Source organism: Clostridium sp., from assembly GCF_050717515.1.
Classification (GTDB): domain Bacteria; phylum Bacillota; class Clostridia; order Clostridiales; family Clostridiaceae; genus Clostridium_AD.
The window spans coordinates 1-57,671 of record NZ_JBOITL010000035.1 but is presented as its reverse complement, the minus strand read 5'-3'; the positions used below and the strand labels follow the sequence as shown (position 1 = coordinate 57,671).

Here is a 57,671-nt window from a genome sequence, read left to right as displayed (position 1 = left end):
ATATATTTAAGTTCCGCGTGGTCTTTAACAAAGGGGAGATAGTGTTCTACTTGGGATGTGGAATCACGAAGCCACATAGCAGGAATATCCCCTGTTATGACAAATGTATCATCCTTTGCAACATTAACCGTAGTATCTATTGTATTAACAAAACAATTTAAAAATATTGTTCTAAGATTTTCATTTTCTATAGACCTAGATAAATCTTGTCCTATCTTTCTTACTGTAGATTTAATAACCTCTAATTTAGTGGTTGTGATAGTATTCATAAAAATCCTCCTAAAATAATAGTTTCCATGTAAGTAATTAAAAGTCTAGATTATGATATTTTGAATTAATCATAATCTAGACTTTACTATTTTGAGTAAGATGTTTCAAGTTCAAGAAGTAAGGATTTATTGGCAAAGCTAAGTGAAAATGCAAGTATACTTGAAATAAATAATATTATTGTACTTGGATTAATTTCAAATAAAATAAGTAAAACTATAAATATTAATGGATTAGATATAGTAAGGATTGGCCGGGTAAATGCCAAAATAAAGGAAGCCCTAATAACATCCATATTTTTCATAGAAAATCTACTTATTAGTATGTATATGTATGGTGTTATTAATAAAGTAAGAATTACTAGTGATGCAAATAAGCATGTTAACACTAAGCTATACTTTGCAGTAGAAAAGAATTTTATATTAGAATAAAGTATAAATACTACTATTAATTCACAACACCATAAAAAAGCGGATTGTTTAAAGTTTAATTTTAAACCTTCAATAAAATCTTTTATAATATGTAGATCCTTATTTCTAATTAACTTACCCGTGCAGTATAATAATGCTGTTAGTGATGGACCAACGGGGATTAAGCATATTAAAAATAAAGGTAAGGATAGAAAAGTGTTACTTATGCCTATAAACAAAAAGAATGATACAATTGGTATATTGAGGATCATAAAAAATAGATTTAATAAAAAGAACCAAAATATATAATTAAATATATCTAAGATTCGGTTTAAGTTGAAAAATTCTAGCATAAATAATTCCTCCTCTGTAAAAGGTTATTTTTATTATAATATAAATAGTACGAAAATTCAAAGTTATGTGGTAGAACTACATAATATTCTAGAATAAGTTCAGTAAAACAATAGAATATCATATGCAGAGAACTTTTCATAAAATTTAAAGTATGTTTAAATATACCTGTGAGCATAAATACATAAGGATGAGGGGATAGGGGAAATGCGTATAAAAAAATCAATGATATATAAAAGAATATTTAGTATTAATATGATAATGATATTTTTTTTGCTAGCAAGCTTAGATATATTTTTTATAAAAAAAGAATTAGTAACTATTAAAGAGAATAGTATATATATAAATGCAAAAGTTGCCTATGATGTAGATGAAGAAATAAATAACATAAATACCAGTACAAATTTAATAATAAAAAATATGTACAATGATAATTATATTATTAATGATGTAATGAATTTCTTGAATATGGACGGAGTATCATATTCAAAATATAAATTAGATAGGTTCTCAAATGGCAATGACTATTTTTATAAAGGTGTTGAAAGCTTTACTAGGTCTTCATTTAATATAAATGAATCTTTGAGTAATATTTCATTTGTTAGTTATAGTAGAGAAGAAACAAGTTCATTTAATAGACTAAATCAAATAAAAGTAAAAAAAAATAGAATGAATAAGTTGGGAGAAGATTATAATTTTTCTAGTATTGTATGTGAAAAAAATATTATAAGTTATATTAGAGAAATAAGAGATCCAAGAACTCTTCAGTCTAAAGGAGAATTAATATGTACATATAATTTAGATAGATTAAAAAATATTGTTAGTAAGTATGAAGAAAAATATGAGGTTATGGTTTTAGATAATAATGGGTATGTTGTATACGATTCCAATAGTGAATATCAATATGAAAAGTATTCTTACTTTTCGGAAGTAATGAAAGAGGGAGAAGAGGGTGAATTAGATAAGAATTATTATATAAATAAAGCTTTGAATGCATCAACATTAGTAACTATAGTGAAAACCCCAAAAGTGAAAGTAGCAGCCTTACCAATCAAATTTTTTGGTTCCTTATTTTTTATAAACATTTTACTTTTTATAATAGTAGAAAGAGTTTTTTATATAAAGATTAAGAAACTTAGCGATAGAATGGATGCCATACTACTGGCAATGGGAAAAGTTAAAAATGGAGAACTGGATATTTCAATTCCTATAACTAAGGAAAATGATGAAATAAATTATATTTCTGAGAATTTTAATGATATGTGTAAAAGTCTAAATCAATATATTAAAAAAAGTTATTTAGCAGAACTAAATCAAAAGAATGCCGAAATGGTAGCCCTTCAAAATCAGATTAACCCACATTTTTTATATAACACATTAGAATCTATAAGAATGAAAGCTATTTGTAATGGAGATAAAGAAGTGGGCAAAATGATATATACATTAGCATTTTTATTTAGAAAGCAAGTAAAAGAAAAAAACATTATAACTGTTAAAAATGAATTAGAATATTGCGAGAAATATTTGGAAATATTTAAGTTTAGGTACGACGAAAAATTTGAGTATAGTGTGGAATGTGAGGATGGACTTTTAGATAAAGAAATAATTAAATTTACTCTTCAGCCACTTATAGAGAATTATTTTTTTCATGGAATAAGTCTTGAGAACTCTGACAATAAGATAAGAATACAAGTAAGAAGAGAAAATGAAGATATGATTGTATATATAGTGGATAACGGCAATGGGATATCAAAAGAAAGAATTAAAAGTTTAAATGATATGTTAGAAAAAAAAGTTAATTTAGATGAATCTATAGGACTTTTAAATGCTCATGAAAGAATTACGATAAAATATGGAAAAAATTACGGAATAAAATTAATTCAAAATAAAGATAAAGGTATAATGGTTGTTGTAAAACTTCCATGCAAGGAGGTAGATAAAGATGTATAAGGTTATGTTGGTAGATGATGAAAAATTAATACTGCAAGGTTTATTAAGTATAATTGAATGGGACAAGCTAGGATTAGAAGTGACACAAACTGCCGATAATGTAATAAGTGCAATAGAAATGTTTGAAAAAAACCCTGTTAATATTATAATTACGGATATAAATATGCCTAAAGTAACAGGGCTTGAACTTATAAAAAAAATTAGATCCATAGATGAACAGGTTAAGTTTATAATATTAAGCGGATATGATGAATTTTCATATGCTAAGACGGCTATGGAGTACGGGGTAGAAAATTATATATTAAAACCAATTAATGAAGATGAGTTAGAACAAGCATTAATAAAAATTATAGATACAATGAATAGAAAAAAAGAAAAACAAAGTAGGCTACTTGATAAAAACAGAAAACTAATTCAATTTATAAATGGGAAAATAGATAAAAGTGAATTAGATAGAATACAACAGGTTATTAATATAGGATTAGATGAAAAAAGGTATACAGTAAGTAGCATAACTATTGGTCAAAGAGATAATAAAGAAAATAGTAATATAAATGATATTATTGAGAGCAGCACTTATAGTAAATGTGAAATTATACGAAACTATGATGGACAAGTAATAATAATAAATCCATGGAGTGAAGATAATACTAAGGAAGATATTATGAATTATTTTTATGTTATAAAGGATAAATTATCACAAGAACTTGATACCGATATTTTTATTGGAGTAGGAGATTTAGTAGATAGTATAGATAAATTAAAAAAAAGTTATAGTGTTGCAAATAATCTCAAAAAGTATATGTTAACAGAAGGATCTAATATATGCTTATGTAAGGAAGACATTAGTAATATAAAAGATAATAAAAGAAGTTTTTCAAAGGAAATAGAACTAATAAACAAGTTAATAATAGAAAAAAACAATGGGGAATTACAAAATTATATAATAGAGTTATTTGATGATTGTAAATTAACCCCTAAAAATATATATGATTTATCAATAAAGATATTATTCCTAGCAGATAAGATATCAGAGGAGTTTAAGATTGATGATAAATATAGTAAAGATAGCCTCAGTAATACTATAGTAGAACTTTGTAATGAAAATACTAGAGATAATGTAAAGGCTTTTCTAATTCGTGAACTTGAAGAACTTGGAAGTTTAATGAATATAAACACAATTAAATATACTCCTGTTATTCAGCAAATTATAAATAGTGTTAATGAAAAATATTACGAAGAGCTTAGTTTAAAAACACTTGCTTATCAATATAATATAAATAGTTCATACTTAGGACAAGTATTTACAAAAGAGTTAGGGGTTTCCTTCTCGGAATATTTAAATAGTACTAAGAATATGAAGGCTAAGGAGTTAATATTAAACACTAATATGAAAATAAATGATATTGCTAAAGCTGTAGGGTATTCAGATACAAGTTATTTTTATAGAAAATTCAAGAAGTATTATGGGGTGTGCCCATCGACTTTAAGAGAAATAAAAAATTACTAAATTAAACTCCTATTAATTAAAGAATTAAACTTTAATTAATAGGAGTTTTAGAATTTATAAAAATATAAAGAATAAATATCTAATTTATACACTAAAACTAAAGAAAATCAACTTTAAAAGTAACCAGTGCATATGATATATTTTATATAAGAAAAATAAACGTTTACAAAGGAGAGTGCGATAACATGAATAAAGATGTGAATATAATTAAAAGTAATCGAAAATTAAGATTTAAGAAATTAAAAGAAAATAAAGAACTTCTAATTTTAATAATTCCAGGAGCACTTTGGTTTTTAGTATTTGCATATTTACCAATGTTTGGGGTTGTGGTAGCTTTTAAGGATTGGAAAATAAATGGCGGATTTTTACAAAGTTTAGTAACTAGTAAGTGGGTAGGACTTGATAACTTTAAATTCTTATTCCAAAGCAGTGATGCATGGCTTATAACTAGGAACACTGTTGCATATAACCTTGTATTCATAGTACTTGGACTAGCACTACCAGTGACATTAGCTATATTATTAAAAGAAGTTTTGAATAAAAGAGCAGCAAAGTTTTATCAAAGTGCAATGTTCCTGCCTTACTTCTTATCATGGGTTGTAGTAAGTTATTTCTTATATACATTCTTAAGCCCAAGACAAGGGCTGGTAAATGGTGTATTTAGAAGTTTAGGAATGAACCCAGTATCATGGTATACCCAATCTAAGTATTGGCCACTTATAATAATATTTATGAGCCAATGGAAGGCTGTAGGGTATGGAACAGTCATTTATCTAGCAGCAATATGCGGTATAGATAAAACATATTATGAAGCAGCTATGATTGATGGTGCTACTAAGTGGCAACAAATAAAGTTTATAACACTTCCCTTATTAAAACCAATATTAATAATAATGTTTATAACTTCAATTGGAGGAATGTTTAGAGGGGATATGGGATTATTCTATCAACTTCCTAAAAATTCAGGGGCCTTATTCCCTGTAACAAATGTTATAGATACTTACGTATATAGAGGTTTAATGAACTTAGGTAACATAGGAATGAGTTCAGCAGCAGGATTATATCAATCAGTTGTAGGATTAGTCTTAATACTAGTAACCAATGGTATTGTTAGAAAGGTCGATAATGAGAATGCATTCTTCTAGAATGAAAGGCGGGACACGGAATGTTAGAGGTACCAAATAAAAAGGCAATATTCGCAAATAAAATAAAAAATAAAGAGCCAGTAGAAGAGGTAAATAGATTTAATTCAATATCAAAAAAGAGCAATGTAGGACTTAATATATTCTTTTCTATATTAGCAGCCATGGCCATAATACCATTTGTATTTGTTTTAATAATTTCACTAACAAGTGAGCAATCACTTAAAATGAACGGGTATCAGTTTTGGCCAAAAGAGTGGAGTTTAGAAGCTTATAAATATATTTTCACAGCAGGTAATCAAATAACTAGAGCATATGGAATAACTATAATTGTAACGGTAGCAGGGACATTACTAGGTCTTGCAATAATGGCAACATATGCATATGCACTATCAAGAAAGAGTTTTGTTTATAGAAAATTCTTTACAAAGTTAATATTCATACCAATGTTATTTTCAGGTGGTATGGTTGCTTCTTACTTAGTAGTCACAAGATGTTTAGGCTTAAAGGACAATATATTAGCACTTATACTTCCTATATGTGTAAGTTCATTTAATATAATAGTACTTAGAACGTTTTTCAAAACAACAGTACCGGATGCAATTATTGAAGCAGCGAAAATTGATGGAGCCTCGGAGTGGATAACATTTTTAAAAGTAGTTTTACCTATATCTATACCTGGTATAGCAACTATAGGATTATTCTTAACACTTGGGTTCTGGAATGACTGGTTTAATGCTATGTTATACATTAATAGGAATAGCTTAATACCACTACAGTATCTGCTTGTAAGAATTGAAACTTCAATGGAATTTTTAACTAATAATGCAGCAACAATGGGCACAGGAGCAATAGAAGCAGCTAGTAAAATGCCTAAAGAAACAGCTAAAATGGCTATAGTGGTAATAACCACATTACCAATTCTATTTGCTTATCCCTTCTTCCAAAAATATTTTGTTGGTGGATTAACTATTGGAGCAGTAAAAGAGTAGTATAAAATAATAACAGTATAAGAGGTGCATAATATGTATTATTTATTAGAAAGAATAGAAAAGACTTGTAGAGAAATAGAAAAGCACATATATAGAGATAGTGTTAATCTTGAAAACTATATGTATATAGATGGAAATTATCATGATATAGATGGAATTAAAGAAGCACCAGTAGATGGATGGAGAGAATTTAAAACAGAAGATCTTTGGGGTGGACGTGATTGTCATGGTTGGTTTAAATGTGAAGTAGAAGTTCCAGAAAGCTTTCATGGAGAAACTATAGCATTAAACTTTCATACTTTTGATGAAGGATGGGATGCAACAAATCCACAATTTAGTATATACGTTAATGGAGAACAAATACAAGGGCTTGATATAAATCATAGAGAAGTTATATTAACTCACAATGCAGTTTTTGGAACAAAGTATAAAATAGATTTGTATGCCTATGCAGGAATGCTTGCAGATAAGAAAGCTACATTACATGGAAAATTAGTAGTAGTAGATATGGCTGCAAGGGAACTATACTTTAATTTAAAAGTACCAGTAGGAGTTTGCAGGGAGTTAGATAAGGAAGATAAAAATAGAATAGATATGATAACAGTTTTAAATGATGCTATAAATCTATTGGATTTAAGAAGACCAAAATCAAAGGAATATGATGAAAGTGTAACAGTTGTTAATGATTATTTAAATAAAAAGTTCTACGGTGCATTATGTGGGCATGAGGATGTAATTGCTACCTGTGTTGGACATACTCATATAGATGTTGCTTGGCTATGGACAGTTGCACAAACAAGAGAAAAGGTTGAAAGAAGTTTTTCAACAGTTCTTAAGTTGATGGAAGAGTATCCAGAGTATGTGTTTATGTCATCACAACCACAACTTTATAAATTTTTAAAAGAGGATCACCCAAAACTTTATGAAAAAGTTAAAGCGAAAATTGCTGGAGGAGCTTGGGAAGCAGAAGGTGCTATGTGGCTTGAAGCTGATTGTAATGTAACATCAGGAGAATCATTAGTAAGACAAATATTACATGGCAAAAGATTTTTTAAAGAAGAGTTTAATATTGATAGTGAAGTGCTTTGGTTACCAGATGTTTTTGGTTATTCAGCAGCACTACCTCAAATATTAAAGAAATCGGATGTAAACTACTTTATGACAACAAAGATATCTTGGAATCAATTTAATAAAATTCCAAATGACACATTTATGTGGCAAGGAATAGATGGAACAGAGGTATTAACTCACTTTATAACTACAACAGGACCAGAGCAAGAAAGAGATTCTCATTTCACAACTTATAATGGACATATACGACCAGATGCGATAATGGGAGCTTGGAGGAGATACCAAAACAAAAACATAAATAATGATGTTTTAGTTTCATATGGATGGGGAGACGGTGGTGGTGGTGCCACTTTAGAAATGTTAGAAAACGGAAGAAGACTTGCTAAAGGTATTCCAGGAGCTCCAAGAGTTAAAATGGGAACATCCTTAGATTATTTTAAGAGATTAGAAGAAAAAGTTGGAGATAATAAGAAATTACCAAAGTGGGTTGGAGAATTATATCTTGAATACCATAGAGGAACATATACTTCAATGGCTAGAAACAAGAGAGATAATAGAGCTTGCGAAAACATATATACAGCAGCAGAAAAGGTAAATTCATTAGCAATGTTAGAAGGAAAGAACTACCCATACAATAGTATAAGAGATTCCTGGGAAACAGTTTTATTAAATCAATTTCATGATATAATCCCAGGTTCTTCAATAAAGGAAGTTTATGATGTAACCCAAGTTGAATATAGCGCTTTATTAGAAAATGGTAATAAATTAATTAATGAAGGTATAGAATATTTAGCTTCTAAGATAAACATAAAAGACAGAAGTGTTGTAGTATCAAATACTTTAGGATTTGAAAGAAATGACATAGCTACATTTGTTGTACCAGAAGATATAACCATGCCTGCAATAGTGGACAATAATGGAGAAGAAATAGTATGTCAAAGAATAGAAGAAAACAAGGCAATATTCTTTGCAAACAATATCCCAGCTAATGGATATAAAACATTGAAAATAGTTGAAGCTACTAAAGCTCATGAGGAAAAAGTGAACCTAAGTATTAGCCAAGGAGAAAACAAGTTTTTTACAATTAAATTTGATGATAAGGGACAAATAATATCATTTATTGATAAAGCAGCAAATAGAGAAATATTAAAAAGTGGAGCTATAGGAAATGAAATTCAAGCATTTGAAGATAAACCTATGTGCTTTGATAACTGGGATCTAGATATATATTATAAAGAAAAAATGTGGAGAATAGATGATGTTCAAAGCATTGAAGTTATAGAAGCAGGTCCAGTAAGAAGTACCTTAAAAATTCAAAGAAGGTTCTTAGAATCTATTATTATACAAAAAATTCATGTCTATAATGACCTTGGAAGAATAGATTTCGACACATATATTGATTGGAAAGAACAAGATGTATTGTTAAAGGTAGCATTCCCAATTGATACAAATGCTACAGAAGCAACCTATGAAATACAATACGGAAATGTTACAAGGCCAACCCATAACAATACTTCATGGGAAATCGCCAGATTTGAAGTTTGTGGACACAAATGGGTAGATATTTCAGAAGGTGATTTTGGAGTATCAATGCTTAACAATAGTAAATATGGACACGATATCAAAGACGGGAATATGAGATTAACATTACTTAAATCAACTTCAGATCCAAATCCAGCAGCAGATAAAGAAGAACATTATTTCACTTATTCACTATACACACATGTTGGAACTTGGAAAGAGGCAGATACAGCTCAAAGAGCATATGAATTAAATATACCACTATATACTATGGTTGAAGAAGCTCATGCAGGTAAATTGGCAGAAAAAGCAAGCTTGGTTAATGTAAATAAGAGCAATATTATTATAGAAGTTGTTAAAAAAGCTGAAGATACAGATCACTTAATAGTAAGGATGTACGAATTTCATAACAAGAGAACAAATGCTACATTAGAATTCTTTAAAGATATTGAAGAAATATGCGAATGCAATTTAATGGAAAGAGATTTAGATACTATTTGTGCAACTGGAAATAAAATTAATTTTACAATTAAGCCATATGAAATAAAGACATTCAAATTTAAGCTAAAATAAAAATATAATAGCTAGTTCATATTGTCTTAATAATATTTTTATAATTATTGAGATAATATGAAATTAATAAGGGAACTTAATAGAATAAGTCAACTAAACATTGAAAAAGTTCACTATAAAAACATAAAAACATGGCTTATAATTATCTTGTAAACGTTTTTAAAAATGAATATGGGGGGATTAAAAATGAAAAGAATTAAAAAATTAATAACTCTGGCAGCTTGTGCAATAATATCAACAAGTATATTGGCTGGTTGCAGTGGATCTTCTTCAGAAAGTAAAAAAGATGAACCTGTTAAACTAAAGTGGTATACAATTGGCGCAGAGCCTAAGGATATAAAATTAGTACAAGGTGAAGTAAATAAATATTTATTAAAAAAGATGAATGCAACTATAGATATGCAATTTATAGATTATGGAGATTATACTCAAAAATTGGGAGTTACAATAAACTCAGGGGAAAACTTTGATTTAGCATTTACATGCTCCTGGGCTGGAGATTATTTAGGTAATTCTGTAAAAGGTGGCTTTTTAGAATTAAACGATTATTTAAAAACAACAGGTAAGGGTATGAATGATATTATAGACAAAAGGTTTTGGGATGGAGCAACTATTAATGGTAAAATATACGGAGTACCTAATCAAAAGGAAATATCAACAGCACCAATGTGGGTATTTACTAAAGAATATATAGACAAATACAAGATACCATATGACAAACTTCATACATTACAAGATTTAGAACCTTGGTTAAAAATTATAAAAGAAAAGGAACCAGATGTAGTGCCATTATATATAACTAAAGGGTTCTCAGGACCACAATACTTTGATCAATTAGTTGACCCAGTTGGAGTGGAATATGGTGATAATAATTTAACTATAAAAAACATGTTTGAAACAGATAAAATGAAGAGTGATTTACAAACTTTAAGAAAATACTATAAATTAGGGTATATAAATGCAGATTCAGCTACAGCACAAGACGATAAAGCAGTTAAGAGATTTACAACTAAAGGTGATGGACAACCTTACGCAGAAAAACTTTGGTCTAAAGACTTAAATTATGAAGTAGTAGCTACGCCAATAATGGATTCATATATAACAAATGCGTCAACAACAGGATCAATGATAGCAGTATCAAGTAATTCTAAAAACAAGGAAAAATCAGTTGAATTCTTAAATCTTTTAAATACTGATAAATATTTAAGGAACTTAATGAATTATGGTATTGAAGGAACTCATTATACAAAAATGGGTGAGGGCCAAATTAAGATAGTAGAAGCAAATAGAAAGAAATACGAAATTGGATATTACACAATAGGGAACCTATTTATTACAGATGTTTTAAGTAATGAGCCAAAAGACAAATGGAATGAATTTAGAAAGTTTAATGATGCAGCAAAAAATTCACCAGCTTTAGGATTTAAATTTGATAGATCAGGGGTAAGTAATGAAATAGCAGCTGTAAATAATGTTTTAGAAGAATTTAAAGCAACACTTTATAGTGGTTCAGTTGATATTGATGAATATTTACCAAAACTAAATAGCAAGTTAAAAGAACAAGGGATAGATAAAATTATAAAAGAAATGCAAAAACAAATAGATGAATGGAAGAAGACTAAGTAAAAATATAGGAACATAAAACAAACTCTATGTATTTACATAGAGTTTGTTTTTATAAAATAGGGGTGTCTATGTATATGAAACAATTAAAAGCTATGAATAACATTTTTCCCAAAGATTTTTGGTGGGGAGCTGCAACATCAGGGCCACAAGCAGAGGGTAGATTTAATAAAGCACATAGAAATGTATTCGATTATTGGTTTGATATAGAACCTAGTAAATTTTTCAAGGAGGTTGGACCAAATGTAGCATCAAACTTTTATAATAGCTACGAATCAGATTTAGAAATGTTAAAACAAATAGGATTAAACTCTTTTAGAACTTCAATACAATGGACAAGGCTTATAAAGAACTTAGAAACTTGTGAAGTAGATGAAGATGGAGTTAGATTCTATAATGATGTAATAGACAAGTGTTTAAGTCTTGGAATTACGCCCATTATGAACTTACATCATTTTGATTTACCAGTAGAATTATATGAAAAATATAGTGGATGGGAATCAAAACATGTTGTAGATTTATTTGCTAAGTTTGCAAGAAAAGCGTTTGAACTGTTTAGTGATAGAGTTAAGTATTGGGCAACATTCAACGAACCTATAGTTATAATTGAAGGACAATATTTATATAAGCATCATTACCCACAAGTTGTTGATGGCAGAAGAGCAGTACAAGCTTCTTATAATTTAGCTTTAGCTTCAGCTAAAGCAATTAAAGAATTTAAAGAACTTGGATGTCATAAGGATGGTGGGAGAATATGTACAATATTAAATCTTACACCATCATATCCAAGAAGTAATTCGGATGAAGATTTGAAAGCATCAAATATTGCAGATATGTTCTTTAATAGAATGTTTTTAGACCCAGCTGTGCATGGAATATTCCCGGAAGAGTTAGTGGAGATATTTAAAAACGACGGGATTATGTGGCAATGTACAGAAGAAGAAAATAATATAATAAAGGAAAATACAGTAGATTACCTAGGTGTTAATTATTATAAGCCTTCACGCATAATGGCAAGAGAGACTGAATTTGATTTAAGCAATGGATGGATGCCAGAAAAATACTTTGCAAGGTATGATATGCCAGGAAAAAGAATGAATCCCTATAGAGGATGGGAAATATACCCTGAGGCTATGTATGATGTGGCAATTAACATAAGGGATAATTATAAAAACATACCTTGGTATGTTTCAGAAAATGGGATGGGTGTAGAAGGAGAATCTAGATTTGAAAATGCTGAAGGCATCATAGAAGATGACTACAGAATAGAGTTTATTAGAGAACATTTACAGTGGTTGAATAGTGGAATTGAGGATGGGACAAACTGCTTTGGATATCATTTATGGACGCCAATTGATTGTTGGTCATGGAATAATGCATACAAAAATAGATATGGTTTAATATCTTTAGATTTAGAAACGCAAGTGAAAACTATTAAGAAATCAGGATACTGGATGAAAGAAGTTTCTAAAAATAACGGGTTTTAATTTCACCTCTGGGGTGTAAATAAAGGGAGTGGTATGAATATGAAGTATATAATTGGAGTAGATTTAGGTGGAACTAAAATAAGCTGTGCATTGTCAAATTTATCAGGTGAAGTAATTGAAATACAAGTAGTTGAAACTAATGCAAGTCAAGGTGAAACTGCAATATTAAATAGAATTATAAATGTAATTGATAAGGTTATGCGAAACAAAAACATTAGTATAGGGGATGTTAAAGCCATAGGGATAGGTGCACCAGGCCCACTAGATGCTAGAAGGGGACTTATAGTAGAGCCTGCAAACCTTCCATTTAAAAACTTTGATTTAGTAACCCCGATAGTGGATAGGTTTAATATTCCTGTTTACCTAGATAATGATGCCAATGTAGCGGCCATTGGAGAGTTTATGTTTGGTGCTGGAAAAGGCACAGAAAATATGATTTATATAACTGTAAGCACTGGAATTGGTGGGGGTGCTATTCTTAATGGACAAGTATATAGAGGAAGAACAACAAATGCTTTAGAAATTGGTCATACAACTGTAGAACCATTTAGTAGTGCAAGATGCAATTGTGGGAATTTAGGTTGCTTAGAAGCTCTAGCGTCAGGAACAGCAATAGCTAAAAGGGCAAAAGATGCTGTTTTAAGCAATATTTATACAAGTTTAAAAGTGTATAAAACATTAACAGCATATGAAGTGTTTGAAGAAGCCAAAAATGGGGACAAAGTGGCAATTTCTATAAGGGATACTGCTTTAGAATATTTGGGCATTGGAGTAACAAATATTATTAATACCTTTGACCCAGACATTGTAGTAATAGGTGGGGGAGTTTCAAAAGCTGGTGAAATAGTCTTTGATAAAGTTAAAAAGGTTGTTAATGAAAGGGGTCTTAAAACAATGACTGCTGGCTGTGAAATAGTGCCTGCAAAGCTAGGAATAGATGCAGGAGTTATAGGTGCAGTTGCATTAGCAATACTACAAAGTTAATTTTTTTGGTTATGTTTAGTGGTATTAGTAAGTGATTTTAGAAAATGTATATTTTATTCACTTTTTCTAAAATTACTACACTTGTTCCTAGAACTTTAGATGTGTTAAAGTTTAATTGTAATCGTTTTAATTGTAATTAAAGTCAGATTAGATCTATATTTTGAGAGTATGCATTAAACGTAGCACTCTTAAATTAAGATATAAAAGGAGTCTTGAAATTATAAATTGGCTTCTTAAATTTAGGGGGGGATAAGTATATGAACTTAAAAAATAAAAACATGAAAAAGCTAAAACTTTTAGCGCCTGCACTTTTAGCTATTACGGTTAGTTTTAGTCTTGTTTCTTGCACTGAGCGTACGGCGGAAAGTAGTTACCGTATAACAGAGGAGGCCAGTGAATTTGTTATAGCAAATCAACCTATATCATCTCAATGGTTTCCAAAAGAACTTTCAAAATGGAAATCAAAAGAGGACAAGAATGCTAATTTCAATAAAAGCTCAGTACCACTAGCTAAAAGAGTGGATAAGAGCAAATTATATCCTGTTAATGCATCGCAAAACAAGGATATGAATGTTGTTGCTATTTCAATAATGAATGCTAGTACTAGTGGAAATGCATCTCAGGGGTCTAACAAATTCGCATCTAATACATTTTCTTATTGGCAATATATCGATAAACTTGTATATTGGGGAGGGTCTTCAGGTGAGGGGTTAATAGTCCCACCAACTGCTGATGTTACTGATTCGGCTCATAAAAATGGTGTTCCAGTTTTAGGAACAATATATTTCCCACCCACAGCTTATGGCGGAAAGTTAGAATGGCTTAATGAATTTCTAGAAAAGGATGCTAGTGATAATTTCATTATGGTTGATAAACTTATAGAAGTTTCTAAAACTTACAATTTCGACGGTTGGTTTATAAACCAAGAAACCGAAGGTACAAAAGAAGCTCCTTTGTCTAAGAATCATGCGGTTCTTATGCAAGAATTTATAAAACAATTTAAGAGCAAAGCTAAAGATGGGTTGGAGATAATGTGGTATGACTCTATGACGAAGGATGGTAAAATGGATTGGCAAAATGCTCTTAATGAGAAGAATGATTATTTTTTAGTTGATGGAGATAAGAAACCTGTTGCTGATAGCATGTTCTTAAATTTCTGGTGGACTAATAAAAAACTTGTTGAGAAAGAATTACTTAAGGCTTCAAATAAAAGAGCTGAAGAAATTGCTGTAAATCCATATAATATATATGCTGGAGTAGATGTTCAAGCTGATGGGGTAAGTACTCCGGTGCGTTGGGACTTATTTGAAAAGGATGCTAAAAGTAACTTCACATCTCTTGGACTTTATGCTCCTAGTTGGACATTCTTCTCTTCAAACACTATAGAAGAGTTTGAGAATAAGGAAAATAGACTATGGGTAAATGAATTTAAAAATCCATCTATGCCTACAGAAATTAAAGGGACACAGTGGAAAGGGATTTCAACTTATGCTATTGAAAAATCAGTTGTAAATACATTGCCCTTCACAACTAATTTTAATATAGGCAATGGATATAACTTCTTTATTAATGGAGAAAAGGTATCTTCTCTTGACTGGAATAACAGAAGTCTTGCAGATATAATGCCAACTTATAGATGGATGATTAAAAATGAAGGTAAGAATAAATTAAATACTTCTATAGATTTTGCTTCGGCCTTCTATGGTGGAAATTCTATAAAGTTTATGGGGAATTTAGAAGCTGCTAAATCTTCTACGGTAAAACTTTATAGTGCTGATCTTAAACTTCAAAAGGGGATTAAATTCTCTACCTCAGCAAAATCAAGTGCAAAAGTGGATCTTGATTTGATTTTAGAATTCCATGATGGAACAACTGAAAATATAAAAGCTGATAAAAGTATAGCAGTAGAATGGACAACTGTAACCTATGATGTTTCTAAGTTTAAGGATAAATCAATTAAAACAATGTCTTACAAAATGTCTTCAGAAAAGGATATTAGTAATTTAGTTTTTAATTTAGGAAATATAACAATACAAGACCCTAAATCTAGCAAAAAAGTTTCTGTTGGTAACCTAAAACTTGATGATGCTAAATTTGAGGAAGACGATATGTATGCTGGTGCAAGGCTTTCTTGGGACAAAGGTAGCCAAACAGATGTTGATCATTACGAAGTTTACAGAATTAATGATGATAAAACAAAATCATTCTTGGGGGCTACTCCAAATAATATGTTCTTTATAAATGCTCTTAAGAGAGATGCTAAATTAGATAAAACTACATTTGAAGTAGTGGCTATTAATAAAAACTACATTGCAGGAAAAACAAGTCAAGCAGTTATGAAGTGGCCTGCAAATAATATACCTAAAGCAAAATTCAAAGTATCAAAATCATTAGTTTCACCTGGTGAAAAAATAACATTTGAAAGTCTTAGCTCTGCGATTACTGAAAATGTAGAGTGGAGTCTACCTGGTGCAAGTGTTGAAAAAAGTACAGATAATAAGCCAATTGTTAGCTATGCTAAAGAAGGCGTATATTCAGTTACATTAACAGCTAAAAATAAAGAGGGAAAAGATGTTAAGGTTATTAAAGACCTTATAACAGTAAGTGGTAAGGTTAAAGGTGAACTTGCAAACCTTTCACAAAATAAAAAAGTTACTGCTTCAAGCTTTGTTAATGGCAATGAAGCACCTAAATTCGCTTTAGATGGAAAGACTAATACAAAATGGTGTGCAACAGGTCCTGCACCTCATGATATTACAATAGACCTTGGTGGTGTTAAAACAATAAGTGAGATTCGTATGGGCCATGCTGAGGCTGGTGGCGAAAATCCAGATATGAATACTAAAAGTTACACAGTGGAAACTAGTTTAGATGGAGTGAAATTCACACCATTGTTAGAAGTTCTTAAAAATCCACTTGCAAAAACTAGCGATATATTTAAAGCTACTAAGGCTAAGTATGTAAAAATAAATGTGTTGAAACCAAGTCAAGGAGCAGATTCAGCTGTAAGAATATATGAAATAGATGTTCTTGGAATGGATGGTACTCTTTAAAAAAAACTTCTTTACATTTTCACCATATAGTGATAATATAACTTTAATTTAATAAATTAATTCTCATCAAGAGAGGTAGAGGGACTGGCCCTATGACACCTCGGCAACCGTCAGATATCATTTGTCTGAAAAGGTGCTAATTCCTGCGCTAAGTTCCTTAGAACCTAGCGGAAGATGAGAGAGGTGACCTTGTAATTTTATACCTCTTTCATCATTTATATTGATGGAAGAGGTTTTTTGTTTTTAAAATGAATTTAAAATAAAATTTAATATTGTCTTATCAAGAGAGGTGGAGGGAATGGCCCTATGAAACCCGACAACCAGTATCATATATGATACATGGTGTTAAATCCTGCAGCATTGCTGCGAGATAAGAATAAGTTTGGCATTAGAGCCCAAGTTTATTCTTGGGTTCTATTTTTTTTAGGAAAATAATTGCGAGTAGTAATATTCACAATGAAAAAAAGTAATAAACAATGAAGAGAGAAGGGATTTTATGATTAAAGTTTGTGGTATAAGTAAAAGTTTTTCCAGCCAGGAAGTGTTAAGTAATATTTCTTTTACAGTGGACAAAGGCGATATTTATGGAGTTATTGGTCACAGTGGTGCTGGCAAATCCACTTTGCTTAGATGTTTTAATGGTCTAGAAACCTATGATAAAGGTAGCATTAATATAATGGGAAAAGAAGTAAAGCAGTTAAGTTCCAAGGAGCTTCGGGAGTTTAGAAAAAATGTAGGTATTATATTTCAAAGTTTCAATCTTATTAGCAGAAAAAATGTTTTTGAAAATATAGCCTTTCCACTAGAGGTATGGGGTATGGATAAAAATTTTATTAAAGAAAGAGTAGATAGCTTAATAGAATTAGTTGGACTTAAGGATAAAGTAAATAGCAGTATACGCGAACTTAGCGGAGGACAAAAGCAAAGAGTTGGAATTGCAAGAGCCTTGGCACTTAATCCAAAAATATTACTTTGTGATGAAGCTACCTCTGCCTTAGATCCTAAAACTACAAAATCTATATTGGAGCTTTTAAGAGATATAAATAACAAATTTAATATAACAATTATCCTGGTTACTCATCAAATGGAGGTGGTAAAAGAGATTTGTAATAAATTTATTCTTTTAGAAGGAGGTGAGATTAAAAGTAGCGGCATTACAGATGAATTATTTATTAGACCAACAAATGAAATGAAAACACTTATAGGGGAGGAAGAATTATTACCTAATACAGGGCATAACATTAAAATATTTTTTCCAAAGGAAATTAGCCAGAGTTGCTTAATAACGTCCATAGCTAGAGAGTTAAATATAGATTTTTCAATAGTGTGGGGCAGGCTTGAAAAATTTAGGGATAACGTTATGGGTAGTCTTATAATAAATGTAAGTGAGGAAAACAAGGAAAAAATATTAAACTATTTAGATGAAAAATCTATAGACTGGGAGCTTATTAATTATTTAGTGAAGAAGGATGAATATAAGGAGGGGGGAATATAAATGCTATTTAAAGATGTTTTGCTACCTGCACTTTTAGACACAATATATATGGTAGGGGTGTCTACAATTTTTACAGTGATTTTAGGGTTTATAACAGCCGTGGGACTTATTATAAGTAGCCCTAAAGGTCTAAGACCAAATGCTTTAATTTATAAAAGTTTAAATTTAGTAGTAAATATACTTCGTTCTTTTCCTTTTATTATATTAATGATATCTATATTCCCTCTAACTAAATTTATTGTTGGGACAACCATAGGGACTAATGCAGCCATAGTTCCATTAACCCTTGGAGCGGCTCCTTTTGCCGCAAGGATAATAGAAACTGCACTACTGGAGGTGGATTACGGAATAATTGAGGCGGCTAAGTCCGTTGGTGCGAAAACTCATCAAATTATATTCAAAGTTATGGTGAAAGAGGCAATGCCCTCTATAGTGCTTGGAGTTACATTAACCATAATAAATATCATAGGTTACTCTGCTATGGCTGGAACAATTGGTGGTGGGGGGCTTGGAGATGTAGCAGTAAAATATGGCTACTATAGATTTAAAACAGATATCATGGTATACACTGTAATTATTTTAATTGTAGTTGTTCAAATAATTCAAGCCTTAGGAAATTTATTGTATAGAAAAATGATTAAATAAATCTTAAATTATAAGAATATGAGGAGGAAATTTAAAATGAAAAAAATATTAAGCCTATTATTAACAATAGTTGTGATCCTAACAGTAAGTGGCTGTGGAGAAAAAAAAGAAGAGGCTACGACTACCAAGGTTGCAGCTGAGAAAAAAATAATAAAAGTAGGTGCTTCACCGGTGCCTCATAAAGAGATATTAGAGGTGGCAGCACCAATCCTCGCAAAAGAGGGATATACACTTGAAATAGTAGAATTTATTGACTATGTAACACCAAACACTTCACTAGCCGAAGGACAACTAGATGCTAATTTCTTTCAACATGTACCTTATTTGAAATCCTTCAGTAAAGAAAAAAATCTAAAACTTGATTATACTGTAAAGGTTCATCTAGAACCTATGGGTGTGTACTCTAGTAAATACAAAAAACTCAGTGATTTAAAAAATGGGGCTGAAATAGCTATTCCAAGTGACCCTACAAATGGAGCAAGAGCACTTAGAGTACTTGAAAATGCTGGGCTCATAAAATTAAAAAGTGGAGAACTTATTTCAAAACTTGATATTACAGAAAATCCAAAAAAACTTAAAATAACAGAACTCGATGCTCCTCAACTACCAAGGATATTAAAAGATGTGGACGCAGCAGTTATAAATTCAAATTTTGCCATAGAAGCTAAATTAAATCCAGAAGCGGATTCACTAGCAATTGAATCAAAAGATTCTCCTTATGCAAATGTTCTTGCAGTTAGAAGTGAAGACAAAACTAAACCTTATATACAGGCACTTTCAAAGGCTTTAAATTCTCCAGAAGTTAAAAAGTTTATTGAGGATAAATATAAAGGAAATATAATTCCAACATTTTAGATGTCACCTTGGTGGCAAATTATGAAATAAGAATGTAGATTAATTAAAACTACATTCTTATTTTTTATTATATAGTGAATTATAAAGTTTCAAAGGAGTTCATATCTTTTACATTTCAATGAACTTATTTTATATTTTTTAGTGTATAATTATTCAAAGCTTATAAATTTTATTTGAACCTAAAAGTTTAATATTGCAGCATTAAAGATGATGAACAGCTACGCAGGTGATAATTTAATACAACAACAGGAGGAGATTATATGTTTCAGAATGTGAAGTTGAAAGATTGTTATAGTACGGGGGTTAATAAATGAATATATTATTCCAAGCAATAAATAGTTTTTTTGATTTTATAGTTCCTATTGCAGATTTTTTATGGGAGTTTCCAACTAATTTTCAGTGGTATGCTAACATTCCTATTTTAGGTAAATTTGCTTTTGCCGTTATATTGCTTCTAGGGACAGGCATTTATCTTACATTTAAAACTGGATTTATTCAAGTTATGGCATTTAAAAAAGGAATTAAGATTCTAGCTACGAAGAAGACAACAGATACGGGAATTAGTCCACTGGCTTCATTTTTACTAAGTTCTGCTATGAGAGTCGGACCAGGTAATATTATGGGGGTTACTGGGGCAATATCTGTTGGTGGACCAGGGGCGCTATTCTGGATGTGGGTTTCAGCTTTTTTTGGAATGTCCACGGCCTTTGTTGAATCGGTTCTTGCACAGATTTTTAAAGAGAAAAATGGAAAAGAGTATGTAGGAGGACTTCCTTTTTATGGACAAAAGATTTTGGGTGATAAACGGTGGATAGGGATTGTATTGTCCTCACTTTTTATAATATATGCACTATTTGTTATCCCATCTCAAGCCTTTCATTTATTTACAAGTTTCGGTTCAATAGCTGATACTATAGCTGGTAAAAGTTTTGGACGTCAATCTGCTGTTTATTATGGCATAGCTATAGTTTTAATAATTACTGTGCTTTTAACTGTAATTGGAGGAATTAAAAGAGTGACAGCGGTTACAGATGTATTGGTACCTATTATGGCAGTAATTTATACAATCATAGTTTTTTTAATAATAATAATTAACTTAGATAAAGTGCCATATTTTTTTAAACAAGTGTTTGGTGGGGCATTTAAGCCTAATGCAATATTTGGTGGGGCCTTTGGTGTGGCACTGGCTCAAGGAATTAAGCGAGGACTTATGTCAAATGAAGCTGGTCAAGGTACAATTACAATGGCAGCAGCTACAGCAGAGAATAATCATCCTGCAGAACAAGGATTTGTACAAGCACTAGGTGTTTTTCTTGATACAATGATAATATGTAGTATGACTGGATTTCTTATTGTTATGGCACATGTTTGGACAGGTACTGCTGGAGTGGCATGGGAGAGTATACAAGCATCTAAACTTACAGTTTACCTATCATCGGTCCAATACTTAGTTCCTGGTACGGTCTTAGATGGAGGAGTTACAATTATTGTTTCACTATGTTATGGCATGTTTGCATTTACAACTTTGCTGGGCTTAATATTGTTTGCAGAAGTCTCTGCTAATTTAATATCCAGAAACAAGAAATTTATCATGGGAATACGTTTGGTTGGCGCATTGTTCTTTGTTCCATTTGGCGCACTAACGGTTCTTGCAGGTTTAGAACTTAAAAACTTATGGTACATAGGCGACTTTGTAAATATTGTTTTAGTTTATGTAAATGTACCAATTATATTAATTGGATCTAACCTTGCATTAAAAGTATTAAAAAATTACAAAAAAAACGGTGAAGCTAAATTTAAGTCAAAGTCTATTGGTGTGGATAGCGAAGTTTGGAAATAATGAGATGGTGCCACCCAAGTGGCAAGTTGCAAGTTTGAGGTAAGGTCAGGGTTCCTTGCAAGGAATGAATTTTTTGAAAACAAGAGAATTTAAAAGAGGAAAACTATCGCATTTATAGAATACTTTAGTATACACAGTTATTTTCTCTTCGGAGAAAGAAGGAGGTATTTTATGAAAACGTTAAAAGGTACAAAAACAGCTGAAAATCTTATGAAATCATTTGCGGGTGAATCACAAGCTAGAAATAGATATACCTATTATGCATCTGTAGCAAAAAAAGAGGGGTATGTTCAAATATCTAACATATTCACAGAAACAGCAGGCAATGAGAAAGAGCATGCTGAAAGATTTTTCAAATTTTTAAGCCAGAGTTTAAATGGACAAGTGGTAGAAATTAACGCTACATATCCTGTAGGACTATCAGATACTAAATCAAATTTATTATGGGCAGCAAATGGAGAAAAGGAAGAATGGACAGAACTTTATCCAGAATTTGCAAGAGTTGCGCATGAAGAAGGATTTGAAGATGTTGCTTTTGTTTATAGAAAAATTATTGAAGTTGAGAAACATCATGATGAGAGATATAGGCAATTATTAAGCAATATAGAAAATAATTCAGTATTTAGTAAAGAGACAGTAGTTAATTGGAAATGTGGCAACTGTGGTTATATTTTTGAGGGAAAAAGTGCTCCAGAAATATGTCCAGCTTGTGCACATCCAAAAGCATACTTTGAGGTATTAGCTGAAAATTATTAATATAAAGTAGATATAAGAATGGGAAATGGATTATTAATAAAATAATCCATTTCCCATTATTTTTTGAGAATTTTCTTTAAACATGTTATACGCTCTTAAACTAAGTTCTACAGAAAAAAAACAAAACCAAAACCACCTCACTATCAGGAATCATAGGCACTATGTTTATAAAATAGTTGACAAACAGTCCTTTTAGGAATATCATACTTATATACCCATATGGATATATGCAATAGCATTATTTATTTTAAAGGATGTGAAACGGATGGAAAAACTATTGAACTTATTTAAAGTGTTATCTGATGAAACACGTATGAGAATTTTGGTGCTTTTATATCATAAAAAACTCTGTGTATGCCAGATCCAAGGAATATTAGAAGAGGGGCAGCCTAAGATTTCAAAGCACTTAGGGAAACTTCGGGATATGGGATTTGTAAAAGATGAAAGACAAGAACAATTTATATACTATTACATAGATAAGGATAATGAGCTTCTTCGCGATATATTAGAGAAAATAATCACAAATTTAGAAGATTACGATACCATAAAAAAAGATATGAAAAACCTTCAAAAGGGTGATGAGTATACGGATATGTTTAAAAACAAATGTAATCCTAATAGTTAAAGGCATAGTATGAGAAAAGATAAAAAACTGTATAGGTGACGATTTAATTTCACAATTTAAACGAAAAAAATATTATACAGGTAGGTGACAAGAATGAATGTAATATCACAAATATTTAGTTGGCTAAATAATGAGATTTTAAAAATGACTTGGCTTTCAAATCTTATTAAGGGACTTGTAGAAAATGTATTTGGACTATCAATTAAAGAAAGATTAGGTGGCAGTGTACATTTTTTCATTTATGACACTATAAAAATATTTATACTGTTATCAGTATTGATTTTCCTTATATCCTATATTCAAAGTTATTTTCCACCAGAAAGAACGAAAAAACTTCTTGGAAATATTAAAGGCATTAAGGGAAATATACTTGGGGCATTGCTTGGAACTATTACACCATTTTGTAGTTGCTCTAGTATTCCAATATTTATTGGATTTAACGCAGCAGGACTACCCCTTGGAATAACTTTTTCCTTTCTTATATCTTCACCACTAGTAGATTTGGCATCATTATTAATTTTAATGTCTTTCTTTGGTGCGAAAATTGCTATAGCCTACGTTGTTGTAGGACTAATTTTAGCAGTGGTGGGTGGAACCATTATTGATAAATTAGGGCTTGAAAAGTATGTAGAAGGTTATGTAAAAGAAATAGAAAATGTGGATGCAGAAATAATTGAGATGACAAGGAATGAGAGAGTATCTTATTCAAAAGAGCAGGTCAAAGATGTATTTCATAAGGTCTGGTTATATGTTTTAATCGGGGTTGGTATTGGAGCTGCAATTCATAATTGGATACCTCAATCTGTAATAGAAACAGTAGTTGGAAATAACAATCCATTTGCAGTATTACTAGCTACAGCTGTAGGCATACCAATGTATGCTGACATATTTGGTACACTACCAATAGCAGAAGCATTATTTGGAAAAGGCGTAGGAATTGGTACCGTATTATCCTTTATGATGGCAGTGACAGCACTTTCTCTTCCATCAATAATTATGCTCAGTAAGGTTGTTAAACCTAAATTATTAGCCATATTTGTGGTTATAGTTGCAACAGGTATAATTATAATAGGATATTTATTTAATGCATTTTCATTTTTGCTAGTTTAGTATTAGAGGAATATAATAAAATTGTGCTCTACATTCGCACAGTAATATAAATTTAGGGGGATAACAATTCATAGTTGTTATCTACCAAAGGGAGGATTAATTATGATAATTAAAGTTTTAGGTTCAGGATGTTCAAGTTGCAAGAAATTAGAGGAAAACACAAGAAAGGCAATAGAGGAGTTAGGCATCGAGGCAACTATAGAAAAGGTTGAAGACTTTAAAAAAATAATGGCTTATGGAGTTATGAAAACCCCAGCTCTTGTAGTTGATGAAAAAGTGAAGATAATGGGAAGAGTACCATCAGCTGAGGAAATTAAGAAATATTTATAATTAGACCACTAAAGTAGATCAAGCTACTTTAGTAGATTAAGCTACTTTAGTAGATTAAGCTACTTGAGTAGCTTAGTAATAAGGTCCTAATTATAGGGCCTTATTATATATAAAATACATCGTAATATTTTGATATAGAAATATATAATCAAGAGGCAACAAATGTTGTTAGTATAATTGACAAGTATGTGTGTGCTTTTTTCTTTTATAACGTGTTTATACATGAAGAGTATATAAACAAGGGAATATTTGGTCACAACTTAGTAATAAATTTAAAATTTATGTATTTATACATTGTCAAAAATCTATGTATAAATACATAATAGGATACATAGATTGATATAAATGTGAGATGGAATTGTGGAAAATAAATACTTATAAGGAGTAAAGTTAATGGATGAAAGAAAGAGTGTAAAGTTCTCCAAAAATGTGTTTAAAATAATGATACCTGTACTTATAGTTGTGGCAATAGGTGTAATATGGTATTTGAAAAACTCTAATAAAACACCAATTGTTAAAGATGATAACCCTGCTTTTGCTCTACATGTAACGGATAGCTTAGACATTGAAAAACTTAAATCCTATGGCATACCCATTATGATTGATTTTGGTGCTGATTCCTGTATACCTTGTAAGGAAATGGCTCCTGTCCTAAAGGAGCTTAACCAGGAGCTTCGTGGAAAAGTAATTATAAAGTTTGTTGATGTGTGGAAGTATCAAAGTTTAGCGCAGGGTTATCCTATCAACTTAATTCCAACACAAGTTTTTTTAGATAAGGAAGGAAAGCCTTATACCCCTAAAGATCCAGAAGCTTCAAAAATGAAAATCTATTCTTCGAAAGATACAAAAAAGCATGTATTTACTACTCATGAGGGTGGAATGACTAAGGAAGAAATCCTTGCTGTATTTAAGGAGATGGGTGTGGAATGATTAATGAATGGCTAGATATATTATCAAAGCTTATATCTGATAGTTTTTGGCTTGCGCCTTTTATTGCACTACTTGCAGGGGTTTTAACCTCGGTTACTCCCTGCGCGCTTACAAGTGTGCCACTTGTAATTGGTTATGTTGGAGGGTCTGGAAACAATGATACAAAAAGAGCATTTAAATTATCGCTTGTTTTTGCTAGTGGCATGGCGGTTACATTCACCATTCTCGGCACCATGGCGTCTATTCTAGGAAAACTTATGGGAACATCAAGCTCTTTATGGTATATTGCACTAGGTGTTTTGATGGTACTTATGGCACTTCAAGTATTGGAGGTATATAATTTTATACCATCAACCTCTTTAGGGAATAAAAAACCAAAAAAAGGTTATATAGGGGCTTTTGTGGCAGGAGTGCTAGGAGGAATATTTTCATCACCCTGTGCAACGCCAGTGCTTGTGGTATTACTTTCAATAGTAGCAAAGGAAGGTAATATCGCAAGAGGGTTATTGCTTTTACTGCTATATTCTATAGGTCACAGCTTTCTAGTTATAGTAGCGGGAACATCAATAGCTTTTGTAACAAAGATTACTTCAAGTAATAAATATGGCAGCTTTAGTAAAGTGTTAAAATATCTTATGGGTAGCGTCATTATGGTTATTGGACTTTATATGTTTTATTTAGGATTTTAATAAACTGTTGACAAAATAGGTAGTTAATATTACAATATGAGTATAAGCGAATATACGAATATTCAAAATGTATTTTAAAGTTAAAACTATTATATATAACAAAAAGGAGGATTATTTTATGAAGCCAAAGGTAGCATTTATATGTGTTCACAATTCTTGTAGGTCACAGATAGCAGAAGCACTGGGAGTGATGTTTGGCTCAGAGGTGTTTGAATCTTATTCGGCAGGTACGCAAGTAAAGCCTCAAATTAACCAAGATGCGGTGAGAATAGTAAAGGATTTATATAAAATAGACATGAATGAAACTCACACATCCAAATTAATTGATGATATACCAGATGCTGATGTTGTAATAAAAATGGGATGTAACGTAGTTTGTCCAATAATGGCTCACAGGCATGAAGAAGATTGGGGACTAGATGACCCTACTGGAAAATCTGATACCGAATTTATAAAGACAGCAAGGATAATCGAAGAAAAAATAAAAGATTTAAAGAAAAGAATTGAAAATAATGAAATTGATTTAAGTGGAGAAGTGGTGTGGTAGGGTTACTTATCTATCAATTATTAACCGATAATTGTTTAAAAGAAACTAACAATAGTTGAGGAAATATAGTAACAAATATGTTCTAAAAGAATAGTATATGAGTACATGAGTATATAAAAATGCTATAGGAGGTGAAAATAGTGGTTGATATATTCAAAGCATTAGCAGAAGAAAACAGACTTCGCATATTGTCACTTCTTATGGAAGGCGAAATGTGTGTATGTGAAATTGAGCAGTGTCTAAACATGACTCAATCAAATGTTTCTAGGCATTTAACGGCGCTTAAAAAGTGTGGAATACTTGAGGGATACAAAAAAGCACAGTGGGTATATTACAAAATAGATAATACTTTTATAGAAAAAAACCCTGATTTGTTTGCTTATTTAACAAAAGAATTGAAACAATTACCTGGTTATAACAACGATTGCGAAAGATTGTGTAAATGTAAACTTCAAGATTTATGTAATAACAAAATAGAAACATAATTTATCGGCAATGTAAATATAAGATTATTGTGAAATTAAGGGGTGATTAATTATGAGTGAAGTTAAAAAATCGGATATGGGATTTTTCCAAAGGTATTTAACAGTTTGGGTGGCAACTTGTATGGTAGTAGGTGTGCTTATTGGCAAGTTTATTCCGAGGATTCCAGAATTCCTAAATCAGTTTGAATATGCTAAGGTTTCCATCCCAACAGCTATACTTATTTGGGTAATGATTTATCCAATGATGATGAAGGTAGACTTCCAAAGCATTAAAAATGTTAGGAAGGAGCCAAAGGGTTTATATATAACATGGATAACAAATTGGCTTATAAAACCATTTACTATGTATGCAATATCTTCATTTTTCTTTTTTGTTGTATTTAAAGCATTTATCGCACCTGAGCTAGCTACTCAATATCTTGCAGGAACAATATTGCTAGGAGCGGCTCCTTGTACTGCTATGGTATTTGTTTGGAGTTCCCTTACAAAAGGTAATCCAGCCTATACAGTTGTGCAAGTAGCCACTAATGATTTAATAATACTGGTTGCATTTATACCTATAGTGAAACTATTATTAGGCGTTAGTAACATTGCTGTTCCCTGGAGTACACTTATTTTATCAGTGGTTTTATTTGTTGTTATTCCTCTAATTTTCGGAGTTTTGACCAGAGTTATGATGACGAAGAAAAGAGGTACAGAGTACTTTGAAAAAACCTTCCTACACAAGTTTGATAATGCAACTACTGTTGGATTACTACTTATGTTGGTATTGTTATTCTCATTCCAAGGTGAAACTATAATAAACAATCCACTGCACATTTTACTTATTGCTGTACCACTAACTATTCAAACATTTTTGATTTTCTTTATTGCTTATTTAGCAGGTAGAAAGCTAAAACTAACACATGATATTGCAGCACCTGCTGGAATGATTGGAGCATCAAACTTTTTTGAATTATCAGTTGCCGTTGCCATTGCTCTGTTCGGTATGGATTCTCCAGCAGCGCTTGCTACAGTTGTAGGGGTATTAACTGAAGTACCAGTAATGCTTATACTTGTAAAAATAGCAAACAAAACTAGTGATTGGTTTCCACAGCGAGTAACTTATAACAAATAATAATTAAGGGTATTAAATATATTTAAAATGCTAAAAGTATTAAAGTAATAAAAAATGATTGGAGAGATTAATAATGAAAAAAATGCAAATATTTGAAGCTGCAATGTGTTGTTCCACAGGACTTTGTGGAGTAGGGGTCGATCCTGAACTTCTTAGGGTTTCAACTGTTCTTAGTGCATTAAAAAAGAATGGAGTTGAGGTGCAGAGATTTAACCTCTCAAGTTCACCACAGGAGTTTGTAGATAATAAAGTAGTGAATAATTTTATAAACGAAAAAGGTATTGATGATCTACCAGTTACCATCTTAGAGGGTGAAATTGTATTAGTAGGAAGATATCCAACAAATGAAGAATTAGTGAAATTTTTGGATATTCCAATGAGTTTTTTAGGCGAAAAACCTAAGGGTTTTAAAATAAAAGCTGCTCCTAAATCAGGAGGATGTGGCTGCGACGGCGGTAAATGCTGTTAAAGTTTATGAAAATTGAAAATTAAGCAAATACCAAACCAATCCAATAAGGAGTGGTTTGGTATTTTAAATTAATGATGAAACTGGAGGTAATTAAACATGGAAATTTTCAACCCACAAAATATTAAACTTACAAAATATTTATTTTACACAGGTAAGGGCGGAGTAGGCAAAACTTCAACGGCTTGTGCTACAGCAGTTAACCTTGCTGATAGAGGAAAAAAAGTGCTTCTTATAAGTACAGATCCTGCATCAAATTTACAGGACGTTTTTAACACTGAGCTTACCAATAAGGGTACCCACATAAAGGAAGTGCCAAATCTAGTTGTTGCTAATCTTGACCCAATAAAAGCGGCGGCAGAACACAGAGAGAGTGTTATTGCTCCTTACCGTGGGAAATTACCTGATGCAGTGCTTAATAATATGGAAGAACAGCTTTCAGGTTCTTGTACCGTTGAGATTGCAGCTTTCAATGAATTTTCAAAGTTTATAACGGATGAGAAATTGCAGGAAGAATATGACCATATTATATTTGATACTGCACCTACTGGTCATACACTTAGAATGCTTCAATTACCATCAGCTTGGAGTAATTTTATTAGCGAAAACACGCATGGGGCATCTTGTTTAGGGCAACTTTCTGGTCTGGAGAGTAAAAGAGAAGTATATAAAAAGGCAGTAGAAACTTTGAGTGATGGAGTTTTAACAACGCTTATGCTTATTTCTCGCCCAGAAATGACACCTCTTAAAGAAGCAGAAAGAGCATCAAAAGAACTTTCAGAAATTGGAGTAAACAATCAAACCATAATAATAAATGGAGTACTAACTTCTTATGATGATGGTGTATCTGAAAGTCTTTATCAAAAACAACAAAAATCACTTAAAGAAATGCCAGAGGGTCTACAAGGCATTACAACTTATATGGTACCGCTCAGAGCTTACAATATAACTGGTATGGAAAATGTGCGTGCATTACTTACCAAAGATAATTACAGTATCAGTAGTGAAAAGATTAACGCTGAAACAATACCACAGCTAAAAGATGTTATTGAGGACTTATACAAAAGCAATAAAAAGGTAATCTTCACTATGGGTAAGGGCGGTGTAGGTAAAACTACAATTGCAGCGGCTATTGCACTAGGACTATCTGCAAAGGGCAAAAAGGTACATCTTACAACAACTGACCCTGCGGCTCATCTTAAATTTGTTATTAATGAAAGTAGTAACATAACTATGAGTCACATTGATGAGCAGGTTGAGCTTGAAAAATATAAGCAGGAAGTGCTTTTAAGGGCAAGAGAAACTATGGCAGATGATGATATTGCCTATGTAGAGGAGGACCTTCGCTCTCCATGTACACAGGAGATTGCGGTGTTTAGAGCCTTTGCACAAATAGTAGATAAGGCGGAAGATCAAATTGTTGTAGTGGACACAGCGCCCACAGGGCATACTCTCTTGCTACTTGATTCCACCCAAAGCTATAACCAGGAAATTAAGCGTTCACAGGGAGATATCCCAGAATCTGTGAAAAAACTGTTGCCAAGGCTCCGTAATGCTTCCGAAACTGAAGTCATCATTGTAACTCTTCCTGAAGCAACACCTGTATATGAAGCAATGCGTCTTGAAGAAGATTTAGTACGTGCTAAAATTGCCACAAAGTGGTGGGTTATTAATTCATCACTGCAGGCCACAGGTACTACCAATAAATTGTTGTCTGCGAAGGCAAGCAGTGAAATTGAATGGATTAACAAGGTCGATGTACACGCAAAGGGTAAATTTGCTGTAATACCTTGGAGTCCTGATGAAATTAAGGGTGATAAGTTAAATGAGTTATTAGTGTAAGAATTTATAAAATACCAACAAATCCACTATGGATTTGTTGGTATTTTAATTTGGAGGGGGAGAAAAAAATTATTTCATCTTGATTTAGCTTATTCACCATCCTTCTTAACAACTAAAGATCAAGCATTAATATTAATGGTGTGAATAGTTATTTATCAATAAAATGCTAATGAAGAATTTCCTAATTACGCTAAATCAAATATAAATGAGTATAATATGCTATAATTAAACAAGGCTAGTATAATTATAGATTTGTTTAATTTATATATTATTTTAGGCAGCTATTTGGTCAATAAAGTATTATGGAGTGCATAGTTAAATAAAGAGTCTGATGTTTACCTAACATTCAGCACTTTGAAATATAGGTTTGCAAAAAAATACTTCTAAGAAAGGAAAAAAAATGAGCGAAAATAATAAAGACGATGAAATTATGACAGTAAGTGAAGTTGCAACATATTTTAAAATTAGTGAAGTAACTTGTTATAAATTGGTGAAAGATGGTAAAATACCAGCTTTTAAAATTGGACGCAATTGGAGAGTAAAGAAAAGTGATTTATACGAATTAATGGAAAAATTAAAGCAAGGCGAGCGAATATAAGGGAGGCAAATTTTGAATAATAATTATAAAAAGAAAGTTAAAAACAAAATTAAAATTATTCCACTAGGTGGACTTGGAGAAATTGGGAAAAACATTACTGTAATAGAATACAAAGAAGAGATTGTCGTTATAGATTGTGGGATTTCTTTTCCGGATGTAGATATGTATGGGGTGGATTTAGTTATTCCAGATGTAACATATCTTTTAGAGAACAGAGATAAGGTGAAAGGGATTTTCCTAACCCACGGTCATGAAGATCACATAGGGGCATTGCCCTATATTTTAAAGCAAATTAATGTTCCAGTATACGGAACACAACTAACACTCGGGATTGTAGAAGGTAAACTGCAAGAACATGGAATACTCGCAGGTTGTACACTGAATGTAGTAAAAGCGGGGGATATCATAAAATTAGATAAACTTAGTGTAGAGTTTATAAGAGTTAACCATAGTATAGCCGATGCCTCTGCAATTTGTATACATACACCTATTGGCAGAATTATAGAGACAGGAGATTTTAAGATAGATTATACCCCAATTGATGGAAAAATTATAGATTTAGAGAGATTTGCAAAATTAGGTGGTCAAGGTGTATTACTATTAATGGCTGATAGCACTAACGTAGAGAGAACTGGATTTAATATATCTGAGAAGGTAGTTGGAGAAAATTTAAATAAACTATTTTACAATGTAAAGGGGCGAATAATAGTAGCTTCCTTCGCATCAAATATCCATAGAATACAACTAATTGCCAATGCTTCAATTTTGAATGGAAGAAAAGTGGCCTTCAGTGGAAGAAGTATGGAGAGAATCTCTGAGGTAGCTATGAATTTAGGATATTTACATATTCCGGAAGAATCTATAATTACTGTGGCAGAACTTAATAATTATGCTGATGATAAGGTAACAATAATAACCACTGGTAGTCAAGGCGAACCGCTTGCTGCATTAACAAGGATGGCATTCTCGAATCATAGAAGTATTCAAATACAAAATGGTGATTTAATTATTTTATCAGCGTCTCCCATCCCTGGAAACGAAGAATCTATATACAATGTTATAAATGAATTGTTTAAAAAGGGAGCTAATGTAATATATAATACTACAGAAGATATTCACGTATCTGGGCATGCCTGTCAAGAGGAATTAAAATTATTGCATAGCTTGATTCGGCCTAAATATTTTATGCCAGTACATGGTGAATATAGACACTTAAAGCAACATGCGCAATTGGCAGAAAATATGGGAATGGAGCCTGAAAATATTTTTATTGGAGAAACGGGACAGACATTAGAGGTATCCCAAAATGAATGTACCCTAGCAGGAAGAGTTCAAACTGGAGCCATAATGGTTGATGGACTTGGTGTAGGGGACGTTGGGAATATTGTACTTAGAGATAGAAAACACCTAGCTGAAGAGGGTATTCTTACTGTTGTAGTTACTTTAGAAAGAGAAACTTATAGTATACTATCAGGACCAGATATAATAACTAGAGGATTTGTATATATGAAAGATTCTAATGAACTTATTAGTGAGGCAAGGGGCATTGTGCGAAGTGAATTAGAGCAGTGTTTAGATAACAAAATTAAAGAGTGGGCAGTAATAAAATCCCGTATAAGAAATGCTTTAGCAGAGTTCTTATATTTAAAAACCAAGAGAAGACCTATGATTATACCAATAATAATGGAAATATAAAAAAATATAACAGTGAGGTGTTTGTAATTAGGAAAAAGAAATGAGTCATTAGAAATATAAATATGATATATTCTAGGATAGCTATTGATTTTAATTACAAATATAGTATAATATATTTATAAAATAGGTGATGGAGTTCACCTTAACTATTGTGATTTTGCGATTAATGACTCCTACTTAGAGCTCGTCTTTAAGTAGGAGTCTTTTATTTTGTAAAAATATTGAAGAAAAGGTAGGGAACGTAATATGGCAATGAGTTTAGCAATTATAATTATTTTAGGACTATTATTCAATAAATTATTTGAAAAGTTAAAACTTCCAGGACTACTTGGAATGTTAATTCTAGGAGTTTTACTAGGCCCTTATGGAACCAATATAATAAGTCCGGACATACTTAAAATTTCACCAGATTTAAGAAAAATTGCATTGATTATTATTTTACTAAGAGCGGGTCTTGGAATTAAAAAAGATACTTTAAATAAAGTAGGTGTTCCTGCATTAAAAATGAGTTGCATACCTGGTATTTTTGAAGGTCTTAGTATTATGGTTGTAGGGAGTTATGTACTTGGAATATCAAAAATTGAGGCTGGGATGCTTGGGTTTATAATAGCGGCGGTTTCACCCGCAGTAGTCGTGCCACCTATGCTTAATTTTATATCCAAAGGCAAAGGAGAAAAAAAAGGCATACCCACTATAATACTTGCAGGGGCATCCATTGATGATGTTTTTGCAATAACTATATTTTCAACATTTTTAGGACTATATAGTGGTAAAAATGTAAACATTCCAATGAAAATATTGGATATTCCCATATCTATTTTACTTGGAATAGTATTGGGAATCGTTGTAGGACTTATATTAACCAGGATATTTAAAAAATATCACATGAGAGATACTAAAAAAACTTTTATATTAATAGCTGCAGCAATTATGGTTACGGGAGTTGAAGATGCTTTTAAGAATATAGTACCCATTGCAAGCCTTTTAGGCGTAATGACTATTGGTTTTATTTTATTAGAAAAGTATTCTAAAGTAGCAAATAGGCTGTCGTTAAAACTTAATAAGGTGTGGGTAATTGCAGAAATTTTTCTTTTTGTATTAGTGGGAGCAAAGGTTAATATACATGTTGCATTAACCTCAGGAGTATTAGGATTAATTATTATTATCCTTGGGCTAACAGCTAGAAGCATAGGAGTATTAGTATCACTCATGGGAACTAATCTAAATGTAAAAGAGAGACTATTTTGTGTGATTTCCTATATTCCTAAAGCTACTGTGCAGGCAGCTATGGGGGCGGTACCTCTAGCTGCTGGAGTTAAATCCGGGGAAGTTATATTAGCAATTGCAGTATTATCTATATTTATTACAGCACCACTAGGAGCTATTGGTATTAAAATATCAGGAGAAAAATTGTTGCCAAATGATTAATATACATGAAAATAAATAACCATTGCATACTGAATTGTTTTTTTCTCCCTGTATTAAAATTTGTAAAGATGTTAATAATCATAAATGACTATAAAAATTTTCAAGCCTTTATAAAATAGAGATATTATAACAAATATACTACTATAAATCAATATAAAATATAATGTAAGTTGATTATATTTCATTAATTATATATAATAGAAGTGCAGAAGAAAAAACATACAGTAGATATAATAATATTATTCATATTATACAAGGAGGAAGATAAATGAATGTAGATGTAAACACACCACTTGACGATCTTTTAGAGACCTGGGCTACGTATTCACAGAAGCTTTTCTACACTATGCTAACTTCCGAACCAGAAATTGAAGAATTTAATAAAGTAAAATTAGTTTTAAAAACAAAAGGAATTACAAATCTAGAAATACATAATGTTTACGACAAAGAATATATTTTGCACTATACTAAGCAAGGCGGGCTATTTAAAAAACAATTTATTCTAGATAAATAAACAACTTAGAATGCAACTTGTATGAGAAAAAATGCACACTATTGTTAGGTGTCATATTTCTTTGGAGTTGCATTTTTTTGCGGCATAGAAAGCAACATAAACTACGAAAATATTGAAAGCGCTAAGTTATTTTAATCATAATAATTACTGTAGAAAGTTAGATTTTGAGGTTGAGAAATTATTTCTCAACCTTTATTATTTTATAATCGAATATAATCAAATGTAATATGGTATAATTATATTTAATTAGTATAATTGAAATCTTTATAAATTTATTAAAGTTAACCACATTTAGTTAAATAAAAAAGTATTATAAGATATATAGTTAAATAAAGAGAGTGATGTTAATTTAAAAAGCAACACTTTGAAATATAGGTTTCTTTAAAAATAATTTAAGAAAGGAAAAAATAACTGTACTAACAAAAATATAAAAAAAAGGTAGGTGAAAATCCTGATTTATGGTTAGTTAGTAGGAATAAAATACTTGGAATAGTAAGTGTTGATAACGAACTGTTTTTATAACAGAACTGTTAGTATAACGGAACTAACCTAAGTAGTTGAATCCTGTGGTACACCATGCTGTTTAGTCGACAGAACGAAAATATTGGATGAATAGATTGCTTAATATTTAGAAATCAGGAGAATATTGAATAATAATAATAATTATAAAAGTAAAGTTAAAAACAAAATTAGAATTATTCCACTAGGTGGACTTGGAGAAATTGGAAAAAATATTACTGCAATAGAATACAAAGATGAAATTGTTGTTATAGATTGCGGGATTTCATTTCCAGATGCAGATATGTATGGGGTGGATTTAGTTATTCCTGATGTAACGTATCTTTTAGAGAATAGAGATAAGGTAAAAGGAATTTTTCTAACCCACGGTCATGAAGATCACATAGGAGCATTACCTTATATTCTAAAACAAATTAATGTTCCAGTCTATGGAACATGTCTAACATTAGGACTTGTAGAAAATAAGTTGCAAGAACATGGTATATTGGCAGATTGCACACTAAATGTAGTAAAACCTGGTGATATTATAAAATTAGAAAAACTAAGTGTAGAGTTTATAAGAGTTAGTCATAGCATAGCAGATGCTTGTTCTATTGCTATACATACTCCTATTGGAAGAATTATACACACTGGGGATTTTAAAATAGACTATACTCCAATTGATGGGCAAGTTATAGATTTAGAGCGATTTGCAAAATTAGGTGGTCAAGGAGTACTACTTTTAATGGCTGATAGTACTAATGTTGAACGTACTGGTTTTACTATATCTGAGAAAGTAATTGGAGAATCATTAAATAAATTATTCCAAAAAGCAGATGGTAGAATAATAGTAGCCTCATTTGCATCAAATATCCATAGAATACAACAAATTGCTAATGCTTCAATCTCGGTTGGAAGAAAAATAGCATTTAGTGGAAGAAGCATGGAGAGAATCTCACAAGTGGCTATGGACCTCGGGTATTTGCATATACCACAGGAATCTATAATTACCGTGGCAGAAATTCATAATTACCCTGATGAAAAGGTAACAATAGTAACTACTGGTAGTCAAGGTGAACCGCTTGCTGCATTAACAAGAATGGCATCATCTACACATAGGAGTATTGAAATACAAAAAGGTGATTTAATTATTATATCTGCATCACCTATTCCAGGAAATGAAAAATTCATATATAATGTTATAAATGAATTATTCAAAAAGGGTGCCAATGTAATATATAATACTACTGAAGAAATTCATGTTTCTGGGCATGCTTGCCAAGAAGAATTAAAATTAATTCACACATTAGTTCGTCCTAAATTTTTTATGCCAGTACATGGTGAATATAGACATTTAAAACAACATGCACAACTTGCAGAAAAAATAGGAATGGACCCAGCAAATATTTTTATTGGTGAAACAGGACAAATTTTAGAAGTATCACAAAATGAATGTAAATTTGGGGGAAGAGTGCAAACTGGAGCTATAATGGTAGATGGACTTGGCGTAGGAGACGTTGGGAATATTGTACTTAGAGACAGAAAACATTTAGCAGAAGAGGGTATTCTTACTGTGGTAGTTACTATAGAAAGAGAATCTTATAGTATACTAGCAGGGCCGGATATAATAACTAGAGGATTTGTGTACATGAAAGAATCCAATGAACTTATTAATGAAGCTAGGGATATTGTCAGAAAAGAGTTAGAGCAGTGTTTAAACAATAAAATTAAAGAATGGGCAGTAATAAAATCTTGTATAAGAAATGCATTAGGTCAGTTTTTATATATAAAAACTAAGAGAAGACCTATAATTATACCAATAATAATGGAAATATAATAAAAAACAAATGAAAAAACCATTTCTTAATTTAATTAAGAAATGGTTTTTTTATGTTAAAAGACGTTGATCTAAGGGGTTACTACTATCCTATACGTTTATAATAATACATTTCTTTAATCAGTATTTAATTTGTATTTACATTAATAAAAAAAATTCAATTGTATGCTATAAAATATTGTAAAATGGTGTAAATATATGTATAATAGAATTAGAAAACATTAATAAAAATACATGTATAATAGAGATAGACAATTGGAACTATTTTGGAAGCGAGGTGTGTATGAGTAATTTAACTCTTGATAATATTACAATGGAAGAGCTAAATAAAAGAATAAATGATTTAAGAGATATTTTAAACGAAATATGCTGTACAGACTCAAATACCGATGTGGAAGAAGAAAGGCTCGTTACAAGTAGAAGTTTAGACAAATTAATTGTTAAATATATGATGGGAATTAAGAAATAGGTGCCACTCGCATGGCAAGTGGCAACTGCTACTTTTGTTGCAACTTATAAGATTAAGGCATAAATATAAAAATCCATTAAAATATAAAATTACATAGGAGGATAAACATGGATGTTTTTCTAGCTAGACAACCTATTCTTGATAGACACAATAAATTGTTTGGATATGAATTGCTATTTAGAGATAGTGAAAAAAACATATATCAAAGTGATGATGGCGATAGAGCAACTATGGCAGTTATAAAAAATAGTTTTGTAAATATAGGAATGGATAAAGTAACAGGGGGTAAAAAAGCTTTTATTAACTTCACTGAAAACATATTAAAATCTGATGTTTTTGAGATTTTGCCGCCGGAATCAGTTATAGTTGAGATATTGGAAGATATAGAACCTACAGAGGAAATATTAGAGTTATGTAAAAAATTAAAAGCACTAGGTTATACTATAGCTTTAGATGATTTTGTTTATTCTAATAAATATATAAAACTTATAGAGATAGCAGATATTATTAAGGTGGATTTTCAAATAACTAAAGGAGATGAAAGAAAAAAAGTAATGGAAAAGGTAAACTCTGAAAATATAAAATTCCTTGCAGAAAAAGTTGAAACTATGGAAGAGTTTAATGAAGCAGTGTCCATGGGATATACATATTTTCAAGGGTATTATTTTAGTAAGCCTACAATACTTTCAGGCAAAAGAATATCAGAAAACAAGGCTATTTATATGAAACTATTGCATCAAATTAGTAGTAATAATTTCGCTATAGATAGTATAGAAAATTTAATAAAAAAAGATGTATCATTATCTTTTAAACTATTAAAACTTATAAATTCAGCGAATTATAGTTTTGTAAATGAAATAAAGTCAATGAAGCAAGCATTGGCACTTCTTGGAGAAAAAGAAATAAAAAAGTGGCTATATTTAATGGCTTTTCGAAATATGGGGGAAGACAAACCTGAAATTTTAATAATTAATTCTTTAACAAGAGCAAGGTTTGCAGAATTAATTGCTAGCAAAATGGGACGTGAACTTAATCCTTTTAATGCTTATTTGCTAGGAATGTTGTCTATGATAGATTTGCTTTTAGACAGGCCCTTAGAAGAAATACTCCAGGAGTTATTAATACCCATTGAAGTAAAGGATGCTTTAAATAAAGTTAATAATAATAACTACAGTAAATTACTAAGTTTAATTATAGCTTATGAAAATGGACAATGGGATCAGGTATCAAAAATTTCAAAAGAACTTAATTTAGATGAAAATTGTTTGCCAAATGTATACTATGAAGCTATTTTCTTTACTAAGATTTAGGTGCCATTATAAAGGAGTAGTGATATGGAAATTATTGAAGTAATCAAAGAAAGATTGTCAATATTTAAAAATTTATATGATACTATAAGGATCGTAGACCCAATCAATAAAAAAATTATAAATCCTGGAGAAGATAATATAGAAATACTAAAAGAACCTTGTTATGGGTTTCGTAGAACAGATAGATATTGTGACAACTGCATTTCTATGAGAGCATGTCTTGAATATGATACTTTTTTAAAAATGGAGGTTTCGAATGGGAAAGTTTTTCTTATTATTTCATCTCCTGTTACTATAGAAAACAAGGTATATATTGTAGAGATGATAAAAGATATATCCAAATCGGGAAGTGTAATGAATAATGAAAAAAATACAAATAATATTGAAAGATTAATAAATGAAATGAATGACGCTGCAGTAAGAGATGAACTGACAGGAATGTATAATAGAAGATATATAAATGAAAGACTACAATCAGATATAAATGATAGCATGCTAAATAGCAAGCCACTATGTGTAATTATGGCAGATTTAGATTTTTTTAAAAATGTAAATGATAATTATGGACATATTGTAGGGGACTTTGTGTTAAAGGATTTTGCAAAGATTCTTTCAAATTCAGTAAAAAGTGATTCGGATTGGGTTGCCAGATATGGAGGAGAAGAGTTTCTAATAGTGATAAGGGGTACTGATGGCAATAACTCGTTTAAAGTAGTAGAAAAAATCAGAAAATTAGTAGAAGAAAAAATTTTTGAATATAAGGATGTAAAAATTAAAATAACAGCAAGTTTTGGCACATATAGCATTACCAGCGAGAAAATTACTATTGAGGATCTTATAAATGAAGCAGATAAAAATTTATATTTGGCAAAAAACAGTGGAAGAAACAAAACAATTATTAATTTATAATAAAAAGTAACATAAACTTCAAAAAAGTTATGTTACTTTTTATAGTGGAAGCTCTAAATTTTCAATGTAGCAACTTAAAGCCCACGATATTTATGGTCTATATATTCTTTGCTCTTTTTATTCCCAGCTATTCTATTTACATCATTTTGTTTTCTTTCAAACATTTTAGCTTCCTTTTGCAGGGCGATATAGCTTTTAAATCTTTTTTCATCAATAATACCATCTTCAATTGCTTGCTTTATGGCACAGCCTGGTTCTTTTTTATGCATACAATCAGAAAACCTACATTGAGTTCTTAAGCCTTCTATATCTTCAAAGGCTTCACTTATACCTTCAGTGCCACCCCATAGCTGTAGTTCTCTCATTCCGGGGGTATCTATCATAATAGCACCGCTATCTAAAATAAACATCTCCCTAGAGGTTGAAGTGTGTCTGCCCCTATCATCATAGGCGCGTACTTCCTTTGTCTCTTGAATAACTTCTCTTGCCAAGTAATTAAGCAAGGTAGATTTTCCAACTCCTGAGGAACCCAGTAATGCAATGGTTTTACCGGGCTTCAAATAATGATTTAAATCATCCATACCTCTATTATCAACTGCACTTATAATATGAATAGGTACGCCAGAAGCCACTTTTTCTGTTTGACTTAATTTTTCCTCCAAATCCTCACATAGGTCAGCCTTGCTAAGCAAAATAACTGGAGTAGCTCCACTTTCCCAGGCCATAATTAAATATCTTTCTATTCTTCTTGCGTTAAAATCTTTATTTAAGGAATTAACAAGAAAAATAGTATCTATATTTGAAGCAACAATTTGCTGCCTAGTATTAACTCCTGCAACCTTTCTGGAAAACTTGCTTTTTCTAGGAAGTACTTTATGAATAGTAGCTCTCATTTCGGAAGTTCGAAGACTCGCTAACACAAAGTCGCCAACTGTTGGAAATTCCTCACTGTTCATTGCCTCGTTCCTTAGTTTGCCTGATATTTCCGATAGCATCTCTCCCTGCTCTGTATAAAGTTTATAAATATGCTTATGCTCTGCGAAAACTCTTGCTACTGTATAACCATCCTCTATAAAAGAGTCAAATTCTTCTTTATAAAATTCGTCCCAGCCTAATTGTTTTAAATTATAAATAAATATCCCTCCTATGCATTTAATTTTAACTTTTCATTATTCATATTAAAAATTATCTTTCTAATGCTATCTTCTGATAGATTATAAGATTCTGTAAGTTTAGTAATTGTAGTTCCATTTTTATAAAATTCATATATTTCCACATTACGCTGTCTTAGAATCTTTCGAGTGCCATTATTTTCACCCCAAGCCTTCCGTACATTATCTTCTTTTGGAATATATATGATTTCTCCTTGAATATATTTTTGCAGTTCCTTTAAAAGAGCTGACGGCAATACATCTTTCCCATTCTTGTAACACAATATTAAATTCCTCCCCCTTATTTTCAATGTTATTTAATAGTGTTTTAGAACTTTTCATTGAAACCACCTCCTATATTTATTTGTATGGATAACAAATCTGAGTTGTTATCCTATTTATTTTTCTATAGAAAAATCCCGTGGATATAAAAACCATCCACGGGAATATTAAAAAAGGCAATAAAAAAAACACGATAACTTCGTGCATTCTGCCAAACTTTAAATTCGTTTTAACGTTTCAGATGACGGTTATTAATTACATTTCGAAAGCACACAAAATAAAGGGTTAACAAGCCCCATTTTATATTTTATAGATAGAACAAAAAAAGGTTTTCTACAAAATTTTATACTGCCTCCGAATAATATTTAGTTATTGGTAAAGTACCTCAAAAGTCTCAATTAAATTTTTCATATAACAACATCCTCCTTCATCTGAATTATTTTTACTTAAATTGATTATTCTCACAATTTCATTCTATTATAAAACTGTGTTAATGTCAATAACAATTGGTGCCACCCACGTGGCAAGTGGCAAGTTAATATAAAAGGAGGCGTGAGGCCTCCTAATATTCATCTGAGGTAGCTAACAATTATTAATTGTTAGCTACCTCAGATTTAATTGTAACTTTTAACCCTTTTAGGTCAAAAGCCACCTCCTAGTAATTATCAATCTTATCATCTCCTTTCACTAGATTACTGCCTGTGTTTATTATTGCATATTGTAAGTTAGGTTCTCAAGTTAAAGAATTATTATAATTGTTTTTTCCTAAAAATTCATAATGAGTTTTAATAGGTAAAGTAATTTTTATTTACTGATATTTAAATAAAATGAGCCTCAACAATTGTTGAGGCTCATTTTACTTAAATATTTTACGTTTATAATTAAATTATTCCTATTGAATTTAAGAAAACAATTATAAGTAGAACTGGTGTTATAAATTTAATAAAGACATATAAAACATTTATTATACCGGCGTTATTTAAAGTTCCTTGGTTGGATAGTTCTAGTTTAAAATCTTCCTTTTTAACAAAGTATCCAATGAAAATTGCTGTTAAAAGTCCCCCTACTGGAAGCAATATATTGGAAGATAAGTAATCAAAGGAATCGAAAAATCCCTTTTGACCTAATATATGAATATTACCAAGGACACTTGAGGAATCAGCAGATAATGTTGCTAGTATTCCAATTGACATCATTATGCCTGTTGTAAGTAATACCGCTGTCTTTTTGCCCATACCCTTTTCTTCCGTAAAATATGCAACCGGAACTTGAACATTAGATATCATTGCTGTTGTAGCTGCAATAGCAGTTAATAAGAAAAAGGCTACTAATAGTACATTACCAAAAGGCATTTTTGAGAATACAAGTGGTATGGTTTTAAATAAAAGCCCGGCACCTTCACTAGGTTTCATACCAAAGGAGAATACCGCTGGGAATATTGCAATTCCTGCTAGGATTGAAACTAGTGAGTCAGATAGTGCAACTCTTACTGAAGTTGCTATCATATTATTATTTTGTGTAAAATAACTTCCATAGGTAATCATTATGCCCATTCCTAATGATAATTTGAAAAATGATAGACCAAGAGCAGTTAATATAACAGAGCCATTTATTTGTGAAAAATCCACATGGAATAAAAATTTTAATCCTTGTGATGCGCCTGGAAGTGTTAATGCAGTTACATCACATATAAGAATTAGTATGAATAATACAGGCATAAGTGTTTTTGTTATTCTTTCAATACCATTTTTAACTCCTGCAATTAAAATTATAGAAACGACTATAAGAACTATAAACTGCCATATAAGTGGAGGCATTGGTCCAACTATTGTGGACGCGAATTTTGCTGAGGATGCAGCTGAAGTAACTCCTACAAAATCACCCTTTATTGCTTTAAAAACATAGGAATAAACCCAGCCTGCAACACAACTATAGAAAAACATAATTAAAAAGGCTGAAACTACTCCTATAAATCCAATGCTCTTCCAACCTTTAGCAGCTTTTAATTCTTCAAAGGCGCCAACTGCATTTTTTCTTGACTTTCTACCAATATAAAATTCACATACCATAATTGGAATACCAACTAATGCAACACATAAAACATATATTAAGAGAAACGCTCCTCCGCCCTTAGCTCCTGTTAAATAGGGAACCTTCCATATATTACCTAAACCTACTGCTGAACCTAATGTTGCGAAAAAAACTGCAAATCCTGATGAAAAGGTCTCTCTCTTTTTTTTCTCCGACATTACAAAATCACTCCTCTTTAATTTAATTAAATAGTTCCCCGGTATTAAAGCGCTGTTTAAAAGAAATCAAATTACACAAACTAAAGAAAATTAGTATATGTATATATTTTTGGCAATAACTTAAAACTGCATAAAAATAGACATATCTTTTCATGCCTTTAACAAAATATCATGTATATATTGTTAAGTCAACAGAGATAAACAATAGCTATAGATGAATCAAGGACTATTGGAAAAACTGATTTGCATATGATTAAAGTAGAGTGTAAACTTTATGTGTACTAAATATAGTACACAATTTTTCAAGGAGGAATTAAGATGAACCAAATTATAAAGCCAGATCAAATGACGCCAAGGGAAAGAATGGAAGCATTTTCAGCGGGAAAACAAATTGATAGAATCCCCTGTGGGCCATTTTTAGGTGAGGCTTGTGCACCGCTTTTTGGACATACAATTAAAGAGCATAATTTTTCAGCAGAAGTAATTATAGATGTAGCAGTGAAAAGTTTTGAAACATTTAGACCGGATAGCATAGGTGTTGGGCCAGGACTTCAGGGAATACCTGAGGCTATGGGAAGTGAATTTAAATTTCCTGAAAATGGTACACCTTACTTTAGTAAGCCTATATTAAGGGACTATAAGGATATAGGCAAACTATCACCTATAGATCCTTATAAAGATGGAAGAATATCATATTTCCTTGAAGCACTTAAAGTAGCTAATGAAAGAATTGGGCATGAAGTATTTGTAGGCAGTTCCATGGGAGGTCCATTTACCACTGCTGCTTTTTTAAGAGGAACAGAGGATTTTCTAAAGGATATAACTAGAAATCCTGAAATGGTACATAAACTACTAGAGCTATCCACCCAAAGCGTTATAAACTATATTGATGCAGTATGCGATTTAGGATTAAGTCCAAGTATTGCTGAACCTGTTGCGTCAGGTACTATGATTAGTGCTAAGACCTTTAGAGAATTTGCAAAACCCTATTTGAAAAAATGTATGGATAGAATTATTGAAAGACGAGGAAGTGGCACTACCCTTCATATATGTGGAACAACTAAAAAAATATGGGGAGATATGGTGGACGTAGGTATTGGAAATTTAAGTTTAGACAATATAGATGATATAGGTGAACTTAAAGATCAATTTGGGGATAAAGTTTGTTTAATAGGAAATGTAGCCCCAGTTGAAACTATACTCAGAGGAACTATAGAAGAAATACATAATGCAGGTAAGTTATGCATAAACAAGGCATATGATAGTCCAAAAGGATTTGTTTTAAGCTCAGGTTGCGATATACCAATAGGAACCCATCCAGATAAAATAATAGCACTTATGGATTCCGCAAGAATATATGGTCAAAAGAGATAGCAAAGCTGGTGCCAAATAACCTAAGAGGAGGAATAATAAATGTTAAATTTAAAAGAAGAATTATTACAAGCGATTTCTGATTCTGTGGTAGATATGGAAGAGGAGAAAACTATAGAAATCACTAAACAATTTATTGAAAATAATTTTGATGCTTATGAAGGTATTGATAAGGGCCTGGCGCATGGAATGCGTAGAGCAGGGGAGTTATATGACGAGGAAGAATATTATATTCCAGAATTACTAATTTGTTCAGATGCCATGTATGCGGGTCTTGATATATTAAAACCTCATTTGAAAAGTAAAGATGGGGATAAAAAACATAAGGTAGTCATAGGCGTAGTAGAAGGTGATACACATGATATAGGTAAAAACTTAGTTAAAATTATGATGGAAACTGAAGGGTTTTATGTAGAAGATTTGGGAAGAGATGTGCCAGCTATTAAATTTGTAGAAAAAGCCAAGGAAATAAGTGCAGACATTATATGCTTATCTACTCTTATGACTACAACTATGTGTGGTATGGAAGAAGTTGTTAAAATATTAGAGAGTGAAAATTTAAGACAAAAAATTAAGGTTATGATAGGTGGGGGACCAGTATCATCTAGTTTTGCGGAGAAAATAGGAGCAGATGTATATACCGCAGATGCCTCTAGAGCAGCTAAAATGGCAAAGGAATTGGTTAATAAGGAAAAGGAAGAACTTAAAATATGATTACCCCAAAGGAAAGATTGTTTAAGGTTTTAAAAGGGGAAAAAGTGGATCGGCCACCTTGCATTTGTCCAGGTGGAATGATGAATATGATAACGGAAGAGTTAATGGATATTACAGGAGTTAACTGGCCAGAAGCTCATAGTGATGCTAGAATGATGGCAGATCTTAGTTTTGGAGTATACGAAAATGGTGGCTTTGAAAATTTTGGAGTGCCTTTCTGTATGACCGTAGAAGCAGAAGCTATGGGGGCCTATGTGTATATGGGCACAAAAATCAATGAACCTAGGGTTACTCAGTATCCAATAAATCATGCCTCAGAGTGGAATAAATTAAACAATATAGATGTAAATGTGGGTAGGGCAAAAGTGGTACTAGAGGCAATTAAGATTTTGAAAATAAAAAATCCACAGGTGCCTATAGTTGCCAATTTAACAGGACCTGTGAGTTTAGCTTCTTCACTAATGGAGCCTATGGTTTATTATAAGGAACTTCGAAAAAACCCTGCAGAAGCTCATAAATTTATGAAATTTGTTACAGAAAATCTTATTACCTTTGGGAAAGCACAGCTAGAAGCCGGAGCAGATATTTTAACTATTTCTGATCCAAGTGGTACTGGAGAAATATTAGGACCTAAAATGTTTAGAGAATTTGCTCTGCCTTATTTAAATTCAATAATTGATGAACTAAAGCAGCACTGCCAGGGTGGAACTATAATTCATATTTGTGGAAGACTTAAAAGTATCTACAGTGAATTAAAGAAATTACATAGTAATGCTATAAGTTTTGATGCAATAACTAATATTACTCAAATGGTAGAGTTTGTTGATAATAAAGTTATAATGGGAAATGTAAGTACCTTTGCTCTAGAAAATAACTCCCAGGAAAATATAAAAAGTATAGCTGAAAATTGTATACATAGTGGTTGTGATATTTTATCACCAGCCTGTGGAATAGGTACAAAAACCAGTATGGATAATATTCGTAGTATGGTGGATACTGCCAAAGGATATAGTGAAATAATATGAGTTATTTAACAATTGAAAATACTGGAGAAACATATGAATTTGTAGTGGAAACTTCCCTATTAAATATAATACAAGAAAAGGGAATAGGCATGGAAAGCCCTTGTGGTGGGCGAGGTACCTGCGGAAAATGTAAAATTAAAATTCTAAAGGGTGAAATAAATCAGCTAACGCAAGAAGAAGCTAGTCATTTAACAAAAGAAGAAATAAAGCAGAGTATAAGGCTGGCTTGCCATGTAAAACCACAAGGTGATTTAACGGTAGAATTATTAGAAGACAAAAATATAAAACATGAAATTTTGACAGAGGGTTACATGCCTTCTATAAGTATAAATCCAATGATACATAAAGAAGTTTATAAATTAATAAAACAAAACTTTAAAAATGATTTATCCTATGCGGAAATAATAGAAGATATTGTGCAGCAGAAAATCGAAAATAATAACATTGATTTGCTTAAGCTTTTACCAGAGGCTTTTAAGCAAGGAGAGTTTACTGGAGTTTATTCAGGTGGACATATTATAGGTATAGAACCTGGGAATACTGTGAAAGAAACTTATGGAATAGCTATGGATATTGGGACCACAACGGTTGTAGCGGCACTAGTAGACTTAAATATGGGGAAAGAAATCGCCTCAGTAAGTGAAATAAATCCTCAAACAGAGTATGGGTTAGATGTACTTTCGCGAATTGCCTTTGTCCAAAGTAATCCTAAAGGGTTAGATCTATTACATAAAGGCATTATCGATTGCATAAATAGCTTAACTTTAAAATTGTGCCATGAAAATAATATAGCAGCTTCTAGTATATATGAAATAACAATAGCAGCAAACACAACTATGATGCATTTGCTACTGGGTGTGAATACAGATTCTATAGGAAAAGCACCCTATACACCGGTGTTTAAAAAGGCTCAGAATATTTCAGCAGGGAGCCTTTGCATAAATATATCGCCCTTTGGTAGAATATATTGTGTGCCCTCAGTATCTAGTTTTATAGGTGGAGATATTACAGCAGGAATTGTAGTTTCAAAGCTGCAAAAGGCAGATAAAAATCTATTGTTTATTGATATAGGAACTAACGGAGAAATAGTCATATCAAAGGCTGGAAAGCTTTCTTCTTGCTCTTGTGCTGCAGGACCAGCCCTTGAGGGTATGAATATTAGCTGCGGCATGAGAGCGGCTGAAGGTGCCATTGAAGGTATAAAAATTCATGAAAACAAAATAAGCTTAAAGGTAATAGGTGATAAAATCCCTGTTGGAATATGTGGCAGTGGAATTTTGGAGTCTATTTCAGAAATAGCACGAGTAGGACTTATTGAAAAAACTGGTCGTATAAAAAAGAAGGAGTCAGTAGTGGAAAGCAATCCAGGCCTGGAAGATTTAATAATAGAGGAAAACGGGAAACGAAAGATACATATTGCAATGGGCGCTAAGGAAATATACATAACACAAAAGGATATACGTCAGGTGCAACTCGCAAAGGGTGCTATTTCATCTGGATTTTATGCCTTACTTAATTTAATGGAAATAGATATGCTAGATTTACAAGAGGTGATTATTGCAGGACAATTTGGTAAACATTTAAATGTGGACAGCTTAATAGGTATAGGTATAATTCCGGAAGCCTTAAGGGATAAAATAACCTATGTTGGAAACTCTTCTAAATCTGGAGCAGTTATGTGTTTATTATCACAGCAGGTAAGAGAGGATATAGAAACCATAGCTAAAGATGTAAATTATTTTGAACTTTCTACTATGGATGGATACGAGAAACTATTTACTAAATGCTTGAGTTTTTCTTAGGGAAGAAGCACGTTGATTGCACTATACTGGGAGGGGAAAAATGGATAACAAATTAGATTTTAAATGTGCTGGAGATAACCTAGAAGAAATACCAAAGGAAATTATTGGAAGCTTAAAATTAAAATTTCCGGAGATACATAATAACTCTAAGGATATGGTAAAACTATCTATAGAACTAAAAAAACATAATAGTGATAGCTTATGTAGATTACCCTTTTGTGTCACAGTAGAAGCAGAGGCCCTAGGCGCAGATATAAAACTTGGAGATGAAAAAATTGGCCCAAGAGTTAATAAATATGCGTTTAATGACTTAGAGGAGTTAAAAAACATTAAACAAATTGAATTTACAAAGGGTCGAATAGGTAGAGTACTTTCAGCTGTTGAAAGCTTAAGTAGCCAAGGTGAAATAACGGTTTTAAATGTAGTAGGTCCAATGACAATAATATCTTCACTTATGGATCCTGTAGTATTTTATAAAGGAATAAGAAAAAACAGAGAAATTATTGATGATTTCATAAGAGTTATTGAAGATAGTATTGTAAACTATATATTAGAAGGCTTTAAGAAGGGCGCAAGCATAATATCCTATGGTGACCCAGCGGGAGCTTTGGACATAGTTGGACCAAAGATATTTAGAGAAATAAGTGGAAAAGCTACATACAATATATTAAAAACAGTTAAGCAAAATTCAAGTCATGGCATGATTCATATTTGTGGAAAAACCTCCACAGCCTTAGAAAAAATGGGGTTTATACAATCAGAACCCTTAGTATATGATAGACAGATTACTTATGGGACTGCTTTAATAGATGCATTAGAAAAAAGCAATCAGCTTGTGTTTGTAGGGCATAGATGTATTAAAACAACACCCTTTAAGTTGGGGAATTTTAATGTTTGGAATATAAAGATGAAGTTATAACTGAAGTTTTATTTTTATTATAGTGTGTAATCTAGCTTATAATAAGAAGGGGAATTGCCCTCTTAGGTATTGATAAAACATCACAGTATGTGGGTAAATCACAGGTTGCGTTAAAAAATACCATAAAAATCCTAGGAAAAAATCTGTTTTTGTGATATATTTATTAGAATATAGAGAAAATTTACAAGCCAGCAAAATTATAAGTATGCTAGCTTAAAAGGAAGGTGACGAATATGGAAAACAAAACTATTTCATCAAATTTTATAAGAAATATTGTTATGGAAGATTTAGAAACAGGAAAACATAGTAAAATCATAACTCGTTTTCCACCAGAACCAAACGGATATTTGCATATTGGTCATGCAAAATCAATTATTTTAAACTTTGAACTGGCAGATGAATTTAAAGGTAAGACAAACTTACGTTTTGATGATACTAACCCAGCAAAGGAAGATAAAGAGTACGTTAATTCCATAGAAGAGGACATTAAATGGCTTGGCTTCAAGTGGGATGAACTATTTTTTGCATCAAACTATTTTCATGAAATGTATGAGAGAGCTGTATTATTAATAAAAAATAAAAAAGCCTATGTCTGTGATTTAACAGCAGGCGAAATGAAAGAGTACAGAGGAACTTTAAGAGAACCAGGAAAAGAAAGCCCATACAAAAATAGAACTGTGGAAGAAAACTTAGACCTATTTGACCGTATGAGAAAAGGCGAATTTTTGGACGGAGAAAAGGTTCTAAGAGCTAAAATTGATATGAATTCTCCTAATATAAACATGCGAGATCCAATAATTTACCGTATATCTCATGCAGTCCATCATAATACAGGTGATAAGTGGTGCATTTATCCTATGTATGATTATGCACATCCAATAGAAGATGCAATTGAAGGAATTACACATTCAATTTGTACTTTAGAATTTGAAGATCATCGCCCACTATATGATTGGGTTATAAATAATTGTGAAATGAAAAACAAACCAAGACAAATAGAATTCGCAAGACTAAATATTACAAATACCGTAATGAGTAAAAGAAATCTTAAACAATTAGTGGACGAAGGCGTTGTAGATGCTTGGGATGATCCACGTATGCCAACTATAGCTGGACTTCGTCGTCGTGGCTACACTGCAAATGCTATACGTAATTTTTGCAGAGAAATTGGAGTTGCAAAAGCTAACAGTACAGTAGATGGACAAATGCTAGAACACTTTATAAGAGAAGATTTAAGCCCAAAAACACCTAGAACTATGGCGGTTTTAAAACCATTAAAAGTGGTCATTACAAATTACCCAGAATCTCAAGTAGAAATGCTGGAAATTGAGAATAATCAAGATGATGCATCTATGGGAACTCGTCAGGTGTCATTCTCAAAAGAAATATATATAGAACAAGAAGATTTTATGGAGAATCCACCAAAGAAATATTTTAGATTGTTTCCAGGAAATGAAGTAAGACTCAAGGGCGCATATTTTATAAAATGTAATGATTTAGTTAAAGATTCAGAGGGAAATGTATCTGAAATACATTGTACTTATGATATTGAAACTAAGAGTGGTAGCGGATTTACAGGAAGAAAAGTTAAAGGAACAATCCACTGGGTAGATGCAACAAATGCAGTTCCAGCAGAATTTAGATTATATGAACCTTTAATTTTAGATGAAGAGCAAGAAGAAGGAAAAACTTTCTTAGATCAAATAAATCCAAATTCTATGGAAATTCTGCAAGGGTTTGTAGAACCAAATATGGAGAATTCAAAGGTGCAAGACAAATTCCAATTTTTCAGACATGGATATTTCAATGTGGATTCTAGATACACGACTCAAGATAAACTAGTATTTAATAGAATAGTATCTTTAAAAAGTTCTTTTAAAATCTAAACAAAATATAGTATTTAACAAAGAAAAAAAAGCCAGTACAGGATTTAATTCCTATACTGGCTTTTATTATTATAATAGTCTAGTTTCTATTTCATTTTTAATTCGTGCAATAAAGGAATCTAGTGCAATTGAACCTTCATCATCATTTCTTCGGCTTCTAACAGAAACTTCATTTAGCTCAGCTTCTTTTTCACCAACTATTAGTAGGAAAGGTGCTCTTTCATTACGAGCTTCACGGATTTTGTAGCCGATTTTTTCTGCTCTATAGTCCCCCTCTACTCTAATGTTCGCTGCCTTTAGCTTAGCTACTACCTTATCTGCATAATCATGATACTTTTCAGAAATAGGTAATACCTTAACTTGTAATGGTGCAAGCCAAGTTGGGAAAGCACCGGCATATTTTTCTATTAAAATTGCAAGTGTTCGCTCGTAGCAACCAATAGAAGTTCTATGGATAACATATGGACGTTTTTTAACTCCATCTTTATCAACATAAGTCATGTCAAATCTTTCTGGTAGTGCGAAGTCAATTTGTACAGTGATTATAGTATCTTCTTTACCATGAACATTTTTGATTTGAAGATCAAGCTTAGGGCCGTAGAATGCAGCTTCACCAATAGCTGTCTTATAGTTTATTCCTAAATGGTCTAATATATCCTTCATTTTAGTTTCAGTATCTTCCCAAGCTTTTGGGTTGTCGATATATTTTTCTTTATCATTTGGATCCCCTTTAGAGAATCTATAAGTTATATCATCTTTGAGTCCTAATGTTTCCATGAAATAGTTAATTAAAGCTACAACATCCTTAAATTCTTGTTCTAATTGATCAGGTCTAACAACTAAATGACCTTCAGAAATAGTGAACTGACGTACTCTGATAAGTCCATGCATTTCACCAGAAGACTCATTTCTAAACAAGGTTGAAGTTTCAGCATATCTAATTGGAAGGTCACGATAACTCTTTTGATCAGAGTTATAAATTGTAAATTGGAATGGGCATGTCATTGGGCGAAGTGCCATAACATCCTCATCTTTAGATTCATCACCAAGCACAAACATTCCATCTTTATAATGATCCCAGTGACCAGACATTTTATATAAATCACTCTTAGCCATAAGAGGAGTCTTAGTTATAACGTAGCCTCTTCTTTGTTCTTCATCTTCAACGAAACGTTCAAGCAGTTGAATTACCCTTGCACCATTAGGCATAAGTAGAGGTAAACCTTGACCTATAACATCTGACGTTGTAAACAATTTTAATTCTCGTCCAAGCTTGTTATGGTCTCTTTTTTTAGCTTCTTCCATTTGAAGTATATGAGCATCTAAATCAGATTTTTTTGTAAAAGCAGTTCCGTATATACGACTAAGCATTTTATTTTTCTCGCTACCTCTCCAGTATGCTCCTGCAACTTGAGTAAGTTTAAAGGCTTTTATATATTTTGTAGACATTAAATGTGGACCTGCACAAAGATCTGTAAATTCACCATGCTTATAAAAGGATAAAACTGCATCCACTGGTAGATCTTCAATTAATTGAACTTTAAAATTTTCATCCTGTTCTTCCATTAAAGCAATGGCTTCAGATCGACTAAGTTCAAATCTTTCTATTGGTAAATCTTCCTTAACAATTTTCTTCATTTCTACTTCAATTTCTTTAATTTCATCTGCAGAAAAAGAACCTTGTTTATCAAAATCATAGTAGAAACCTCCATCTATAGCAGGTCCAATGGCAAGTTTTGTACTAGGGAATAATCTCTTTACTGCTTGAGCTAAAATATGAGTAGCAGTATGTCTAAAAGCTTTTTTACCTTCCTCATCATCAAAAGTTAATATATTAAGTTCAGAGTCTTCAGTAATTTTGAAACGTAAATCTACAGTTTTACCATTTACAGTTCCAGCACAAGCAACTCTTGCAAGGCCCTCACTAATATCTTTCGCAATTTCTATTACAGTCATTCCAGATTCATAAGATTTCATTGAACCATCTTTTAATTTAATATTTATCATATATATTACTCCCTTCTTTTTTTATAGATTTTTAACAGAAAAACACCATGCCCTTAGGGTAGTTGGTAGTTAAATTACTTCGGGTATATTAAAAAATAACCAGCACATAATATTATGTGCAAGTGTTTATAAACATATTTTTATAAAGCAAAAAAAACCTCATCCCAATTCTAACTATAGAAAAGGGACGAGATTATAACTTCCCGCGGTTCCACCCAAATTGTTTATAAAAATAAACCACTTAATAATTATAACGGAATTACCGGACTTTATTAGAGTCACTCAGAGGTGGTCTTCAGCAACGTGGACAATTAAGAATAATTTCAGCTAATGTATTCTCTCTCTGTAAAAGCGTTATGGCTTACTTTTCTCTTCGTAGTGTTGAACTATTGTATTTACAATAATTATAGCACTTGTAGTAACAATGTCAAGGTGTCAATAATATTAGTTTAGAACTATTATGTGCATTTTAAAAAATAACTAATCGGCACATTTGGTTACTTTACTACGTTAAATTGTGGTGCAGAAACGTTATTAGAAAGTACATCAAAGATAAACCCCTGATTTTTAAGACCCTCTATGACTTCCGGTAAGGCTTGTACAGTTGTAGTCTTTGGTGCTAAATCATGCATCAATATAATGGGATGATTTGTTTGAGCACTTTCAGTTAGAACAGCATGTACAATTTTATTTTTGTCTTGACGGTAAGTAGAAGCATCAGTGGAATCCACATTCCAATCAAAATATTTATATCCTGCTGCATTCATTTCTTTAATTACACCAGTCATTATATCACGACCACCGTAACCATGACTGATAGTATTATTAGATCCACCTGGATATCTTAAAATATGATTAGGCTCCTTGCCAGTTATTTCGGTAAGAAAGACATCTAATTTTTTCACATCTTCTTTAAAATTATCTGGAGATGAATAAATATTTTTATAATCATGACTATAAGTATGGTTAGCTAAGGCATGTCCATCATCAGAAATTTGTTTATATAAATTCCTTAAATTAGGATGAGCATTTACAAAGAAGGTGGCCTTAATGTCATATTGTTTTAATATTTTTAATATATCTAAAGTGTTTTTTGATGGACCATCATCAAAAGTTAAATAAGCTATTTTTGATTTACGCGAGGTTTCACTATATGATAGTTCATTTTTTTTGATTTTGATTTGAAGATTTTTGTTTTCTGATCTTAACTTTTCATTATGGGATTGCATTTGGTTTATTTCTTGTAGTAATAAAGTACTTTCATTTTCACTTTTTATAACGGTTGCTTCGCCGACAGCTGCTTTCACAATTGAAGAAACAAATAAAGTAAGAATGAAAACTTTCACTAATAGAAGTGCTAATGATTTCTTTTTCTTTTTTCTTGAATTTCTCATAGTAAAACCTTCCTTCTTTTTTATTTTCATCTGCTTAAATTAATTTGTAATAATCTTTAATTTGTTAATCTTTTCTGAAACCTTTGCATTTGTTTCAAGGAGATGATTATTAATTTTTTTTAGAGACTGATTTTCTGATTTTAGGGACTGAAATTGAGTTTTTAAAGAATTATTTTCTATTGTAGTATCTTTAATTTTATTATTATTAATAAAATGAACACATATTGAACCTAAAAATAAAATACTGAAAATCATAGTAGCAATAACATTTTTTCTTTTCATTTCTTGGACTCCTTTGTTAAAAAATTTACCAATATATAATATAATACGCTATATTATATTATAATACATTACGATAAAGTTACAAACATAAATATTAACAATATTAACTAAAATATAGGACATATTTTAAAAAAAATAATTTATTATATAAGTATGTACAATTTTATGGTTTATATTGTATAATATTATTTGTTGTAATTAATGGTAAAACTCATAATTTTTAGTATTATGAAAATTTAAAGCAAAAAATGTGAAAAAGTTTAAAAAATTTAAATATAAATTCTGAAAAACTATTAATAAAAATCATAATTTGACGATACTTATAAAGGATAATATTAAAATGAAATATAAAACGACTAAATAGCTTTCTAAATGTTAATGGGAGGAATCTAGGTGAATGAAAAGAAAATTGACTTAAATAAGATTACAAAAAAACAATTAAAGATGAATACTGAGTTACTTAATATTGATTGGTTATTTAAAGATGATGTCGCACTTAAAAATATGCCACTTAAAGTAACTATTATATATGCTTTAATTGGTGCGCTTTGGATATTATTTTCAGATAGAATTTTAAATATTGTTATTGAAAACAAATCTTTAATGGTACGTATGCAAACCATCAAAGGATGGTCTTATGTTTTAATATCATCATTTGTAATATATTTTTTAATTAGTGAATTTACTAAGAAAAGTAATGCTTGGTCTCATACAATAAAAGAAAATTATAAAGAAATTCAAGCTACTTATGAGCAATTAATAGCTGCAGAAGAGGAACTTCGGGCACAACTTGATGAATTAAATGAAAAGCAAGCAATAATTGAAAAAAGTGAAGAAAGGTATAAACTGGCTTTAGAAGGAGCCAATGATGCTATATTTGAAGTTGATCTTATAACTAAAGAATTTTTTTCTTCCGATAAAATTAGTGATATTACGGGATATGATAAAGATGCCATAACTTCACTGGAAGATTTAATTAAGTTAGTTGCAGATGAAGATAGAAAAATAGCAATAAATGATTTTAATAATCATATTAAGGGGGAAACATTACATTACCAGAGCAGTTTGAAAATCAAGTATAATGGTGGCGGAGATAAATGGGTTTTAATTAGAGGTAAGTGTCTGAGAAACAAAAATGGCATTGCAACTAAAGTTTCTGGATCTGTTACAGATATTTCTGGACAAAAGGATTTTGAAAATAAAATTAATAAATTGAAGTACTATGATATATTGACGGACATACCTAATAGGAGATTATTTATTAATACCCTGGAGAATGAGATTATTAAAGCAAAGGATAAGGAAGCTAAACATGCTGTATTATTTATTGATTTAGATAATTTTAAAGAAATTAATGATACATTAGGTCATGATTATGGGGATGAATTACTAAAAAATGTTGCAATAGCCCTTAAAGCTTCTATTAGAGAGGGGGATCTTGTTTCAAGAGTAGGTGGAGATGAATTTTTTATTTTAATGAGAAACATTGAGGATTACTCAGAGATAAGTTGTCAATGCGCAAAACTACTAAGTTCATTAAACTCTGAAATAAGCATAGTTGGTAAGCAAGTATATACTTCAGCAAGTATTGGCATTACAGTATTCCCGGATGATGGTAGGGAAACCAATATACTATTGAAAAATGCAGATACTGCAATGTATAGTGCTAAATACAATGGTAAAGCTAAATATTCTTTCTTTAATAAGAATATGAGTGATATAGTGGTAAGACGAGTTGAAATAGAGAAAGGTTTAAGGCATGCACTTGAAAATAATGAGTTTGAAATCTATTATCAACCACAGATAGACATTATAAACAATAAAATAAAAGGGTTTGAAGCACTTTTAAGATGGAACAATTCTGAACTTGGTAGAGTATCACCCGCAGAGTTCATACCTGTGGCAGAAAAAAGTGGACTAATAATTCCTATGGGTGACTGGATTATAAAAACTGCTTTTCTTCAAAATAATTTATGGAAAAGCAAAGGATACGTATATGATACTATTGCGATAAATTTATCTGCGATTCAATTGCAAAATGACAAATTTGAAGAAAATCTAAAAAGGATTATAACTGAAACTGAGGTTAATCTGAGATTTGTGGAACTGGAAATTACAGAAAGTATTCTCATGAAGGATTTTGAAAAGAGCGTTAAACTACTTACTGAGATTAGAGACTTAGGCATAAATATTGCATTAGATGACTTTGGAACAGGATATTCTTCTCTTAGCTATTTAAAACAGTTACCTATAAATACGTTGAAAATAGATAAGTCCTTTATCGACAATATTGTTACAAATGAAAGAGAAAAAGCCATAGTAGATGGAATAATACAACTTGCACAAAAAATTGACTTAGACGTTATTGCAGAGGGAGTAGAAACAAAGGAACAAATTAGACTATTGCAAAGTATGGGCTGTAATCAAATACAAGGCTATTATTTTAGTAGACCTCTTCCACGGGATGAAATTGAAGAGAAATTCTTAAAAACTAATTGGATTGAGCCATATAATTAAAAAACAAAGAGCTGTGATTTTTAAAGTGGACCCTGTGTCAAGGACATTTTAAAAAAAGAGCCTTAAGAATACCCTTAATGTCACAATTGTGATATAAGGGTATTCTTTTTATATTTTTATAGGGTACTCACCTGTTTTTAAATATGAG

Annotated in this window: 47 protein-coding genes, 1 pseudogene, 3 riboswitches and 1 other annotated feature (1 of these 52 running past the window's edge); of the genes and pseudogenes, 40 read left to right on the top strand and 8 right to left on the bottom strand. The window is 31.3% G+C overall.

All coding sequences use genetic code 11. The annotated features are described in order from the left end of the window. Positions 1 to 269 carry the beginning of a glycoside hydrolase family 125 protein gene (locus ACREV6_RS19260; RefSeq protein WP_431579666.1) on the bottom strand. The gene continues 1,036 nt to the left of window position 1, outside the view, so only the first 269 of its 1,305 coding nucleotides appear in the window; it begins with the start codon at positions 267 to 269; its stop codon lies beyond the left edge, outside the window. Between the two features lie 129 nt (positions 270 to 398). On the opposite strand from ACREV6_RS19260, the gene ACREV6_RS19255 reads away from it, so the two are divergent. Next, on the top strand, positions 399 to 698 hold the full coding sequence (locus ACREV6_RS19255; RefSeq protein ID WP_431579692.1) for a hypothetical protein: 300 nt from the start codon (positions 399 to 401) through the stop codon (positions 696 to 698). Between the two features lie 47 nt (positions 699 to 745). Here the strand turns inward: ACREV6_RS19255 and ACREV6_RS19250 are convergent. After that, positions 746 to 949: pseudogene (locus tag ACREV6_RS19250) on the bottom strand (DUF624 domain-containing protein); the annotation flags it as partial. A gap of 286 nt (positions 950 to 1,235) precedes the next feature. Here ACREV6_RS19250 and ACREV6_RS19245 point away from each other — a divergent pair. The 32 genes from ACREV6_RS19245 to ACREV6_RS19090 all read left to right on the top strand — a co-directional run bounded on the left by ACREV6_RS19245 (position 1,236) and on the right by ACREV6_RS19090 (position 39,924). Next, positions 1,236 to 2,978 (top strand): sensor histidine kinase, encoded by a 1,743-nt coding sequence (locus tag ACREV6_RS19245; RefSeq protein WP_431579665.1) that lies wholly within the window; start codon positions 1,236 to 1,238, stop codon positions 2,976 to 2,978. Beyond that, a complete protein-coding gene (locus tag ACREV6_RS19240; RefSeq protein ID WP_431579664.1) occupies positions 2,971 to 4,488 on the top strand; it encodes a response regulator in 1,518 nt (505 codons plus the stop codon). The genes ACREV6_RS19245 and ACREV6_RS19240 overlap by 8 nt, the downstream gene beginning before the upstream one ends. Before the next feature lie 185 nt (positions 4,489 to 4,673). Next, complete coding sequence (locus tag ACREV6_RS19235) at positions 4,674 to 5,633, top strand: ABC transporter permease (RefSeq protein ID WP_431579663.1); 960 nt, start codon at positions 4,674 to 4,676, stop codon at positions 5,631 to 5,633. A 20-nt stretch (positions 5,634 to 5,653) separates the two neighbouring features. Further along, on the top strand, positions 5,654 to 6,622 hold the full coding sequence (locus tag ACREV6_RS19230; RefSeq protein WP_431579662.1) for a carbohydrate ABC transporter permease: 969 nt from the start codon (positions 5,654 to 5,656) through the stop codon (positions 6,620 to 6,622). Between the two features lie 33 nt (positions 6,623 to 6,655). After that, positions 6,656 to 9,787 (top strand): alpha-mannosidase, encoded by a 3,132-nt coding sequence (locus ACREV6_RS19225; protein ID WP_431579661.1) that lies wholly within the window; start codon positions 6,656 to 6,658, stop codon positions 9,785 to 9,787. 186 nt (positions 9,788 to 9,973) lie between these two features. Then, positions 9,974 to 11,413: an ABC transporter substrate-binding protein gene (locus ACREV6_RS19220; RefSeq protein ID WP_431579660.1), complete on the top strand. Its 1,440-nt coding sequence runs from the start codon at positions 9,974 to 9,976 to the stop codon at positions 11,411 to 11,413. A gap of 74 nt (positions 11,414 to 11,487) precedes the next feature. Then, entirely contained in the window at positions 11,488 to 12,897 is a 1,410-nt protein-coding gene (locus ACREV6_RS19215) for a glycoside hydrolase family 1 protein (protein WP_431579659.1), read from the top strand. Between the two features lie 33 nt (positions 12,898 to 12,930). Beyond that, on the top strand, positions 12,931 to 13,881 hold the full coding sequence (locus ACREV6_RS19210; RefSeq protein WP_431579658.1) for an ROK family protein: 951 nt from the start codon (positions 12,931 to 12,933) through the stop codon (positions 13,879 to 13,881). Positions 13,882 to 14,138: 257 nt separating this feature from the next. Further along, complete coding sequence (locus tag ACREV6_RS19205; RefSeq protein WP_431579657.1) at positions 14,139 to 16,934, top strand: endo-beta-N-acetylglucosaminidase; 2,796 nt, start codon at positions 14,139 to 14,141, stop codon at positions 16,932 to 16,934. A gap of 60 nt (positions 16,935 to 16,994) precedes the next feature. Next, a riboswitch (SAM riboswitch) is annotated at positions 16,995 to 17,115 on the top strand. Positions 17,116 to 17,208: 93 nt separating this feature from the next. Continuing rightward, positions 17,209 to 17,311: riboswitch (SAM riboswitch) on the top strand. 119 nt (positions 17,312 to 17,430) lie between these two features. Next, positions 17,431 to 18,429: a methionine ABC transporter ATP-binding protein gene (locus ACREV6_RS19200; RefSeq protein WP_431579656.1), complete on the top strand. Its 999-nt coding sequence runs from the start codon at positions 17,431 to 17,433 to the stop codon at positions 18,427 to 18,429. Then, positions 18,430 to 19,074, top strand: a complete 645-nt coding sequence (locus ACREV6_RS19195; RefSeq protein WP_431579655.1) for a methionine ABC transporter permease — start codon at positions 18,430 to 18,432, stop codon at positions 19,072 to 19,074. It begins immediately after the preceding gene. A 36-nt stretch (positions 19,075 to 19,110) separates the two neighbouring features. Then, a complete protein-coding gene (locus ACREV6_RS19190; RefSeq protein ID WP_431579654.1) occupies positions 19,111 to 19,929 on the top strand; it encodes a MetQ/NlpA family ABC transporter substrate-binding protein in 819 nt (272 codons plus the stop codon). Positions 19,930 to 20,239: 310 nt separating this feature from the next. Then, on the top strand, positions 20,240 to 21,769 hold the full coding sequence (locus ACREV6_RS19185) for an alanine/glycine:cation symporter family protein (protein ID WP_431579653.1): 1,530 nt from the start codon (positions 20,240 to 20,242) through the stop codon (positions 21,767 to 21,769). A gap of 171 nt (positions 21,770 to 21,940) precedes the next feature. After that, positions 21,941 to 22,525 carry a rubrerythrin gene (gene rbr / locus ACREV6_RS19180; protein WP_431579652.1) on the top strand — a complete coding sequence of 195 codons (585 nt, stop codon included), beginning with the start codon at positions 21,941 to 21,943 and terminating at the stop codon, positions 22,523 to 22,525. A 265-nt stretch (positions 22,526 to 22,790) separates the two neighbouring features. Continuing rightward, positions 22,791 to 23,150, top strand: coding sequence for an ArsR/SmtB family transcription factor (locus ACREV6_RS19175; protein WP_431579651.1), 360 nt, complete (start codon positions 22,791 to 22,793; stop codon positions 23,148 to 23,150). Between the two features lie 93 nt (positions 23,151 to 23,243). Continuing rightward, positions 23,244 to 24,260, top strand: a complete 1,017-nt coding sequence (locus tag ACREV6_RS19170; RefSeq protein WP_431579650.1) for a permease — start codon at positions 23,244 to 23,246, stop codon at positions 24,258 to 24,260. Positions 24,261 to 24,362: 102 nt separating this feature from the next. Next, positions 24,363 to 24,590, top strand: coding sequence for a thioredoxin family protein (locus ACREV6_RS19165; protein WP_431579649.1), 228 nt, complete (start codon positions 24,363 to 24,365; stop codon positions 24,588 to 24,590). Positions 24,591 to 24,983: 393 nt separating this feature from the next. Further along, complete coding sequence (locus ACREV6_RS19160) at positions 24,984 to 25,520, top strand: thioredoxin family protein (protein ID WP_431579648.1); 537 nt, start codon at positions 24,984 to 24,986, stop codon at positions 25,518 to 25,520. Further along, the gene (locus ACREV6_RS19155) at positions 25,517 to 26,209 is read left to right on the top strand and encodes a cytochrome c biogenesis CcdA family protein (protein ID WP_431579647.1); all 693 of its coding nucleotides are present in this window, start codon (positions 25,517 to 25,519) and stop codon (positions 26,207 to 26,209) included. Before ACREV6_RS19160 ends, ACREV6_RS19155 begins: the two co-directional genes overlap by 4 nt. Before the next feature lie 118 nt (positions 26,210 to 26,327). Continuing rightward, positions 26,328 to 26,756, top strand: a complete 429-nt coding sequence (locus tag ACREV6_RS19150; RefSeq protein ID WP_431579646.1) for an arsenate reductase/protein-tyrosine-phosphatase family protein — start codon at positions 26,328 to 26,330, stop codon at positions 26,754 to 26,756. Between the two features lie 140 nt (positions 26,757 to 26,896). Continuing rightward, complete coding sequence (locus tag ACREV6_RS19145; RefSeq protein ID WP_431579645.1) at positions 26,897 to 27,241, top strand: ArsR/SmtB family transcription factor; 345 nt, start codon at positions 26,897 to 26,899, stop codon at positions 27,239 to 27,241. Between the two features lie 52 nt (positions 27,242 to 27,293). After that, positions 27,294 to 28,358, top strand: coding sequence for an ACR3 family arsenite efflux transporter (gene arsB / locus ACREV6_RS19140; RefSeq protein WP_431579644.1), 1,065 nt, complete (start codon positions 27,294 to 27,296; stop codon positions 28,356 to 28,358). 73 nt (positions 28,359 to 28,431) lie between these two features. Further along, the gene (gene arsD, locus ACREV6_RS19135; RefSeq protein ID WP_431579643.1) at positions 28,432 to 28,827 is read left to right on the top strand and encodes an arsenite efflux transporter metallochaperone ArsD; all 396 of its coding nucleotides are present in this window, start codon (positions 28,432 to 28,434) and stop codon (positions 28,825 to 28,827) included. 96 nt (positions 28,828 to 28,923) lie between these two features. After that, complete coding sequence (arsA, locus tag ACREV6_RS19130) at positions 28,924 to 30,666, top strand: arsenical pump-driving ATPase (protein WP_431579642.1); 1,743 nt, start codon at positions 28,924 to 28,926, stop codon at positions 30,664 to 30,666. A 400-nt stretch (positions 30,667 to 31,066) separates the two neighbouring features. Next, positions 31,067 to 31,264, top strand: coding sequence for a helix-turn-helix domain-containing protein (locus tag ACREV6_RS19125; protein ID WP_431579641.1), 198 nt, complete (start codon positions 31,067 to 31,069; stop codon positions 31,262 to 31,264). Positions 31,265 to 31,276: 12 nt separating this feature from the next. Then, a complete protein-coding gene (locus ACREV6_RS19120) occupies positions 31,277 to 32,959 on the top strand; it encodes a ribonuclease J (protein ID WP_431579640.1) in 1,683 nt (560 codons plus the stop codon). 117 nt (positions 32,960 to 33,076) lie between these two features. Continuing rightward, positions 33,077 to 33,142, top strand: a riboswitch (Fluoride riboswitch). Between the two features lie 63 nt (positions 33,143 to 33,205). After that, positions 33,206 to 34,387, top strand: a complete 1,182-nt coding sequence (locus tag ACREV6_RS19115; protein WP_431579639.1) for a cation:proton antiporter — start codon at positions 33,206 to 33,208, stop codon at positions 34,385 to 34,387. Between the two features lie 268 nt (positions 34,388 to 34,655). Continuing rightward, entirely contained in the window at positions 34,656 to 34,901 is a 246-nt protein-coding gene (locus ACREV6_RS19110; RefSeq protein WP_431579638.1) for a hypothetical protein, read from the top strand. Positions 34,902 to 35,547: 646 nt separating this feature from the next. After that, positions 35,548 to 37,236, top strand: a complete 1,689-nt coding sequence (locus ACREV6_RS19105) for a ribonuclease J (RefSeq protein ID WP_431579637.1) — start codon at positions 35,548 to 35,550, stop codon at positions 37,234 to 37,236. 283 nt (positions 37,237 to 37,519) lie between these two features. Continuing rightward, on the top strand, positions 37,520 to 37,705 hold the full coding sequence (locus ACREV6_RS19100) for a hypothetical protein (protein WP_431579636.1): 186 nt from the start codon (positions 37,520 to 37,522) through the stop codon (positions 37,703 to 37,705). Positions 37,706 to 37,812: 107 nt separating this feature from the next. Continuing rightward, on the top strand, positions 37,813 to 39,015 hold the full coding sequence (locus ACREV6_RS19095) for an EAL and HDOD domain-containing protein (protein ID WP_431579635.1): 1,203 nt from the start codon (positions 37,813 to 37,815) through the stop codon (positions 39,013 to 39,015). Between the two features lie 24 nt (positions 39,016 to 39,039). Continuing rightward, positions 39,040 to 39,924, top strand: a complete 885-nt coding sequence (locus ACREV6_RS19090; RefSeq protein ID WP_431579634.1) for a GGDEF domain-containing protein — start codon at positions 39,040 to 39,042, stop codon at positions 39,922 to 39,924. Between the two features lie 74 nt (positions 39,925 to 39,998). Here the strand turns inward: ACREV6_RS19090 and rsgA are convergent, their stop codons facing one another. From rsgA to ACREV6_RS19075, 3 genes are all read right to left on the bottom strand, one after another. Next, positions 39,999 to 40,919 (bottom strand): ribosome small subunit-dependent GTPase A, encoded by a 921-nt coding sequence (rsgA, locus tag ACREV6_RS19085; RefSeq protein WP_431579633.1) that lies wholly within the window; start codon positions 40,917 to 40,919, stop codon positions 39,999 to 40,001. A 149-nt stretch (positions 40,920 to 41,068) separates the two neighbouring features. Then, positions 41,069 to 41,359: a CD3324 family protein gene (locus ACREV6_RS19080; RefSeq protein WP_431579632.1), complete on the bottom strand. Its 291-nt coding sequence runs from the start codon at positions 41,357 to 41,359 to the stop codon at positions 41,069 to 41,071. Between the two features lie 879 nt (positions 41,360 to 42,238). After that, entirely contained in the window at positions 42,239 to 43,606 is a 1,368-nt protein-coding gene (locus ACREV6_RS19075) for a sodium-dependent transporter (protein ID WP_431579631.1), read from the bottom strand. Positions 43,607 to 43,924: 318 nt separating this feature from the next. On the opposite strand from ACREV6_RS19075, the gene ACREV6_RS19070 reads away from it, so the two are divergent. The 6 genes from ACREV6_RS19070 to ACREV6_RS19045 all read left to right on the top strand — a co-directional run bounded on the left by ACREV6_RS19070 (position 43,925) and on the right by ACREV6_RS19045 (position 51,323). Continuing rightward, positions 43,925 to 44,980 carry a uroporphyrinogen decarboxylase family protein gene (locus tag ACREV6_RS19070; protein WP_431579630.1) on the top strand — a complete coding sequence of 352 codons (1,056 nt, stop codon included), beginning with the start codon at positions 43,925 to 43,927 and terminating at the stop codon, positions 44,978 to 44,980. 39 nt (positions 44,981 to 45,019) lie between these two features. Next, positions 45,020 to 45,691: a cobalamin B12-binding domain-containing protein gene (locus tag ACREV6_RS19065; protein ID WP_431579629.1), complete on the top strand. Its 672-nt coding sequence runs from the start codon at positions 45,020 to 45,022 to the stop codon at positions 45,689 to 45,691. Continuing rightward, positions 45,688 to 46,716, top strand: a complete 1,029-nt coding sequence (locus ACREV6_RS19060; RefSeq protein ID WP_431579628.1) for a methylcobamide:CoM methyltransferase MtbA — start codon at positions 45,688 to 45,690, stop codon at positions 46,714 to 46,716. The genes ACREV6_RS19065 and ACREV6_RS19060 overlap by 4 nt, the downstream gene beginning before the upstream one ends. Then, positions 46,713 to 48,518, top strand: coding sequence for an ASKHA domain-containing protein (locus ACREV6_RS19055; RefSeq protein ID WP_431579627.1), 1,806 nt, complete (start codon positions 46,713 to 46,715; stop codon positions 48,516 to 48,518). Before ACREV6_RS19060 ends, ACREV6_RS19055 begins: the two co-directional genes overlap by 4 nt. A 40-nt stretch (positions 48,519 to 48,558) precedes the next feature. Further along, positions 48,559 to 49,437: a uroporphyrinogen decarboxylase family protein gene (locus ACREV6_RS19050; protein ID WP_431579626.1), complete on the top strand. Its 879-nt coding sequence runs from the start codon at positions 48,559 to 48,561 to the stop codon at positions 49,435 to 49,437. 233 nt (positions 49,438 to 49,670) lie between these two features. Next, positions 49,671 to 51,323, top strand: coding sequence for a glutamine--tRNA ligase/YqeY domain fusion protein (locus tag ACREV6_RS19045; protein ID WP_431579625.1), 1,653 nt, complete (start codon positions 49,671 to 49,673; stop codon positions 51,321 to 51,323). A 69-nt stretch (positions 51,324 to 51,392) separates the two neighbouring features. Here ACREV6_RS19045 and thrS read toward each other — a convergent pair whose 3' ends face one another. From thrS to ACREV6_RS19030, 3 genes are all read right to left on the bottom strand, one after another. After that, complete coding sequence (thrS, locus tag ACREV6_RS19040; RefSeq protein WP_431579624.1) at positions 51,393 to 53,330, bottom strand: threonine--tRNA ligase; 1,938 nt, start codon at positions 53,328 to 53,330, stop codon at positions 51,393 to 51,395. A 180-nt stretch (positions 53,331 to 53,510) separates the two neighbouring features. After that, positions 53,511 to 53,716, bottom strand: a binding site (T-box leader). 111 nt (positions 53,717 to 53,827) lie between these two features. Continuing rightward, positions 53,828 to 54,724 (bottom strand): polysaccharide deacetylase family protein, encoded by an 897-nt coding sequence (locus ACREV6_RS19035; RefSeq protein ID WP_431579623.1) that lies wholly within the window; start codon positions 54,722 to 54,724, stop codon positions 53,828 to 53,830. Positions 54,725 to 54,763: 39 nt separating this feature from the next. Further along, positions 54,764 to 55,006, bottom strand: coding sequence for a hypothetical protein (locus ACREV6_RS19030; RefSeq protein ID WP_431579622.1), 243 nt, complete (start codon positions 55,004 to 55,006; stop codon positions 54,764 to 54,766). A gap of 393 nt (positions 55,007 to 55,399) precedes the next feature. Between ACREV6_RS19030 and ACREV6_RS19025 the strand changes: the two genes are divergently transcribed. Continuing rightward, the gene (locus ACREV6_RS19025; protein WP_431579621.1) at positions 55,400 to 57,523 is read left to right on the top strand and encodes a putative bifunctional diguanylate cyclase/phosphodiesterase; all 2,124 of its coding nucleotides are present in this window, start codon (positions 55,400 to 55,402) and stop codon (positions 57,521 to 57,523) included. Positions 57,524 to 57,671: the final 148 nt, after the last annotated feature.

Excerpts from the sequence above, each read along its gene's own strand:
- ACREV6_RS19245 (WP_431579665.1), top strand. The coding sequence starts at position 1,236 with ATGCGTATAAAAAAATCAATGATATATAAAAGAATATTTAGTATTAAT.
- ACREV6_RS19240 (WP_431579664.1), top strand. The coding sequence starts at position 2,971 with ATGTATAAGGTTATGTTGGTAGATGATGAAAAATTAATACTGCAAGGT.
- ACREV6_RS19235 (WP_431579663.1), top strand. The coding sequence starts at position 4,674 with ATGAATAAAGATGTGAATATAATTAAAAGTAATCGAAAATTAAGATTT.
- ACREV6_RS19230 (WP_431579662.1), top strand. The coding sequence starts at position 5,654 with ATGTTAGAGGTACCAAATAAAAAGGCAATATTCGCAAATAAAATAAAA.
- ACREV6_RS19225 (WP_431579661.1), top strand. The coding sequence starts at position 6,656 with ATGTATTATTTATTAGAAAGAATAGAAAAGACTTGTAGAGAAATAGAA.
- ACREV6_RS19220 (WP_431579660.1), top strand. The coding sequence starts at position 9,974 with ATGAAAAGAATTAAAAAATTAATAACTCTGGCAGCTTGTGCAATAATA.
- ACREV6_RS19215 (WP_431579659.1), top strand. The coding sequence starts at position 11,488 with ATGAAACAATTAAAAGCTATGAATAACATTTTTCCCAAAGATTTTTGG.
- ACREV6_RS19210 (WP_431579658.1), top strand. The coding sequence starts at position 12,931 with ATGAATATGAAGTATATAATTGGAGTAGATTTAGGTGGAACTAAAATA.
- ACREV6_RS19205 (WP_431579657.1), top strand. The coding sequence starts at position 14,139 with ATGAACTTAAAAAATAAAAACATGAAAAAGCTAAAACTTTTAGCGCCT.
- ACREV6_RS19200 (WP_431579656.1), top strand. The coding sequence starts at position 17,431 with ATGATTAAAGTTTGTGGTATAAGTAAAAGTTTTTCCAGCCAGGAAGTG.
- ACREV6_RS19195 (WP_431579655.1), top strand. The coding sequence starts at position 18,430 with ATGCTATTTAAAGATGTTTTGCTACCTGCACTTTTAGACACAATATAT.
- ACREV6_RS19190 (WP_431579654.1), top strand. The coding sequence starts at position 19,111 with ATGAAAAAAATATTAAGCCTATTATTAACAATAGTTGTGATCCTAACA.
- ACREV6_RS19185 (WP_431579653.1), top strand. The coding sequence starts at position 20,240 with ATGAATATATTATTCCAAGCAATAAATAGTTTTTTTGATTTTATAGTT.
- rbr (WP_431579652.1), top strand. The coding sequence starts at position 21,941 with ATGAAAACGTTAAAAGGTACAAAAACAGCTGAAAATCTTATGAAATCA.
- ACREV6_RS19175 (WP_431579651.1), top strand. The coding sequence starts at position 22,791 with ATGGAAAAACTATTGAACTTATTTAAAGTGTTATCTGATGAAACACGT.
- ACREV6_RS19170 (WP_431579650.1), top strand. The coding sequence starts at position 23,244 with ATGAATGTAATATCACAAATATTTAGTTGGCTAAATAATGAGATTTTA.
- ACREV6_RS19165 (WP_431579649.1), top strand. The coding sequence starts at position 24,363 with ATGATAATTAAAGTTTTAGGTTCAGGATGTTCAAGTTGCAAGAAATTA.
- ACREV6_RS19160 (WP_431579648.1), top strand. The coding sequence starts at position 24,984 with ATGGATGAAAGAAAGAGTGTAAAGTTCTCCAAAAATGTGTTTAAAATA.
- ACREV6_RS19155 (WP_431579647.1), top strand. The coding sequence starts at position 25,517 with ATGATTAATGAATGGCTAGATATATTATCAAAGCTTATATCTGATAGT.
- ACREV6_RS19150 (WP_431579646.1), top strand. The coding sequence starts at position 26,328 with ATGAAGCCAAAGGTAGCATTTATATGTGTTCACAATTCTTGTAGGTCA.
- arsB (WP_431579644.1), top strand. The coding sequence starts at position 27,294 with ATGAGTGAAGTTAAAAAATCGGATATGGGATTTTTCCAAAGGTATTTA.
- arsD (WP_431579643.1), top strand. The coding sequence starts at position 28,432 with ATGAAAAAAATGCAAATATTTGAAGCTGCAATGTGTTGTTCCACAGGA.
- arsA (WP_431579642.1), top strand. The coding sequence starts at position 28,924 with ATGGAAATTTTCAACCCACAAAATATTAAACTTACAAAATATTTATTT.
- ACREV6_RS19125 (WP_431579641.1), top strand. The coding sequence starts at position 31,067 with ATGAGCGAAAATAATAAAGACGATGAAATTATGACAGTAAGTGAAGTT.
- ACREV6_RS19115 (WP_431579639.1), top strand. The coding sequence starts at position 33,206 with ATGGCAATGAGTTTAGCAATTATAATTATTTTAGGACTATTATTCAAT.
- ACREV6_RS19110 (WP_431579638.1), top strand. The coding sequence starts at position 34,656 with ATGAATGTAGATGTAAACACACCACTTGACGATCTTTTAGAGACCTGG.
- ACREV6_RS19100 (WP_431579636.1), top strand. The coding sequence starts at position 37,520 with ATGAGTAATTTAACTCTTGATAATATTACAATGGAAGAGCTAAATAAA.
- ACREV6_RS19095 (WP_431579635.1), top strand. The coding sequence starts at position 37,813 with ATGGATGTTTTTCTAGCTAGACAACCTATTCTTGATAGACACAATAAA.
- ACREV6_RS19090 (WP_431579634.1), top strand. The coding sequence starts at position 39,040 with ATGGAAATTATTGAAGTAATCAAAGAAAGATTGTCAATATTTAAAAAT.
- rsgA (WP_431579633.1), bottom strand. The coding sequence starts at position 40,919 with ATGCTATCGGAAATATCAGGCAAACTAAGGAACGAGGCAATGAACAGT.
- ACREV6_RS19075 (WP_431579631.1), bottom strand. The coding sequence starts at position 43,606 with ATGTCGGAGAAAAAAAAGAGAGAGACCTTTTCATCAGGATTTGCAGTT.
- ACREV6_RS19070 (WP_431579630.1), top strand. The coding sequence starts at position 43,925 with ATGAACCAAATTATAAAGCCAGATCAAATGACGCCAAGGGAAAGAATG.
- ACREV6_RS19065 (WP_431579629.1), top strand. The coding sequence starts at position 45,020 with ATGTTAAATTTAAAAGAAGAATTATTACAAGCGATTTCTGATTCTGTG.
- ACREV6_RS19060 (WP_431579628.1), top strand. The coding sequence starts at position 45,688 with ATGATTACCCCAAAGGAAAGATTGTTTAAGGTTTTAAAAGGGGAAAAA.
- ACREV6_RS19055 (WP_431579627.1), top strand. The coding sequence starts at position 46,713 with ATGAGTTATTTAACAATTGAAAATACTGGAGAAACATATGAATTTGTA.
- ACREV6_RS19050 (WP_431579626.1), top strand. The coding sequence starts at position 48,559 with ATGGATAACAAATTAGATTTTAAATGTGCTGGAGATAACCTAGAAGAA.
- ACREV6_RS19045 (WP_431579625.1), top strand. The coding sequence starts at position 49,671 with ATGGAAAACAAAACTATTTCATCAAATTTTATAAGAAATATTGTTATG.
- thrS (WP_431579624.1), bottom strand. The coding sequence starts at position 53,330 with ATGATAAATATTAAATTAAAAGATGGTTCAATGAAATCTTATGAATCT.
- ACREV6_RS19035 (WP_431579623.1), bottom strand. The coding sequence starts at position 54,724 with ATGAGAAATTCAAGAAAAAAGAAAAAGAAATCATTAGCACTTCTATTA.
- ACREV6_RS19030 (WP_431579622.1), bottom strand. The coding sequence starts at position 55,006 with ATGAAAAGAAAAAATGTTATTGCTACTATGATTTTCAGTATTTTATTT.